The 56,758-nt window shown below is 68.2% G+C and carries 57 protein-coding genes (2 of these 57 only partly in view); 34 read left to right on the top strand and 23 right to left on the bottom strand.

The features are described from left to right. From D451_RS0100545 to D451_RS0100530, 4 genes are all read left to right on the top strand, one after another. On the top strand, positions 1-1,669 hold the 3' portion of the coding sequence (locus tag D451_RS0100545) for a serine/threonine protein kinase (RefSeq protein WP_026124710.1). The gene continues 668 nt to the left of window position 1, outside the view; only the last 1,669 of its 2,337 coding nucleotides appear in the window; the start codon falls outside the window, past its left edge; the stop codon is at positions 1,667-1,669. 124 nt (positions 1,670-1,793) lie between these two features. After that, a complete protein-coding gene (locus D451_RS0100540) occupies positions 1,794-2,909 on the top strand; it encodes a hypothetical protein (RefSeq protein WP_017533037.1) in 1,116 nt (371 codons plus the stop codon). Between the two features lie 110 nt (positions 2,910-3,019). Continuing rightward, a complete protein-coding gene (locus D451_RS0100535) occupies positions 3,020-3,463 on the top strand; it encodes a GerW family sporulation protein (protein WP_017533036.1) in 444 nt (147 codons plus the stop codon). A 77-nt stretch (positions 3,464-3,540) separates the two neighbouring features. Then, a complete protein-coding gene (locus D451_RS0100530) occupies positions 3,541-4,473 on the top strand; it encodes an AEC family transporter (RefSeq protein ID WP_017533035.1) in 933 nt (310 codons plus the stop codon). Positions 4,474-4,685: 212 nt separating this feature from the next. Here D451_RS0100530 and D451_RS0100525 read toward each other — a convergent pair whose 3' ends face one another. The 3 genes from D451_RS0100525 to pdhA are packed head-to-tail and all read right to left on the bottom strand — an operon-like array spanning position 4,686 to position 8,202. Beyond that, complete coding sequence (locus D451_RS0100525) at positions 4,686-6,083, bottom strand: dihydrolipoamide acetyltransferase family protein (RefSeq protein WP_017533034.1); 1,398 nt, start codon at positions 6,081-6,083, stop codon at positions 4,686-4,688. 19 nt (positions 6,084-6,102) lie between these two features. After that, a complete protein-coding gene (locus D451_RS0100520) occupies positions 6,103-7,083 on the bottom strand; it encodes an alpha-ketoacid dehydrogenase subunit beta (RefSeq protein WP_014909586.1) in 981 nt (326 codons plus the stop codon). Positions 7,084-7,086: 3 nt separating this feature from the next. Continuing rightward, positions 7,087-8,202 carry a pyruvate dehydrogenase (acetyl-transferring) E1 component subunit alpha gene (gene pdhA, locus D451_RS0100515; RefSeq protein WP_017533033.1) on the bottom strand — a complete coding sequence of 372 codons (1,116 nt, stop codon included), beginning with the start codon at positions 8,200-8,202 and terminating at the stop codon, positions 7,087-7,089. Positions 8,203-8,670: 468 nt separating this feature from the next. Between pdhA and D451_RS0100510 the strand changes: the two genes are divergently transcribed. The 3 genes from D451_RS0100510 to D451_RS0100500 all read left to right on the top strand — a co-directional run bounded on the left by D451_RS0100510 (position 8,671) and on the right by D451_RS0100500 (position 10,540). Continuing rightward, positions 8,671-8,964: an ArsR/SmtB family transcription factor gene (locus D451_RS0100510; protein ID WP_017533032.1), complete on the top strand. Its 294-nt coding sequence runs from the start codon at positions 8,671-8,673 to the stop codon at positions 8,962-8,964. Next, positions 8,961-9,347 carry a VOC family protein gene (locus tag D451_RS0100505; protein WP_017533031.1) on the top strand — a complete coding sequence of 129 codons (387 nt, stop codon included), beginning with the start codon at positions 8,961-8,963 and terminating at the stop codon, positions 9,345-9,347. The genes D451_RS0100510 and D451_RS0100505 overlap by 4 nt, the downstream gene beginning before the upstream one ends. 125 nt (positions 9,348-9,472) lie before the next feature. Next, the gene (locus D451_RS0100500) at positions 9,473-10,540 is read left to right on the top strand and encodes a CPBP family intramembrane glutamic endopeptidase (RefSeq protein WP_017533030.1); all 1,068 of its coding nucleotides are present in this window, start codon (positions 9,473-9,475) and stop codon (positions 10,538-10,540) included. A 252-nt stretch (positions 10,541-10,792) separates the two neighbouring features. Here D451_RS0100500 and D451_RS0100495 read toward each other — a convergent pair whose 3' ends face one another. Further along, positions 10,793-11,428 (bottom strand): sigma-70 family RNA polymerase sigma factor, encoded by a 636-nt coding sequence (locus tag D451_RS0100495; protein ID WP_017533029.1) that lies wholly within the window; start codon positions 11,426-11,428, stop codon positions 10,793-10,795. Between the two features lie 276 nt (positions 11,429-11,704). Here D451_RS0100495 and purS point away from each other — a divergent pair, with 276 nt between their 5' ends. The 9 genes from purS to D451_RS0100450 all read left to right on the top strand — a co-directional run bounded on the left by purS (position 11,705) and on the right by D451_RS0100450 (position 22,822). Beyond that, positions 11,705-11,947: a phosphoribosylformylglycinamidine synthase subunit PurS gene (gene purS / locus D451_RS0100485; protein WP_014910038.1), complete on the top strand. Its 243-nt coding sequence runs from the start codon at positions 11,705-11,707 to the stop codon at positions 11,945-11,947. A gap of 237 nt (positions 11,948-12,184) precedes the next feature. Next, positions 12,185-12,670: an ATP-binding protein gene (locus D451_RS0100480; RefSeq protein ID WP_017533028.1), complete on the top strand. Its 486-nt coding sequence runs from the start codon at positions 12,185-12,187 to the stop codon at positions 12,668-12,670. Positions 12,671-12,956: 286 nt separating this feature from the next. After that, positions 12,957-13,652, top strand: a complete 696-nt coding sequence (gene purQ / locus D451_RS0100475; RefSeq protein WP_014913193.1) for a phosphoribosylformylglycinamidine synthase subunit PurQ — start codon at positions 12,957-12,959, stop codon at positions 13,650-13,652. 59 nt (positions 13,653-13,711) lie between these two features. Then, positions 13,712-14,239, top strand: coding sequence for a hypothetical protein (locus tag D451_RS0100470; RefSeq protein ID WP_014913116.1), 528 nt, complete (start codon positions 13,712-13,714; stop codon positions 14,237-14,239). Positions 14,240-14,320: 81 nt separating this feature from the next. Then, positions 14,321-16,615 carry a phosphoribosylformylglycinamidine synthase subunit PurL gene (gene purL / locus D451_RS0100465; protein WP_017533026.1) on the top strand — a complete coding sequence of 765 codons (2,295 nt, stop codon included), beginning with the start codon at positions 14,321-14,323 and terminating at the stop codon, positions 16,613-16,615. 195 nt (positions 16,616-16,810) lie between these two features. Further along, positions 16,811-18,286: an outer membrane protein assembly factor BamB family protein gene (locus tag D451_RS0100460; protein WP_017533025.1), complete on the top strand. Its 1,476-nt coding sequence runs from the start codon at positions 16,811-16,813 to the stop codon at positions 18,284-18,286. Positions 18,287-18,385: 99 nt separating this feature from the next. Then, complete coding sequence (locus D451_RS27110) at positions 18,386-19,819, top strand: outer membrane protein assembly factor BamB family protein (protein WP_081616031.1); 1,434 nt, start codon at positions 18,386-18,388, stop codon at positions 19,817-19,819. Between the two features lie 339 nt (positions 19,820-20,158). Continuing rightward, positions 20,159-21,517, top strand: coding sequence for a PQQ-binding-like beta-propeller repeat protein (locus D451_RS0100455; RefSeq protein ID WP_017533024.1), 1,359 nt, complete (start codon positions 20,159-20,161; stop codon positions 21,515-21,517). Between the two features lie 126 nt (positions 21,518-21,643). After that, positions 21,644-22,822, top strand: a complete 1,179-nt coding sequence (locus D451_RS0100450) for an outer membrane protein assembly factor BamB family protein (RefSeq protein ID WP_017533023.1) — start codon at positions 21,644-21,646, stop codon at positions 22,820-22,822. Between the two features lie 75 nt (positions 22,823-22,897). Here the strand turns inward: D451_RS0100450 and D451_RS0100445 are convergent, their stop codons facing one another. Next, a complete protein-coding gene (locus D451_RS0100445; RefSeq protein WP_017533022.1) occupies positions 22,898-23,458 on the bottom strand; it encodes a hypothetical protein in 561 nt (186 codons plus the stop codon). A gap of 174 nt (positions 23,459-23,632) precedes the next feature. Here D451_RS0100445 and D451_RS0100440 point away from each other — a divergent pair, with 174 nt between their 5' ends. Next, entirely contained in the window at positions 23,633-23,881 is a 249-nt protein-coding gene (locus tag D451_RS0100440; RefSeq protein WP_014908460.1) for a membrane protein, read from the top strand. 64 nt (positions 23,882-23,945) lie between these two features. Here the strand turns inward: D451_RS0100440 and D451_RS0100435 are convergent, their stop codons facing one another. From D451_RS0100435 to D451_RS0100400, 8 genes are all read right to left on the bottom strand, one after another. Beyond that, a complete protein-coding gene (locus D451_RS0100435; protein ID WP_017533021.1) occupies positions 23,946-24,266 on the bottom strand; it encodes a helix-turn-helix domain-containing protein in 321 nt (106 codons plus the stop codon). Beyond that, entirely contained in the window at positions 24,263-24,619 is a 357-nt protein-coding gene (locus D451_RS0100430) for a type II toxin-antitoxin system RelE/ParE family toxin (RefSeq protein ID WP_241463267.1), read from the bottom strand. Before D451_RS0100430 ends, D451_RS0100435 begins: the two co-directional genes overlap by 4 nt. Before the next feature lie 144 nt (positions 24,620-24,763). Continuing rightward, positions 24,764-26,644, bottom strand: a complete 1,881-nt coding sequence (locus tag D451_RS0100425) for an endonuclease/exonuclease/phosphatase family protein (RefSeq protein WP_017533019.1) — start codon at positions 26,642-26,644, stop codon at positions 24,764-24,766. A gap of 139 nt (positions 26,645-26,783) precedes the next feature. Then, positions 26,784-27,755: a glycine betaine ABC transporter substrate-binding protein gene (locus D451_RS0100420; protein WP_026124709.1), complete on the bottom strand. Its 972-nt coding sequence runs from the start codon at positions 27,753-27,755 to the stop codon at positions 26,784-26,786. Beyond that, positions 27,748-29,709: an ABC transporter permease gene (locus tag D451_RS0100415; protein ID WP_017533017.1), complete on the bottom strand. Its 1,962-nt coding sequence runs from the start codon at positions 29,707-29,709 to the stop codon at positions 27,748-27,750. The genes D451_RS0100420 and D451_RS0100415 overlap by 8 nt, the downstream gene beginning before the upstream one ends. 1 nt (position 29,710) lies before the next feature. Next, a complete protein-coding gene (locus D451_RS0100410; protein WP_017533016.1) occupies positions 29,711-30,877 on the bottom strand; it encodes a quaternary amine ABC transporter ATP-binding protein in 1,167 nt (388 codons plus the stop codon). Further along, positions 30,874-32,451 (bottom strand): GMC family oxidoreductase, encoded by a 1,578-nt coding sequence (locus D451_RS0100405; RefSeq protein WP_017533015.1) that lies wholly within the window; start codon positions 32,449-32,451, stop codon positions 30,874-30,876. The genes D451_RS0100410 and D451_RS0100405 overlap by 4 nt, the downstream gene beginning before the upstream one ends. 173 nt (positions 32,452-32,624) lie before the next feature. Then, a complete protein-coding gene (locus D451_RS0100400) occupies positions 32,625-34,151 on the bottom strand; it encodes an aldehyde dehydrogenase family protein (protein WP_017533014.1) in 1,527 nt (508 codons plus the stop codon). 315 nt (positions 34,152-34,466) lie between these two features. Between D451_RS0100400 and D451_RS0100395 the strand changes: the two genes are divergently transcribed. Then, on the top strand, positions 34,467-35,132 hold the full coding sequence (locus D451_RS0100395) for a class II aldolase/adducin family protein (RefSeq protein WP_014910374.1): 666 nt from the start codon (positions 34,467-34,469) through the stop codon (positions 35,130-35,132). Positions 35,133-35,225: 93 nt separating this feature from the next. On the opposite strand, the gene D451_RS0100390 is transcribed toward D451_RS0100395, so the two are convergent. The 3 genes from D451_RS0100390 to D451_RS0100380 are packed head-to-tail and all read right to left on the bottom strand — an operon-like array spanning position 35,226 to position 37,307. Beyond that, positions 35,226-35,495 carry a helix-turn-helix transcriptional regulator gene (locus tag D451_RS0100390; protein WP_014911179.1) on the bottom strand — a complete coding sequence of 90 codons (270 nt, stop codon included), beginning with the start codon at positions 35,493-35,495 and terminating at the stop codon, positions 35,226-35,228. After that, positions 35,485-36,342 (bottom strand): ABC transporter permease, encoded by an 858-nt coding sequence (locus tag D451_RS0100385; RefSeq protein ID WP_014909133.1) that lies wholly within the window; start codon positions 36,340-36,342, stop codon positions 35,485-35,487. The genes D451_RS0100390 and D451_RS0100385 overlap by 11 nt, the downstream gene beginning before the upstream one ends. Then, the gene (locus D451_RS0100380) at positions 36,339-37,307 is read right to left on the bottom strand and encodes an ABC transporter ATP-binding protein (protein ID WP_017533013.1); all 969 of its coding nucleotides are present in this window, start codon (positions 37,305-37,307) and stop codon (positions 36,339-36,341) included. The genes D451_RS0100385 and D451_RS0100380 overlap by 4 nt, the downstream gene beginning before the upstream one ends. A 252-nt stretch (positions 37,308-37,559) precedes the next feature. Between D451_RS0100380 and D451_RS0100375 the strand changes: the two genes are divergently transcribed. Beyond that, a complete protein-coding gene (locus tag D451_RS0100375; protein ID WP_014908197.1) occupies positions 37,560-38,003 on the top strand; it encodes a VOC family protein in 444 nt (147 codons plus the stop codon). Positions 38,004-38,037: 34 nt separating this feature from the next. On the opposite strand, the gene D451_RS0100370 is transcribed toward D451_RS0100375, so the two are convergent. Continuing rightward, positions 38,038-38,805 carry an alpha/beta fold hydrolase gene (locus tag D451_RS0100370; RefSeq protein WP_017533012.1) on the bottom strand — a complete coding sequence of 256 codons (768 nt, stop codon included), beginning with the start codon at positions 38,803-38,805 and terminating at the stop codon, positions 38,038-38,040. A 152-nt stretch (positions 38,806-38,957) separates the two neighbouring features. On the opposite strand from D451_RS0100370, the gene D451_RS0100365 reads away from it, so the two are divergent. The 3 genes from D451_RS0100365 (at position 38,958) to D451_RS0100355 (ending at position 41,042) form a co-directional block, all read left to right on the top strand. Further along, positions 38,958-39,488: a DinB family protein gene (locus D451_RS0100365; RefSeq protein ID WP_017533011.1), complete on the top strand. Its 531-nt coding sequence runs from the start codon at positions 38,958-38,960 to the stop codon at positions 39,486-39,488. 104 nt (positions 39,489-39,592) lie between these two features. After that, on the top strand, positions 39,593-39,787 hold the full coding sequence (locus D451_RS0100360) for a type II toxin-antitoxin system VapB family antitoxin (RefSeq protein WP_014909542.1): 195 nt from the start codon (positions 39,593-39,595) through the stop codon (positions 39,785-39,787). 454 nt (positions 39,788-40,241) lie between these two features. Then, positions 40,242-41,042, top strand: a complete 801-nt coding sequence (locus D451_RS0100355; RefSeq protein ID WP_017533010.1) for an SURF1 family protein — start codon at positions 40,242-40,244, stop codon at positions 41,040-41,042. Here the strand turns inward: D451_RS0100355 and D451_RS0100350 are convergent. Both D451_RS0100350 and D451_RS0100345 read right to left on the bottom strand, forming a co-directional pair. Beyond that, positions 41,018-41,413, bottom strand: a complete 396-nt coding sequence (locus D451_RS0100350; protein ID WP_014913372.1) for a DUF3817 domain-containing protein — start codon at positions 41,411-41,413, stop codon at positions 41,018-41,020. The two genes, D451_RS0100355 and D451_RS0100350, sit on opposite strands and share 25 nt — an antisense overlap. Positions 41,414-41,574: 161 nt before the next feature. Further along, positions 41,575-43,116, bottom strand: coding sequence for a glycosyltransferase family 2 protein (locus tag D451_RS0100345; protein ID WP_014911317.1), 1,542 nt, complete (start codon positions 43,114-43,116; stop codon positions 41,575-41,577). A gap of 271 nt (positions 43,117-43,387) precedes the next feature. Here D451_RS0100345 and D451_RS0100340 point away from each other — a divergent pair, with 271 nt between their 5' ends. From D451_RS0100340 to D451_RS0100330, 3 genes are all read left to right on the top strand, one after another. After that, entirely contained in the window at positions 43,388-44,206 is an 819-nt protein-coding gene (locus D451_RS0100340; protein WP_017533009.1) for a WbqC family protein, read from the top strand. Positions 44,207-44,321: 115 nt separating this feature from the next. Beyond that, a complete protein-coding gene (locus tag D451_RS0100335) occupies positions 44,322-45,035 on the top strand; it encodes a PIG-L deacetylase family protein (RefSeq protein WP_014912052.1) in 714 nt (237 codons plus the stop codon). A gap of 101 nt (positions 45,036-45,136) precedes the next feature. Continuing rightward, positions 45,137-46,120 carry an NAD-dependent epimerase/dehydratase family protein gene (locus D451_RS0100330; RefSeq protein WP_014908572.1) on the top strand — a complete coding sequence of 328 codons (984 nt, stop codon included), beginning with the start codon at positions 45,137-45,139 and terminating at the stop codon, positions 46,118-46,120. A 269-nt stretch (positions 46,121-46,389) separates the two neighbouring features. Here D451_RS0100330 and D451_RS0100325 read toward each other — a convergent pair whose 3' ends face one another. After that, positions 46,390-46,755 carry a DUF202 domain-containing protein gene (locus D451_RS0100325; protein ID WP_017533008.1) on the bottom strand — a complete coding sequence of 122 codons (366 nt, stop codon included), beginning with the start codon at positions 46,753-46,755 and terminating at the stop codon, positions 46,390-46,392. Continuing rightward, complete coding sequence (locus tag D451_RS0100320; RefSeq protein WP_017533007.1) at positions 46,752-47,108, bottom strand: DUF202 domain-containing protein; 357 nt, start codon at positions 47,106-47,108, stop codon at positions 46,752-46,754. The genes D451_RS0100325 and D451_RS0100320 overlap by 4 nt, the downstream gene beginning before the upstream one ends. A gap of 297 nt (positions 47,109-47,405) precedes the next feature. Here D451_RS0100320 and trxA point away from each other — a divergent pair, with 297 nt between their 5' ends. The 7 genes from trxA (at position 47,406) to D451_RS0100285 (ending at position 53,772) form a co-directional block, all read left to right on the top strand. After that, entirely contained in the window at positions 47,406-47,777 is a 372-nt protein-coding gene (gene trxA, locus D451_RS0100315; protein ID WP_014912214.1) for a thioredoxin, read from the top strand. A gap of 411 nt (positions 47,778-48,188) precedes the next feature. Continuing rightward, the gene (gene pstB, locus D451_RS0100310; protein WP_014912682.1) at positions 48,189-49,061 is read left to right on the top strand and encodes a phosphate ABC transporter ATP-binding protein PstB; all 873 of its coding nucleotides are present in this window, start codon (positions 48,189-48,191) and stop codon (positions 49,059-49,061) included. A 49-nt stretch (positions 49,062-49,110) separates the two neighbouring features. Next, positions 49,111-49,893 (top strand): response regulator transcription factor, encoded by a 783-nt coding sequence (locus D451_RS0100305; protein WP_014908144.1) that lies wholly within the window; start codon positions 49,111-49,113, stop codon positions 49,891-49,893. A gap of 404 nt (positions 49,894-50,297) precedes the next feature. Then, on the top strand, positions 50,298-51,395 hold the full coding sequence (pstS, locus tag D451_RS0100300) for a phosphate ABC transporter substrate-binding protein PstS (RefSeq protein ID WP_017533006.1): 1,098 nt from the start codon (positions 50,298-50,300) through the stop codon (positions 51,393-51,395). Positions 51,396-51,516: 121 nt separating this feature from the next. Beyond that, a complete protein-coding gene (gene pstC / locus D451_RS0100295; RefSeq protein ID WP_017533005.1) occupies positions 51,517-52,521 on the top strand; it encodes a phosphate ABC transporter permease subunit PstC in 1,005 nt (334 codons plus the stop codon). Next, positions 52,518-53,423: a phosphate ABC transporter permease PstA gene (pstA, locus tag D451_RS0100290; RefSeq protein ID WP_017533004.1), complete on the top strand. Its 906-nt coding sequence runs from the start codon at positions 52,518-52,520 to the stop codon at positions 53,421-53,423. The genes pstC and pstA overlap by 4 nt, the downstream gene beginning before the upstream one ends. Before the next feature lie 130 nt (positions 53,424-53,553). Then, complete coding sequence (locus D451_RS0100285) at positions 53,554-53,772, top strand: EF-hand domain-containing protein (RefSeq protein WP_017533003.1); 219 nt, start codon at positions 53,554-53,556, stop codon at positions 53,770-53,772. Between the two features lie 64 nt (positions 53,773-53,836). On the opposite strand, the gene D451_RS0100280 is transcribed toward D451_RS0100285, so the two are convergent. After that, positions 53,837-54,550 carry a spermine/spermidine synthase domain-containing protein gene (locus tag D451_RS0100280; protein ID WP_036567591.1) on the bottom strand — a complete coding sequence of 238 codons (714 nt, stop codon included), beginning with the start codon at positions 54,548-54,550 and terminating at the stop codon, positions 53,837-53,839. A 122-nt stretch (positions 54,551-54,672) separates the two neighbouring features. Between D451_RS0100280 and D451_RS28190 the strand changes: the two genes are divergently transcribed. Continuing rightward, positions 54,673-54,837, top strand: coding sequence for a hypothetical protein (locus D451_RS28190; RefSeq protein ID WP_017533001.1), 165 nt, complete (start codon positions 54,673-54,675; stop codon positions 54,835-54,837). A 41-nt stretch (positions 54,838-54,878) separates the two neighbouring features. Here D451_RS28190 and D451_RS0100270 read toward each other — a convergent pair whose 3' ends face one another. Beyond that, positions 54,879-55,418: a hypothetical protein gene (locus tag D451_RS0100270; RefSeq protein ID WP_017533000.1), complete on the bottom strand. Its 540-nt coding sequence runs from the start codon at positions 55,416-55,418 to the stop codon at positions 54,879-54,881. 54 nt (positions 55,419-55,472) lie between these two features. On the opposite strand from D451_RS0100270, the gene D451_RS0100265 reads away from it, so the two are divergent. Next, positions 55,473-56,758 carry the 5' portion of a cellulase family glycosylhydrolase gene (locus D451_RS0100265; RefSeq protein WP_017532999.1) on the top strand. It continues 184 nt past the right edge of the window, so 1,286 of the gene's 1,470 nt are visible here — the first part of the coding sequence; the start codon lies at positions 55,473-55,475; its stop codon lies beyond the right edge, outside the window.

Genomic DNA, 56,758 nt, shown 5'->3' with positions numbered 1-56,758 from the left:
CGAGGCACCTCGTCCGATCGGTCGCCAGGACGTCTCGCGGAAGCTGCGCGGGGTCCTGACCCGTGCGCTGGCCAAGCGTCCGGAGGAACGTTACGCGAACGCGGCGGAGTTCAGCGCCGCCTTCGAGCAGGCCCGCACCTCGCGACCGGCCACCACCATGTCCGGGTCGAACACCCCGGTCACCGGAGGGAACGTCCCTCTGTCGGGCCCGAACGAGCCCGTGCGGGATCCGTCCGGTGGCCACCCTCCCCTGTCGGGACCGAACGCGACGCTCTCGGGACCGAACACCCCCCTGTCCGGTCCGAACACGGCGTTCTCCGGACCCAACCCTCCCCTCTCCGGCCCGAACGCCTCTCTGAACCATCCGACCGGAGGACATGGTCCGCAGGGTGGCGCCACCGGAGGCCACGCGGCCTTCTCCGGGCCCCATCCGTCCCTGTCCGGGTCGACCGGGCCGAACGCCCCGATCACCGGAGGGAACGCCTCCTTCGGCCCGGGAACCGGTGCGTCCGCCACCGGTGGGCACGCCCCGTTCTCCGGTCCGAACCCGGCCTTCGGCGGCCCCGAGGCTCCGTCCTTCGGAGAGCACCGGGGCCCGGCGGAGCCCGTGCACCAGGAGCGTCCTCAAGAGCCCGCGAGCGGACCTCAGAGGCCCTTCCAGGCCCCCGAGCGCCCCGCAGCACCACCGCCCGTCGAGGAGCCGCCAGCCGGATCCTGGTTCCCGCCCGACCCCCCGAAGCCCGAAGAGCGGAGCCTGCGCTCCGAGACCCCGGCCCGCCTCCAGACCTCCACGAGTCTCCGTTTCCCGAACCGTCCGCTCCCCACCCCGGAGGAGCGTGAGCGGCACGGGGCCGTACCCGAGCGAGAGTCGCCCAACACCACGGCCGAGATCGCGATGGCGCGTCTTCGAGGCGAGGAGATCTCCCCGCGTGTGGCCTGGGCCCGCTTGGAGGGCTGGACCGGTGGCGCCGAGGACTCCCGGCTGCCGGTGGACGAGGTCGTGGAGGAGAAGCGGGAGGGGACGGACCCCGTCTGGGACGCCCCCGACCCGGCCTCCGGAAGACAACCGCGTTGGCGGGAACACCTGCACATCGCGGTGACGGTCTGCGGCATCCTCCTGGTCACCTCGGTGGCCAGCGCGTTCGCGGCGACCTCCTCTTCCGGACCTGTGGTCGCGGCGGCGGCGGAGGACGAGGAGACGGAGACCGCCGAAGGGGCCGAGGGCGAGGAGGCCGAGGCCCCCGCGGTCACGGCCGAGCCCTCGCCGCTCCCGTCGGTGGATCCGCCCACCGACGTCGCGTTGGACGACACGCTCAGCGGGGTCACCCTCACCTGGACCGACCGCACCGGTGGCACGGGGTCGTACTTCGTGCTCGGCGGGCAGCAGGGGCACGATCTGATGACCCTGGCCAGAACCGGTCCCGGCGCGGTGACGGCGCAGGTGAGCACCGAGAACACGGTCGCCGAGTACTGCTTCGTCGTGGTGGCGGTCGAGGGTGGGTCGGCACCCGCCGACGAGGTGTGCACCTCGCGCGCGGCCGAACGCGCCGAGGCCGAGCGTCGGGCCGAGGAGGAGGCCGCCGCCGAGGCGGAGGAAGAGGAAGCGGAGGAGGAAGAGGAGGAGGACGCCCAGCCGTCGGACGCACCCTCTCCGAGCAGCGAAGACTGAGTTCGGCCCCGCTCCGGTGACGTCCGCCGGATAACGTGAGGAACCGGGAGAACCGTCGCATGACATCGGTGATCCCATGTCTCGGACAGGTTCCTCAGCCCCCTCTCCCCCGAAAGGCGACCCCATGCGGCGTTCCCTCGCTCTGGCCTCGGCCGTGTGTCTGCTCGCCGTGACCGCGTGTGATTCCTCCTCCGACTCCTCGGACGGCACCCCCGGCACGGTCGAGGAGCTCACCGAGGACGGGCTGGTCGGCCTGGCCCTGCTGCATCGAGGGTTCGAGGGCGGTGACCCGGAGACCGACCAGGTCCTGGTCTTCCACGACCCGGAGAGCGGCGCTCCGCTCCAGCGGATCGAGCTGCCCGACGGCGCGGTGGACCCGATGTCGCCCGACGTGCCCGTGTACGGACAGTTCTCGGAGGACTGGCAGTACTTCGCCTTCGCCACCCGTGAGCCCAACGCCGTGCACCTGGCGGTCCTGACCGATCCGGACGAGGCGGAGGACGACGAGGTGGAGGGGTTCTCCTACCAGCCGGTCGAGACGATCGCCTCCTCTCAGGGTGGGCTCGTGTCACGGCCGATGATCCACGGGGAGCGCCTCTGGTACGTCCTCGGCAACGGCGACGGCCAGCCGCCGCAGGTCATGTCGGTCCCCTTGGAGGCGCCCAACGGCACCCCCAACCAGGAGGGGAGTCTGGCGTTGGGCGAGGGGAACCGTCCCAGCGACTGGGCCCTCACACCCGATGGGTCCCTGCACATCCGTAACAGCGTGCCGACCCAGCAGTTGACCGGCGGCGAGGGTTCGGCGGTGGTCAGGGCGACCAACGGCACCGTCGTCAACGCCACCCTGACGACCAATGGCGAGCAGTGGCAGACCTTCGACGGCACCGAGGTGTGGGGCGGCGGCGACGCGCTGCTGCGTCCCGACGGCAACGGTGAGGCGCCCGACGGGCTGTACCTGTTGTCGACGGAGGGGCAGGGCTACACCGCGACCCGCCTGTTGGAGGACGAGCCCGGACCGGTCGTGCAGTACGCGCCGGCCGAGGAGCGTGACGCGGTCCTGCTCCAGACCGAGAACGCCTGGTTCCGGGTGGACCTGAGGGAGGAGGGCGCGGTCGAGGCCGAGGAGGTCTTCCCGCTCTATCAGGACGCCTCCATGGAGGGGTGGCCCCTGGTCGTGCGCTGGGCCCAGAACCCTCCGGGCGATCCGAGCGCCGAGCCCTCGGATCCCTCCGAGGACTGATCGGGGCCGTTTCCGGCCATCGGACACACCGGTGTCCTCCTTTCCCCACGCTCGCGGGAAACGGTTATAGCGTGAAATTCCATGGCCCATGCCCGGAGAGGACCCGGATCATGTCGAAGCAGGACCGTCCGCGCGGAACGATGGCCGCTCTGGACCGGCTGATCGAGAGCACCCGTGCGCTGGGAAGGGCGACGACGGTCTTCGGTGATCCGGTCACGTCCGGCGCGACCACCGTGGTGCCGGTGGCGCGGATCAGCGCGCTGACCCTGATGGGCGGCGGCACGGGACGGTTCGTCGTCTCGAACGGAGACGGCGCCGGCGGTACCGGCCTGGTGCGGGCCCGGCCTTCGGGGTTCCTGGTGGTCTCGCCCGAGGGCGCCGCCTACCGGTCGATCCGGCAGCCGGTCACGAGGCTGGTCCTGCCGTTGGCGGCGATCGGCGCCCTGACCGCGGCCCGGATCGTCGGGGTCTCCCTGCGTGAGGCGCGTCGGCGCAAAGCCCTGGAATCCGCCCATCGGGAGTCGGAATCGTGCTGCGGATCACCGGAGATGTGACCTGGGCCGTACCGTCGCGAAACGGCCTCCTGTAGCGTTACCGGGCTCGTGAGGCACGGTCGTACGGAGGTCGCCTCTTGTCCGGGGTCATCGTCGGTTTCGGGGTCATCGCCAGCATCGTGGCCATCGGGTACATGCTGGGCCGGCTCTCCCTCCTCGGGCCGGGCGCCCGGGAGGTCCTCAGTCGGCTGGCGTTCTACGTGGCCAGCCCGGCTCTGTTGTTCACGATCCTGGCGCGGACGGACCTGTCGATCCTGCTCTCGCCGCCGGTCCTGGTGAGCGTGTTGAGCGTGGTGGTCGTGGCCCTGGCCTTCCTCGTGGTGGGCGTGATCCGCAGGTGGGGTGTCGGCCGCACCACGGTGGGCGTCCTGGGCTCCTCCTACGTCAACGCGGGCAACCTCGGTATCCCGATCGCCTCCTACGTGCTCGGCGACGCCTCCCTGGTGGCGCCGATCCTGCTGTTCCAGCTGTTGGTCCTGGCGCCCGTCTCGTTGACCGTCCTGGACCTGAACAACGGGAACGTGCGCGGGGTGTGGCCGGTGTTCCGCCGTTCCCTGGGCACCCCTGTGCGCAACCCGGTGGTGATCGCCTCCCTGGCCGGGGTGGCGGTGTCGGCTTCGGGGTGGGTGCCGCCGGAACCGTTGATGGAACCCTTCGACCTGGTCGGCGGCATGGCGGTGCCGGCGATGCTGTTGGCCTTCGGGATCTCGCTGCACGGAAGCGCCATGCCCGGCAAGGGCGGCCCCGAGCAGGTCCCGGTCCTGTTGGCCGTCGCCTTGAAGTCGGTGGTCCAGCCGCTGGTCGCCTGGGTCCTGGGGGCTCTGGTGTTCGGTATGGAGGGCGCCGCCCTGTTCTCCGTGGTGGTCCTGGCCGCCCTGCCCACGGCGCAGAACGTGTTCAACTACGCCACCCAGTACCGGACGGGCGAGGTGCTGACACGAGAGGTGGTCCTGTTGACCACGCTGCTGACCGTCCCGGTCCTGTTCGCCGTCACCTTCCTGCTCGGCTGATCCGGCCCCTGAACGGAAGGCGGGCCCACGCGGCGTCGGTCGGCTCCGGGATCCGTCGATAAAAACGTCGGCCAAAGGTTGGTCATGGTCCGGTTGCGGGAATACCGACTTCGAGGGCCCGCCCCCACCCCCTTGGGGGACGGGCCCTTCCAACGTGGAAGGGGCCGGCACGTCGCGACGTGCCGGCCCCTCGTCCGTGGCTCTGGGGAAGACTATCCCCAGGCCAGAGCGGTCAGCTCCGGGTCCTCCAGCGCGGTGCCGATGTCACGCAGCACCTTGGACCCCAGCTCGCCGTCGACCAGTCGGTGGTCGAAGGACAACGACAGGGTCGTCACCTTGCGGATCTTCAGCTCGCCCTTGTGCACCCAGGGCATGTCGCGGATCTGGCCGAAGGCCAGGATGGCCGCCTCGCCCGGGTTGATGATCGGGGTACCGGCGTCCACCCCGAACACACCGACGTTGGTGATCGTGATGGTGCCCCCGGACATGTCGGCCGGGCCGGTCTTGCCCGCCCGGGCCGTCTCGGTGAGCCGTTTCAGGGACGCCGCCAGTTCCGGCAGGGTCTGGGATTCGGCGTCCTTGATGTTGGGCACCACCAGGCCTCGCTCGGTGGCCGCCGCGATCCCCAGGTTCACGTAGTTCTTGACCACGATCTCCTGGTTCTCCTCGTCCCAGGAGGCGTTGATCCCCGGGTGGCGGCGGATCGCCATGAGCAGCGCCTTGGCCACCAGGAGCAGCGGCGACACCTTGACGTCTGCGAAGTCCGGGCGCTCGCGCAGGCGGGCGACGGCCTTCATCGTCCGGGTGACGTCCACCTGGAGGAACTCGGTCACGTGCGGGGCGGTGAACGCGCTGTTCACCATGGCGGCCGCGGTGTGCTTGCGCACGCCCTTGATGGGGATCCGCTGTTCCCGAGCGCTCCGGTCCGTCTCGACCGGGGTCTCCGGGGCCGGGGCGGCCTCCGGGGCGGCCTCCGGCGCGCGGACGGCCTCGACCGCCGCGTGGACGTCGTCGCGGGTGATGATCCCGTCCTTGCCGGTGGGCGAGACCGTCGCCAGGTCGATCCCCAGGTCCTTGGCGAGCTTGCGCACCGGCGGCTTGGCCAGCGGACGTCCCTCGCTCCGGACCGGGGCCGCGGGAGCCGCGGGTTCCGGCGTGGTGGGGGCCGGAGCCGGTCGGGGCGCGGGCGCCGCCGGGGTCGGGGCCGTGGCGGCGGGTCGGCGACGAGGACGGCGCTGCGTCGAGGCCGCCTTCTCCCCATAGCCGACCAGCGGCTTCTCCCGTTCCTCGGTCTCGGCGCCCGTGTCGGCCTCGGCGGTCCCACCGCCGGAACCGCCGGTGCCGTCGTCCACGGTGATGATGACCGTGCCGACCTCCACCGTCTCGCCTTCGGCGGCGAACAGCTCCTTGACGGTGCCCGAATACGGGCAGGGCAGCTCGACGACGGCCTTGGCGGTCTCGATCTCACAGATCATCTGACCGTCCTTGACCTCGTCACCCGGCTTGACGTACCAGGTGAGGAGTTCGGCCTCGATCAGCCCTTCGCCGACGTCGGGCAGTTTGAACGCGTGCACGCCGTCGACCGCGGGCGTGCTCTTCTGAATCGCCATGTCTTGCGGTTTCCCCGATCTAGTACGCGAACGCCCGGTCGACCCCGTCAAGGACGCGGTCCAGGTCCGGCAGGTAGTACTCCTCCAGCCTGGACTGCGGGTAGGGGGTGTCGAACGCGGCCACGCGGATGACCGGCGACTCCAGGTGGTAGAAGCACTCCTCGGTGACCCGGGCGGCGATCTCCGCGCCGGGTCCTCCGGTGAGGGTGGCCTCGTGGGCGATCACCAGACGGCCGGTGCGCTTGACCGACGCGTTGATGGTGTCGTAGTCGACGGGCGAGAGCGAGCGCACGTCGATGACCTCGATGGAGTGGTCGGTGTCGGCCTCGGCCGCCTGGAGGGCGGTCTTGACCATCGGCCCGTAGGCCAGCAGCGTGCAGTCGGTGCCGGAACGCGCGATCCGGGCCGAGTTCAGGGGGGTGACCTCCTGGAGGGAGGCCTCGGTGTCGACCTCGGCCTTCTCGTAGTAGCGCCGCTTGGGCTCCAGGAAGATGACCGGGTCGTCGGACCGGATGGCCTGCTGGATCATCCAGTAGGCGTCCTCGGGGTTGGCGACGCTGACCACGCGCAGACCGGCGGTGTGCTGGAAGTACGCCTCGGGCGACTCGCTGTGGTGCTCGACCGCGCCGATGCCGCCGCCGTAGGGGATGCGCATGACGAGGGGCATGCTCAGCTTGCCCGCCGAGCGGCGACGCATCTTGGCCAGCTGGGTGAAGGTCTGGTTGGCGGCCGGGAAGAAGAAACCGTCGAACTGGATCTCCACCACGGGGCGGTAGCCGCGCAGCGCCATGCCGATGGCGGTGCCGACGATGCCGGATTCGGCCAGCGGGGTGTCGATGACGCGGTCCGCGCCGAAGTCCTTGTGCAGGCCGTCGGTGACCCGGAAGACACCGCCGAGCCGTCCGACGTCCTCGCCCATGACCAGGACCTTGGGGTCGTGCTCCATGGCGGCGCGCAGGCCGGCGTTGATGGCCTTGCCGATCGTGAGGTTGGTTCCCATGGCCTAGCGGCCCCCTTCCGCGCCGGCGTCCTCGAAGGAGGCCAGGTAGTCGGCGAACTCGGACCGCTGTCGGTCGATGTGGACGTTGGGTTCGGCGTAGACCTCGTGGAAGATGTCCAGAGGCTCGGGGTCGGGCATCGAGCGGCACTCGGTGCGGACCCGCTCACCGACCTTGTCGGCCTCCTCGTCGATCGCCGTGAAGAAGGCCTCGTCGGCCAGACCGTTGAGTTCGAGGTAGCGGCGCACCCGCAGGATCGGGTCCTTGGCCTTCCACTCGTCGAGTTCGGCCGCGTCCCGGTAGCGCGTGGGGTCGTCGTTGGTGGTGTGCGCGCCCATCCGGTAGGTGAACGCCTCCACCAGGGTGGGGCCGTTGCCGCTGCGGGCGTTGTCCAGCGCGGCGCGGGTGACCGCGAGGCAGGCGAGGACGTCGTTGCCGTCCACGCGTACGCCGGGGAAGCCGAAGCCGGCGGCGCGTCGGTAGATCGGCACGCGGGCCTGGCGCTCCAGGGGCTCGGAGATGGCCCACTGGTTGTTCTGGCAGAAGAAGACCACCGGAGCGTTGTTCACCGAGGCGAAGTTGAACGCCTCGTTGGTGTCGCCCTGGCTGGTGGCCCCGTCGCCGAAGTAGGAGATGACGGCGGTGCCGTCCTCGCCGACGGCGCCGTCGCGCTGGACGCCCATGGCGTAGCCGGTGGCGTGCAGCGTCTGGCTGCCGATGACGATCGTGTACAGGTGGAAGCCCTGCTCGTGCGGGTCCCAACCGCCGTTGGTGACCCCGCGGAACATGCCGAGGAGTTCCTTGGGCTCGATCCCGCGGCACCAGGCGACGCCGTGTTCACGGTAGGAGGGGAAGGCCATGTCCTTGTCACGTAGAGCGCGGCCGGAGCCGATCTGCGCGGCCTCCTGGCCCAGAAGCGAGGCCCACAGGCCCAGCTCGCCCTGACGCTGGAGGGAGACGGCCTCGCTGTCGACCCTGCGGACCAGCACCAGGTCACGGTAGAGGGCGCGGATCTCCTCCGCGCTGATGTCCAGGGGGTAGTCGGGGTGCTCCTTGAGCTCCCCTTCCGGTGTCAGGAGCTGGATGAGCTCCGGTTCCTCGTGCGCGGCGGTGTCCGACACGTCGCTCCTCGGGTTCTCGGGGCCGACTTCGCGTGGGTGAACGCTGATCGACCGTTTAACGGTCCACGCGCACCCGGGGTGTCGGATGGGCGCGGACAGTCCTCCCCATATCGTGACAGAACTCACTATGGAGAGCGCAAGCCCCCAGCGACACCTTTTACGCTGCGCGAGCCATGTTCTCTCATCGCCGGCCAGGCCGATTATCAGGGCTTCCTAGCATTTACAAGGACTTCCAACAACTTTGTGACAACGTGGCCGCGCCCTGCCCCAGCTCTACCACGTGAACACCCTCGGACCTCCGGGATTCGGGGTGAGAGGACCTCGAGCCTCCCCCGATCCCGACGCATCCGCCGTTCCGGACGGGAACCTCCTCGAAGGGCCGGATCCCACTCGCATGTGCACGATCTTTACCGAGAACGGGCAGATCAGAGCTTGATAGGCAAGTGAAAACTTGCCTATAGTGGCGACGTGGACGACGAGATCTTCAAGGCCCTCGCCGATCCCACACGCCGGAGCATCCTCGACGAGCTCACCGAGCGGTCCGGACAGACCCTGTTCGAGATCTGCTCGCGCCTGAACATGAGACACGGGCTCACCATGTCCCGCCAGGCCGTCTCGCAGCACCTCGCGGTGCTGGAGAAGGCCGGGCTGGTCGAGATCCGGCGAGAGGGACGCTACCGATTCCACGACCTGGACCCCGAGCCGTTGCGACACCTCGTCGAACGGTGGACCGGTCCCCGTACACGGGAGAACGACACATGAGGATCGACCTGACCAGCGTCTTCGTCGACGACCAGGCCAAGGCGCTGGACTTCTACACCGACGTGCTGGGCTTCGAGAAGAAGAACGACGTCCCCGTGGGGGACGCCCGGTGGCTGACCGTGGTCTCGCCCGAGGCCCCCGAGGGGCCCGAACTGCTGCTGGAGCCCTCCGGCCACCCGGCCGTGGGTCCGTACAAGGAGGCCCTGGTCGCGGACGGGATCCCCGCCGCCGCCTTCTCCGTCGACGACGTGCACGCCGAGTACGAACGCCTGCGCGCTCACGGGGTGCGGTTCACCCAGCCGCCGATCGACGCGGGCTCGGTCACCACGGCCGTCCTGGACGACACCTGCGGCAACCTCATCCAGATCATGCGAGTGGCCTGACCGGTCGAGGTGTCGGCTCGGATCGGCGCATGACATCCGTCATCACCGGTCCGATGAGGAACACGGAGACGACCGGTTACGCGCGCCACTACTCGCGGTGGTCCTCGGAAATCTAGATTCGAGACATGGACCGCGAAGAAGACCGCAGCACCCCGACACCTTCACCGGAACCGGCCGAAGGCCTCCCCCCGACGGGGATCGACCCGACGGGCCACGCGCCCTCGGCCCCCGTCGGGGCCGCCGCTCCGGCCCCGAGACGACGGGGCCCTCGCCCCGTCCCGCCGGGAGTGGAGTACCACCGGGTCCTCGCCGACGACCGGCGCCGGATCTGGCGGGGTATCGCCGCGCTCGTCCTGCTCTTCGGTGGAATGCTCGCCTTCTCGTTCGGGTTCACGATCCTCGGATCGCTCGTCGACATGGCGCTCGGCCGCCCCAGCGTGCTCCTCGGCGGCGACGAGTTCACCCCGGCCACCCAGGCGTCGGCCCTGATCGGGCTCGCCCTGCTGGTGCCCTGGAGCATGCTGATCCAGCGATGGCTCTACGGGGTGAAGGGGGCCTCGCTGCACTCGGTGCTGTCGGTCTTCAGGCCGGCGGTCTTCGGCCGGGCGTTCCTGGTGATCCTGCCCATCTGGGCGGTCTACATGACCGTCTTCTCGATGTTCACCCCGATGCCGGAGGGGGTGTGGCGGCCCTCGGACCTCGTCCTGATGTTCGGCATCGTCCTCCTGCTCACACCGTTGCAGTCGGCCGGTGAGGAGTACGGCTTCCGCGGTCTCGCCTTCCGGGTCGCCGCGAGCTGGGGCAAGGGCCCGCGCGCCGCGCTCCTCCTCGGTGTCGCTGTCTCCGGTCTGTTGTTCATGCTCGCGCACTTCGCCCTGGATCCGTGGCTCAACCTCTACTACCTCACCTTCGGCGTGACCCTGGCCCTGATCACGTGGCGGACCGGAGGTCTGGAGGTGGCGGTGGTCGTCCACGCGGTCAACAACACGATCGCCTTCCTGCTGACGCTCGTCACCCGCAGCGACCTCGTCGAGGGGATGGACCGCTCGGTGGGAGCCGGCTCGGCGATCATGCTCGTGCCCTGCGTCCTTCTGATCCTGATCACCATCGTGGTGTGGGCGCGCACACGGGAAACGGGACCCGCGCTCACACCTTCGGAAAGGGAGACGCACGAGGCCCCGCGAGAACGGTGACGGGTCGTTTCGGGGAAAAGGCGGAGGGGGCGCACGCATTCGCGGGGACGGCCGCCCTCCGCCGCCGTATCCGGAGGTTCGGATAACGGCGGAGGCGTGTTCGTCGTCGCCTCTTCGGGGGTCGTTCCCGGTCGGTCCGGGAAACGTCCGGAGAAAGAGGGGTCACGGCCTTTTCCGAACGCCGCGAAGGCGTTCGTCCAGGCCTTCTTCCCGGGCCCTCGTCCACCCTCTCCTCGGGCCCGGAACGGCCGTTCACTCGGCCGCTGTACGCGCCTTCGGAGCGGGCACCCTCATACCGCGCTCACGCCCGTAGTCGGCGAGCATCTCGCGCAGTTGACGGCGGGCGCGGTGCAGGCGGGACATGACCGTGCCCAGCGGGGTCCCCATGCGCGCGGCCACCTCCTTGTAGGCATAGCCCTCGATGTCCACGAGGTAGATGACCTCCTGGAACTCCTCCGGAAGACGGGCCAGGGCCTGCTTGATGTCGGAATCGGGCAGGTGGTCCAGGACCTCGGTCTCGGCCGACCGCATTCCCGAGGAGGTGTGCGCCTCGGCGGCGGCGAGCTGCCAGTCCTTGATCTCGTCGGTGGTCTCCTGACGGGGCTCCCGCTGCTTCTTGCGGTAGCCGTTGATGAAGGTATTGGTCAGGATCCGGTAAAGCCAGGCCCTCAGGTTGGTGCCGGCCCGGAACTGATGGAAATTGGCGAAGGCCTTCGTGAAGGTCTCCTGCACGAGGTCCTCGGCGTCGGCCGGATTGCGCGTCATACGCAGAGCCGTCGGGTAGAGCTGGTCTGCGAACGGCGTGACCGCGGTGGCGAAGTCCAGTGTCTGGCCCTCGTCGCGGGCTCCACCGGCCGTGGAGGTCTGATCTTTCTCGAGAGTCGTCAAGTTTCCCCCTAGGGACGACCGAACGATCACTTCCACCTTGTTAGACGCAGCTTCACCTTCCCAATGATGACATCAATGTCCGTGATACGGGTCACGAACGTACCGAAACCGTCCCCGATACCCGTAAGTGTGCGGTAAAAGTCCCGCGTGGCGACTGGCCGGAACGCGACACCGTCCTCCGGTGTCATACGCTGACGTCGCCACCAGGCGCGTCCCGACGAGGCGCCCTTCGGACGGTGGATCCAGTGGCATACCCGTTTTTCCTGTGGAGGACCTGTGGCCCGCGTCGTGGTTGACGTCATGCTCAAGCCCGAGATCCTGGACCCTCAGGGCCAGGCCATCGCCGGGGCCTGCTCCCGACTCGGCTTCGAGGGGGTCGAACAGGTCCGCCAGGGCAAGCGCTTCGAGGTCGAGGTCGAGGGCGAGGTGGACGAGGCCAAGCTCGCCGACGTCCGTCGTCTGGCCGAGACCCTGCTCGCCAACACCGTCATCGAGGACTTCGAGGTCCGTCCCGCCTGATCGGTCTCGACCTCCCCAACGGCCCCGGTCTTCCCCGCCCTCACCGGCGGGGACCGCCCTTCGACGGGTAATCGGACGGCGGGAACGGACACACCGTTGGTCCCACGTGCCGGAAGTGTCCGGCTTGTTCGGCCGCGTCCCCCGAGGGCGCGGCTGTTCGTTTTACCCGGAGCGACCTCGGGAAGGCTCCCTAACGTGCCGAGATGGTCACCGACACGGAGCACGAGAGGTACACGGATGGACACCGTTTTCTCGATCTCCCTCCCCCGAGAGGCGTACACGGTCGCCGTCGTACGCGACGTGCTCGGCGCCCTCCTGGACAGGATGGGGATGTGCCGGGCCTGCGTGGACGACATCCTGCTCTCCGCTTCCGAAGCCTGTGCGAACGCGGTCGAGCACGGCGACCCCGCCGCCGACTACGAGGTCGGGGCCGAGTTCGCCCCCGGCTGGTGCGGACTCCGGATCTCCCATACCGGAAGAGCGCCGAACCCCGGCGCGCTCGCCGCGAGGTTCACCTCGGACCGCACGCCCCTCCCGGGTCTGGAATCGGAATCGGGCAGGGGCATCTTGCTGATGCGGTACCTCATGGACGAGGTCGCCTTCCACGGAGAACCGCACACCACCGTCGTCCTGCGCAAACGCCTCACCGCGTGCGACCCGGCCGCGAACGGGGCACCACCGCGGGACCACCGATCCTCGTCCGGACAACTCGCCCTGTCCTGACGCCCCCGCACCGGCCCCGCGCCCCGTGGACCGTCCACACGGGGCGCGGTACCCCGCCCTCCGGGCGCCGTGACGCATCCCACGGACCTGTCCGGTCGTACACCTCCACCCCTCCCAGAAGGGGGTTCCTTGGGAGGATCGCACAGGAGCACCGCCCCGGAAAGGGGTGACGGTCGTACCCGAGTACAGGTGAGCGGGTACGCTGCGGGGGTAGCGGACGCTCCGTTCCCGTGACGGGGCCAGGCACCGACCCCTCCCCGTCGAACAACAACCCCGGAGTGTGCTCATGACAGCCCGTGTGGGCGTCGTCACCTTCCCAGGCACCCTTGACGACAAGGACGCCGCCCGCGCGGTGTCCCTGGCGGGTGCCGAGCCCGTCTCCCTCTGGCACGCGGACGCCGACCTCAAGGGGGTCGACGCCGTGGTCCTGCCCGGTGGGTTCTCCTACGGCGACTACCTGCGCTGTGGAGCCATCGCGCGGTTCGCCCCGCTGATGTCCGAACTGATCCCGGCGGCGCGTTCGGGCGCCCTCCCGGTTCTGGGCATCTGCAACGGCTTCCAGATCCTGTGCGAGAGTCACCTGCTGCCCGGTGCCCTCACCCGCAACTCCTCCCTGCGGTTCGTCAACCGCGACCAGGTCCTGCGGATGGAGAACACGAACACCGCCTGGACGAGCTCCTACGACGAGGGGCAGGAGATCCTGGTCGTCCTCAAGAGCGGCGAGGGCGGCTATGTCGCCGACGAGGAGACCCTCGACCGGTTGGAGGGCGAAGGCCGGGTCATCGCCCGCTACGTCGGCTCCAACCCCAACGGCTCCCGCCGCGACATCGCCGGGGTGACCAACGAGCACGGCAACATCGTCGGGCTCATGCCCCACCCCGAGCACGCCGTCGAGGCGCTCACCGGCCCCTCCACCGACGGGCTGGGCTTCTTCACCTCGATCCTCGGACACCTGGCGGCCGGAACCCCGGCCCACGCCTGACGCACACCGGATCGGCGCGACCGCCGAACCGACCTCACCCGACAGGGGGACGACTCGCGATGATGGCGCTGCTGCGCTCCCGGAAGACCATGTACGTCCTGGTGGGACTGGTCGTGATCGGCCTCGTGGTCTCCGGGGCCATCGGCCTCTTCCAGTCGTTCAACTCGGCACCCGTGGCCACGCCCGGGGCGCAGGGGCAACAGCCCCCGCCCCAGGCGCAGGGCGAACAGCCCGAACCGCCGCCGGAGGTCGGTGCCCTCGGCAGCCCCCCGTCCGGTTTCACCTACGTGGACCAGGATGAGGCGCACTGCGCCCAGGGCCAGTGCTTCCGCCTGATCCTCATCGCCGGCGAGGAGGGCGAAGAGCTCGACGTCGACGCGAACGAGGCCGTCGAGACGGTGTACGAGCACCTGCTCGGCAACGGCTGGCGCCAAGAGCTCCCCGAAAACGCCGAATCCTCGGAGGACATCGCACTCGCCGACTCCGTCCTCACCGACGGCGAGACCCTGGTCGCCGACTCCTCCGCCCCGGCCGCCGGCGCAGTGCCGGTCCTCATGCTGGGCAACGCGGGCATGCCCGCCTACTGATCCGACACCGGGCGGCGGACACGGCCAAGGCCCGGACCGAAGAACCCGCGCAACTCCGCGACACCCGAACGGAACCACCGCATGTCTGAAGTACCCGGCCTCGACACCGTCGCCACGGCGCACGACACCCCGGACACCCCTCAGCCGTACGCCGAACTGGGCATGGCCAAGGACGAGTACGAGCGGGTCCGCGAGATCCTGGGCCGCCGGCCCACCGCGGCCGAGCTGGCGATCTACTCGGTCATGTGGAGCGAGCACTGCTCCTACAAGTCCTCCAAGGTGCACCTGCGCCAGTTCGGGGAGAAGGCCCCCGAAAGCGACGCCCTGCTGGTGGGCATGGGCGAGAACGCGGGCGTCGTCGACGTCGGTGAGGGCAACGCCGTCACCTTCAAGATCGAGTCGCACAACCACCCCTCCTACGTGGAACCGCACCAGGGCGCGGCCACCGGCGTGGGCGGCATCGTCCGCGACATCCTCACCATGGGAGCCCGCCCCGTCGCGGTGATGGACGCCCTGCGCTTCGGCCCCGCAGACGCCGACGACACCAAGCGGGTCCTGCCCGGCGTCGTCTCGGGCATCTCCTTCTACGGGAACTGCCTGGGCCTGCCCAACATCGGCGGTGAGATCGGCTTCGGCCCCGGTTACATCGGCAACCCGCTGGTCAACGCCCTGTGCGTGGGCGTCATGAAGCACGAGGACATCAAGCTCGCCCAGGCCCCCGGCCCCGGCAACAAGGTGGTCCTGTTCGGTTCCACCACCGGCCCCGACGGCATCGGCGGCGCCTCGGTGCTGGCCAGTGCCACCTTCGACGACGAGTCGCACGCCAAGCGGCCCAGCGTCCAGGTCGGCGACCCGTTCATGGAGAAGCTCCTCATCGAGTGCAGCCTGGAGCTGTACGCCGAGGACATGGTGGTGGGCATCCAGGACCTGGGCGCCGCCGGCGTCTCCTGCGCCACCACCGAGCTGGCCGCCGGAGGCACCGGTGGGATGCGGATCCAGCTCGACCGGGTTCCGCTGCGCGACCACCGGCTCACGCCTGAGGAGATCCTCATGAGCGAGTCGCAGGAGCGCATGATGGCGATCGTCGAACCCGCCAAGATGGACGCCTTCCTGGCCGTCTGCGACAAGTGGGGCATCCTCGCCACCGAGATCGGCGAGGTCACCGACGTGACCCCCGAGGAGGCCGAACGCGGTGGCCGCCTCGTGATGACCTGGCACGGCGAGACCGTCGTGGACATGCCGCCCCGGACCGCCTCCGACGAGGGCCCCGTCTACGAGCGCCCCTACGCGCGCCCGGACTCGCAGGACGCCCTCCAGTCCGACGACGCCGCCGCGCTGCCCCGCCCGAAGGACGACACCGAACTGCGCGAACAGCTCCTGCGCGTGCTCGGAGCCCCCGGTGTGGGCGACCCGACCTGGGTCACCGGCCAGTACGACAGCTACGTGCGCGGCGACACCGTCGTGTCCACCCCGCACGACTCCGGCATGATCCGCATCGCCGACGACTCCGACCGGGGCGTGGCCCTGGCCACCGACGGCAACGGTCGCTTCACCCGACTCGACCCCTACACGGGCACCCGCCTGGCCTACGCCGAGGCCTACCGCAACGTCGCCGCCACCGGAGCCCGCCCGCTGGCCGTCACCAACTGTCTCAACTTCGGCTCCCCCGAGGACCCCGGGGTCATGTGGCAGTTCGCCGAGGCCACCCGCGGTCTGGCCGACGCCTGCAAGCAGCTCGGCACCCCCGTGACCGGCGGCAACGTCAGCTTCTACAACCAGACCGGTGACGTGGCGATCAACCCCACCCCGGTCATCGGCGTGCTCGGGGTCATCGACGACGTCAACGCCCGTCTGCGTTCGGGCTTCGACGCCGACGGCGCCCACGTGTTCCTGCTCGGCGAGACCCGCCCCGAGTTCGGCGGCTCGGCCTGGGCCGACGTGGTGCACGAGCACCTGGGCGGACTGCCGCCCGAGGTGGACCTGGCCGCCGAGGCCGCGCTGGGCGAGGTCCTGGCCACCGCCGCCGAGCGGGGCCTGGCCACGGCCGCGCACGACCTGTCCGACGGCGGCCTGGGCGTCGCGCTGTCCGAGTCCGCGCTGCGCGGCGGCCGGGGCATCCGGGTCGAGGTCTCCGAGGACGTGTTCACCGAACTGTTCAGCGAGTCGGCCGCGCGCGCGATCGTCTCGGTCGGCCCCGAGCAGGCGGAGGCGTTCACGGCCCTGGCCGCCGAGCACGGCGTTCCGCTCCGTCGGATCGGCACCGTCGGCGGCGATGCCCTCGTGGTCGAGCACCCCGGCGGCTCCGTGGAGATCGGCCTCGACGACCTGCGTTCCTCCTACGAGGCGGCCCTTCCCGCCCTGATGGACGGCGTGTAGAACCGAACGACCGAGGGGGCGTCCCGGCCGGGACGCCCCCTTTCGCATGCCTTGAAGGGGTAGGCCGTCCGGGTCCCCTTCGCGACGCTATGGGATCGTACGACCGCGGTTCCGGCCGGAACGGCGTCCAGCGCCCTTCGCCCGTTCCGCCGGATCGACCGCCCCCGAACGGACGACGAGGACATCCCCCGGACCATGAACGAGACCCCCCGAAAGCGCCGCGAGGACGGACACGGACCGATCGCGTGGATCACCCGATGGAAGGTGGCCCTGGCGGTCGCGGCCGCACTGGCCCTCATCACCGGGATCGGCGTGTTCACGCTCCTGCCCCGCGACCACGAACACTTCACCTCCGACGGAGAGCCCGAGGTCGGAGACGTTCCTCGCGAGATCGACCACATCGCCTGGGAATGGGACACCCCCGACGGCACCACCATCCAAGAAGTCGCCCCCGGACCCGCCGGCCCCATCGCCCTCACCGACCACGGCGCGATCGCGCTGGACGGTACCACCGGCGAGGAGCTCTGGGGCATCACCACGACAGACCCCGATATCCACACCCTGTCCGGGGTCACCCCTGGCGGAGAGCGCACCGTCATCTTCCAGATCCGGCGACTGGACGAGGGCGCTCTCAACAAGGTCACCATCCTGGACTCCCGCACCGGGAAGATCGACCACCGCTTCGACCACCGGATCGAAGGCGATACCTCCCAGAGATCCTTCACCTGGAAAGACCCTGACCCCGATCCACGAGCTCTCAGCGACCACACCTGGCCGGAAGCCACCGAAACCGGCCTCCTCGCCCGTGACCTGAGTGACGGCGATGTCGCCTGGGACTACACCCCGCCCGACGGGTGCACCATCCGTTCCCAGGCCTACGCCGTCAACCTGGCCCCCTACACCATCGCAAGCACAGGAGACCTGTTCGTCTTCCCCGAGCACTGTGGGCTCCCGGAGGAGCAGGACTCTCACGAGACCGCTGTGGAATCCACCGGTCGTATCGTCGCCCTGGACGCCGCCACCGGCGAACCCGCCTGGCCCGCCATCACCGACATCTTGTTCCGCAGAGATTCCGGTTCCGACAACCTCGGCTTCCGGACCCCCATCACCTTGGACACCGAACAGACCGCGATCCTGGCCCACACCACCTCAGGCCCGACCCTCTTCGACCTGGAGACCGGGGAACCCCGGTACGAACGACTCGGAGAACTCCCCGAGGAGGAATACCGCCCATCGGCGTTCTCCTACCTGGAACCCGAACGGCTCTCCGTGGTCACGGAGAGTCCCTCCGAAGAGGACTCACTCACGATCGGCCGTATCGATCTGGAACAGAACCGGATCACCGACGAGGCCAGGGTGGAAGGTCAGCGGCTCTTTCCAGGCCCCGAGTACAGCCACCGAAGGCCCACGGACAGCGGTCGAACCTCCCTCTCCTTGGAGAACGGACTGCTCATCAGTGCCTGTGAGACGGCCTGCGGCGCGGGCGTGCCCCTTCTCGCCCTCTTCTCCCCCCGGAACGGGGACGGAGCGGAGGAGCCTATCGAGATGCCCATGCTCGGCGGGGTGAACAGCTCGGGCCCCGGACTGTTCATGAAGGTCCCCGGCGGCATCGTGGCCTGGCGACCCCACGGGGAGCAGGGGACCACGAGAACACTCATCGGCCTCACATGAGATCGGGTTCCGTGTCCGCTGGTGGACACGGAACCCGATAGGTCGAGGGCCTCACTCAGGCCGGCACCTGAAGATGTCATCGAGCGAAGAGGGCGGGAAATGAAAGAGAATCTGAATAAAAGAATCATATTCGTTGGTTCGACGACGACGCTGACCCTGGCCACTGTGGGAGCTTTTCTTCTATGGCCGTCCCCTTTCGGTGATCATCGAATCATCGTCCAAGATGTCGAACCCGCCGAGACCCCGGGAACGATTCAGGAGATCTCCTGGACGTGGGAACCCGATGAAGAGACCACCGCACAATCCGTCTTTATCGGTCCGGCAGGGCCCATCGTGATGTACGAGGACGGTGTATCGGCCCTTGATGGCTCTAACGGTACGGAGATCTGGAGTTACAGGGTCAACGATCTACGCGCCCCTTCGTCCCGATCAGACTCCATCAGAGTCGGAGTCACATCCGATCGTGAGTACACCGTGCTGGCCTGGCATCCCCGGGAAACGGTGGAGTACGTGAACATGGCGATCCTCGAATCGGGATCGGGCCAGCTCATCGACGAGTATCGATTCTCCCCTCCTGAAGAGGAGGTCGATGACGGAGCTCGTCCTCCCCTCCCCTCGCTGGATCGCCTTTCGACGGATACATGGCTCGAACCCGATGGTGATGGCTTCGCCGCCCTGAGCATCTTCACGGGAGAGAAAAAATGGGATTACACCCCGGACTCGAAATGTCGAATTCTATATAACTATTCCCATGAGAACTTTGAGGACTTCAGTGTTCTAATCGGAGAGGAAACTCTTATATTCGGCCAATACTGTGACGAAGATGTCAGCGAAGGAACCTTCCATGGCGATCTGATCGCACTCAATGCAGAAAACGGATCAGAGAAATGGACAATCGAGAATCGAATATCTCTTGCAAGAAGTGAGATAGACATTGAATACGATGTTAGAAAAACCGACATGAATCCGATGTGGGATCCTGGCTACATAACCGTGACGACAGAGCAAGGAAATAGTCTCGTCGATATCGATACTGGGAATATCATTCTCGACGACACTCGTGATATTTTCCCCGATTCCCCCGACGACTCGGCGATCCTGGACGCGAACGAAGATCGTATCATCGACGTCACTCGTCATATATATGACCAGCCTTCCATATTTACGACGGCCGACACGCGCTCAGGGAATATTGAATCAACGACCACCCTTCCCAGCACCGACTTCAACCACTACCTCCTTCTCCCGGAAGACCTCAACATCTCCTTCTCATGGCCAAATATTATTCCCTTGCGCGGGGGAATCCTCACCACAACCTGCAAAAATGAATGTGAAGAGAACACGAAAACTAATTATACGGACACAGTCACCTTCATTCCCTCGACGCCCGAAGGAGAGGAGGAAACGGTCGAAATTCCACTTCCTTCGGATACCTCTGATCAGAGCACCCATACACTCCTCGCCTCCCCGGGTAGCGTGATCGCCTACATGAAACATGAAGGCAGCATCCCCGAGATATTTGGCCTCAAGTAGATAACGACCAAAAAATTCCCCAAAGAGAACAAGCAATTCTCGATTACATCCAACATAAAGGCGAAAGACAGTCACGAAAAAACTTTAATCCACTGGCTCTCGAGAGCACAGTTTCAACGGGAGAGGACCCCCGGTAGCCACGAATTCATTCTCCGGGCAGCATCATTGCATACACGACAGCAGACGGAAAAATACCGGAGATCATCGGCCTTGGATGAACAAGAGGCCGAGCATGCAATATTACAAATTCAAGCCGTCGAACCACTCGAATATTAAAAAGATAATCTCAGATCCGAAATGGGCGACGGGCGTACTTTGAGAAAATACTTTCAAGGAAAGATGCTCCTGACGGTCGCGGTCGCACTGACCCTCATCGTCGGGATCGGCGTGTTCACGCTCTTGCCCCGCGACCACGAACACTTCACCTCCGACGGAGAACCCGAGGTCGGAGACGTTCCTCACGAGGTCGACCACATCGCCTGGGAATGGGACACCCCCGAGGGCCACTCGATCGTCACCGTGATGCCCGGGCTCGCCGGCCCGGTCGTGGTCATGGAACGAGGCGTCATCGGACTCGACGGGACCACAGGCGGGGAACTCTGGGGCTACCTCAGCGACCTCGATGGCTCCGATGTCAGCGCGTCGGTCACCCCAGACGGACGGTACGCCGTCGTCTCACAGGCCCGTGACGATGAGAACCACGTCTCCCTGCTGGACAGCGGTACCGGAGAGATCCAGGAGAGATACGAATACCCCCTCGACTCCGAACCTCCGAGTCTCCTGAACCTGTCCGACCACGACTGGATCGAGGCCCGGGACGGCGGCATCGTCGCCCGCGACCTGCACAGCGGGGACATCGCCTGGGAGTACCTACCGGAGCGGGGCTGCGAGATCCAGGCGCTCCGTGGATCGAACACCTTCGGAGACACGGCCGACTACTCCGTGGCGACCAGCGGCGAACACTACGTCATGGCCGAACTGTGCGAGGAGCATCGAGAGGAGGGTGAACCCGACGCTCCGCGTTCACCGGGGAATCTCGTCGTCCTGGACGCGTGGAGCGGAGAGGTCTCTTGGACCGTCGAGGACGATCTCCTTCTCGAGAGGGAGACCCGCTCGGAGATCGACGTCCCCTACTCCGCCGGTATCAACGTCTCTCGTGACGAGAGCGCGCTCCTGGCCGAGACGACCTCCGGCTCCACCCTCTTCGTCCCGGCCACGGGAGAGGTCCTCCACGATGACCTCCGGAGTCTTCAGAGGGACGAGGGACCGGGCAGGATCATCGACTTCGACGACGAGAACGTCGTCGTCTCCGAAAGGACACCCGGGAGCACAGGCCTCCCCGAGTTCACGAACACGAGAACAGGAGACGGAGAGATCCTTCGACGAACCTCGACGGAAGACCCTCTCAGCGGCGACCCCTTCGAATACCACCGGATCCGACCGGCCGGGAGCGCCTCCTACTCTCTCCCCCTCGACGGCGGAGTCGTCACGCCGGGATGCGTCGACGAGTGCGCGGAGAGGAACATCGACGAAACGGTCCTTTTCCTCCCCTGGGAGGGCAAGACCCCGCCGCGGGCCATCGAGTCCGAGAAGGTCGAAGCGATCGTCCAGAGCGGGAGAGGGGTCTTCGTGGAGACCCCTGGAAGCGTGGTCCTCTATCGGCCCGGCTCCGAGGGCCACCTCATCGGCCTCGCATGACGACGCGCCCCCCGTCACTCGACCCCCCATCACGAGGAGAACCCGCGATATGAACAAACGGAGGATCTCCGCGACCGCGCTCTGCCTGGCCCTGGCGACACCTGCCTGTACCGGCTCCGGGGGTCCGTGATCCACCGGGTCGCCGACGAGTCGCCGACGGCACCCGAGGCCATGGCCTCCGTGAGCGAGGTCGGTTGGGAGTGGAGTCCCGGCGAGGGCGAACGTGTCTCGAAGGTGCACGCGGGTCCGGTCGGGGCCGTCATCGAACTGACGGACGGGCTGGTCGGACTGCGCGGCGACACCGGTGACGAACTGTGGCGTTACCAGGCGCCCGAGGCGGAGGGGTTCTCCGCCTCCTTCTCCCCTTCGGGGGAACTCGCCCTCGTATCGGCCTCGGATGAGCCCGCCCTGCTACTGGACACCTCCACCGGGGAGGCCGCGGCCCGGGACCTCGACTGGAACGGCGAGGGCCGTCTTCTGGACGGCGAGTTCCTCTTCCACCGTGAAGGTGAGGCCACCGAGGCCCTCCATGAGTCGACCGATCTGGAGACCGGAGCGTTCCTCTGGCGGCAGGAGGAGACCCTCACCTGCTCCGAAGGCGGCCCCTCCCGCACGATCACCACGCTCCTGTCGCCCAAGGCGATCGTCCTGCTCCTGCACTGCTCGGAGGACACCTCCGAGGGCGCGCTCCGCGTCCCCGCCCCCGACACAATGAACGCGCTGGTGGCGTTGGACCCGAAGAACGGCGAGGAGCTGTGGCGTCGGGAGGCCGAGGACACCGAGGGCCGAGGCCTGGCGGAGGCGAAGCTCCTCCAGGGCCGCCTGGTGGCCGACCTTCCGGGTGAGGAGGGGTGGACGATCATCGACCCCGCCGATGGTGAGGTCCTCGCCGAGTCCCCGAAACCGGTGTTGGAGCTCGGGGACGGCACCTACCTCGCCGGTCCGGATCACCTGGCGGAGGATCCGAGCCACGAGCTGCGGACCTTCGACGGAGAGGTGCTCTCCTCGGTCACCCTTCCCGACGGGCGCTTCTCCGGAGACACACCGGAGACCGCCGTCGGGTTGCCCGACCACCTGCTCACCATCGACATGGAACGCGGCTCCGACGAGGACGCGATCGACGTCGTGGTGACCCCCTGGGACGACGAGGGCGCGGAGGACGTCATCACCGCGACCACCACCGCCACGGCGAGCAGTCTCGATCCCGGTCGGCTGCTCTCCGTGCCCGGGTCGGTCATCGCCTATGTCCCGGTGGAACGCGGGGCCGGCATCGACGCCATCGAGGGCGTCGTGGCGCTCAGGTGAGCACCTACGAATGAACCCGCCCGCGCCGGCCCGAGTCCCTCGGGCGGGCGCGGGTCTCTCCGTCCTCGGGGCGGGTCAGATCCTTCCGTCGCCGCAGTCGACGTGGTCGGCGACGCTCGCCTCGTAGGCGTCGTGGGTGTCGAAGGCCCCCTGGTGCTCGTCCATGTAGGCGTCGACGAACTCCTCGCCGGTGACGGTGTCCCCGCACCAGGTGACCTCGTTGTGGTGCATGGCGTCGTTCAGGGCGCTGTCGATCCGGTTGAAGCCGACCATGGTGTCCCAGGCGTCCTCGTCGAGCTCGACGACGTACCCCTCCAGGTCACCGTCCTGGTAGCCGGCCTCCCAGTCCACGTCCGCGTCACCCCCTCCTTCGGGGACGATGATCCCTTGGTCGAACAGGAGCTCACGGGCACCACCCATGTTCACGAGCACCTCGTCCGATCCCACTTCGTCGATCATCCGATCCAGGGTGACCACCCGCACCTGACGTTCGACCCAGAAGACCGAGACGAGTTCGGAGGCGTACTCGGTGTCCGGTGGGGGCTCGGGTTCGGCGGAGGAGCAACCTGCCAGAGCCAGGACGATCGACAGAGCGATGATCGAGAAGGCGGGCCCGCGGCCCGGGTGGCGGGACAAGCTGCTCCTTCGGGGGCGATGGTCGGAAGGTCCACCCCATTCTGTTGAAGGAGACGGACCCACCGCGCACCGCCCCTCCCCCGCCGTGCGCGTTAACGGCCCCTGCCTGAAGGGCACCCCGGAGGAAGGACCCGGTCCCACTGGGGTAGGACTACTAGGAGGAGGTGGAGGAAGATGGAACGCGCCAGACGTGGCAGCTTGAAGGGCGCGCTCGGCAGCCATGACCGCCCGGCCAGCGCCCTGGGTTTCCGGCGGGTCCTGGCGGTGTTCGGGGCCCTGGTACTCCTGTTGGGCACCATCGCCGCCGTGCTCTGGACCGACCAGCTCTGGCTGGCGGTGCTCCTCGGCGCGGGCTTCGTCGCCGCCTGTGTGAACGTCTACTGGGTGAACCGGCGGCTCCACTACGAGCGCCCCCAGCACTGATCCACACCGTCGGATGAAGAGGACGGTAGAGGCCGGAGCCGCTCCGGCCTCCCACCCCTCCTGCTCAGCCGACCTTCAGCTGCTCGTCCCCGAAGTCGGCCACCAGAACGAGTGTTCCGCCCAAGGCCGTGACGTAACGGTCGAGGACATCGCGGGTCGAGATGTCACCGGATTCGATCTGGGAGACCCTGGAGACCGAGACCCCCATTCGACGCGCCACCTCGGCCTGCCCCAGCCCTCGATGCCTCCGCATCTCGACCAGACGCCAAGCCCTGGCCTGGTCTTGGAGACGAGCGACCTCGGCCTCGAACCGCTCCGCCCCGCCGGAGGTCTCGACGGCCTTCTCCAGATGGCCGCTGTCACGCCAGCTTCGACCCACGCTCATGCCTCGTCCGCCTCTCGCCGTTCCGACAGGTAATCCCCATAGAGGAGTTCGGCTCGCGGTACCGCCCATCGGTACCACGAACGCCATCGACCGGACTTGTCCCCCGCGACCAGAAGGATCGCGGAACGCCATGGGTCGAAAGCGAAGAGAACACGCACCTCACTTCCGGCCGAGGAACCGGGGCGCAGCTCCTTCAGGTTCGCCACCGAGGTTCCGACGACGGTGTCCACCAAGGGTCGCCCTTCCCCGGGCCCGTTACGTTCCAGGACGAGAATCGCCTGGTTCACCAGAGAGTGCGACTTCCGGTCCTTCTCATAGAGCTCATCAAGGAAGCGTTCCACATCCTCGGTCATGAGGATCTCCCATGATCCCAACGCCATCCTCCTTGAAAGACTACCCGGACTTTAGGAAATCCTAAAGGTCCTGCTCGGAGTCGGCCCTGGTTTCGAGAAAACCGCGAGATGCGGAATGCCCGATGGTTCGGCGGAACGTCACCGTCAGGGGTGGAGGGTGATGGCGATGGGGCGGTGGTCGGAGTGGGGCACGTCCGGGGCGGCGGGGTCGCTCGGCCTCCAGTCGTCGGTGACGAGGATGTGGTCGATCTGCTGCTCGGAGCGGGCGGCGGCGACCATGGTGGGGAAGGGGCGCGCGTCGGCGAAGGCGTCGTGGAGGGTCTCTCCCAAGGGCAGGTCCTCGGGTTCGAGGTTGAGGTCGCCCGCGACCACCACGGGCGTGCCGCGGCCGTGGGCGGCCTCGGCGATCTCCATGAGGGCGGCCAGTTGGGCTCGGGAGCTCGGGTCGGCCAGGTCGTAGCCCTCGGGTTGCAGGTGGGTGGCGATCACCGTGACATCGGCGCCCCGCCAGGTCAGGGTCGCCTCCAGAGCCTGGGCGCCGGTGGGTCCGCTCGCGGGAAGGGTGTGGCCGCGCACCTCGGTGACCGGAAGGTTGGTGAGCAGGGCGTCTCCCCAGAACGGGCCGTCGGCGGGCCCCCAGTAGGCGGTCATGCCCAGGTGTTCGGCGAGCGCCGACAGGTGGTCGTGACCTCCGTTGAGCAGCCAGCCCCGGTCCACCTCGCCGAGCGCGATGACGTCGGCGTCCAGAGCGCGCAGGGTCTCGGCCTGTTCGGCGGTGGACAGGCGTCCGTCCATGCCGAACCCCATGCGCACGTTGTAGGCGGCCACCCGTAGGCCGTCGGAGCCGGGTTCGGCGGGGGTGGTCTCGACTCGGACGAAGAGGGGGGCGAGCGTGACGGCCAGGGCGAGGGCGGCGGCGCCGACGGCCCCGGGCATGGCCCGGGCCGGTGGGGTCGTGTCCGTTCCGGGGCGGAGCGGGAGCGCCGCGGCGAGGAGGAGCAGAGCGAGGAACGGTACGTACGTGTTGGGGATGTGCAGGTCGTAGGCGGCGTAGAAGGCGAACACCAGGACGACGAAGAGCAGGAGCCCCGAGGCGGCGAGGGCCCCGGTGCGCGCCGCGGTGGTCCCAGGGGCGGGGCGGGACACCGCCAGCCCGGCGCAGGCGGCCAGGGCGAGCTGTCCCGGGACGAGGAGCGCCCAGGTCCAGGTGGGCGGCACGCCGGGCACGTCGCCGTCGAGTGAGGACACGAGCGACAACGCCGTCAGGACCACGAGCATCAAGGTCAAGGGGACGAGGGGGCCCGGGACGAAGGCGCGGGGTCGGGCGGTGACGGCGACGGACAGGACCGCGACGACCGCGATCACGACCGACGCGTAGGGGGTCTCGGCGAGGGTGCGGGCCACGGCCGGGTTGGCGGTGTAGAGGCCGGTCAGGAAGAGCAGCGGCCCCAGGGAGAGCCAGGCGCGGGGGCCGACGGGGGCGGGTTCTCCCGCCTCGGCCCGCAGGGTCCACAGGGACGCGGCGAGGAAGGCCGCGCACACGACCACGACCCCGGTCCAGACGAGGACGCCCTCGCGCCAGAGCGGATCGACGGTGCCGAGTGCCGTGTGCGCGACGGACGAGGCGGCCGTACCGGCGACCACGCCGATCATCACCTCGTGCGCGTTCGTTCGACCGTCGGTGGCGGTGGCGGCCACGACGCAGGTCAGCCAGACGACGCCCAGCCCCACGAGGGCCGAGGACAGGTAGAGCTGGGGGTCTCCTCCCTCGGTGGCCTGGAGCGCGATCCGACCGACCACGAGGAGGCCCGCCGTGACCAGGGCGAGGGTGGCGGGCGGCACCCACCGGGTCAGGAGTACGGCGGGGAAGGGGAGCAGGAACCAGGCGAGGGCGTAGGCGCCCATGACCTCGGGGCCGGTCGAGCCCGCCTGCCCGAAGAGGGTGATGAGCGAGGGGAGGAAGACCCGGAGCACGTCCAGCAGCAGGACGGTTCCGAGGAGTGTGGCGAGGCGTCCCTGACGCATGGTGCTCCGCTCTGTGGGGGCAGGCGAGGTTCCCGAAGGATTCTCACCTTCTCCCCCGGCCCGTGGCAAGGGCGAAGACCCCGGGCACGGGTGGGGGCGGCGACCGCACCGGTCGCCGCCCCCACCCGTCGTCCACGCGTCAGCGGGTCTCGTGGCCTTCCGGAAGCCACTTCTCCCACACGTCGCGGTTCTCGCTCACCCAGATCTCGGCCGCCTCGGGCGGAGAGATCCCCTGGTCGGCGATCATCTGCGCGACCTCGTTCTGCTGCGAGTTGGTCCACTTCCAGTTGTCGAGGAAGCGGTACGCGTAGTCGTCCTCCTCCACGAAACCGGCCCTGAAGATCTTGTTCAGGTCGTAGACCGGGTAGTCACAGGGAACATCGTCCAGGTCGGCGTCGCAACCTTCGTGATAGTCGGGGAAGTCGACCTTGACCAGGTCCACCTCCTCCTGGAACCACTGCGGGTCGTAGAAGTAGAAGAGCACCGGCTCCTCGTTGGCGTAACGGCGCCGCACCTCGGTGATCTGAGCGGCCTCCGACCCGGCGTAGACGATCTCGAGGTCGAGGTCGAAGGCGTTGATCATCCCCTGGTCCTGGCTGACGAACCCGGGGGCTCCGGCCAGGAACTCGCCCTTGTCGCCCGTCTGGGCCGTCCGGAACAGGTCGGTGTTGGCCTTCAGACCCTCCAGGGTGGTGATCTCCGGGTACTCCTCCGCGAGGTAGGCGGGGACGTACCAGCCGATCACACCCTCGTTGCCGTTGGGACCGCCGTCCACGGCGGTGCCGTTGCCGTCGGGTCCGTACAGCTCGAACAGCTCCTCGTGGCCCCAGTTCTCCACGATCACGTCCATGACGCCCTGATCGAGCGCCTGCCAGGAGGGCTGTTCGTCCACGCGGATGAGCTGGACCTCATAGCCCATCTCCTCCCGCAGGATGTTGGCCAGTACCTCGGCGCTGGCCTCGTAGCCCACCCAGCCGTTCACGGCGATCCGGACGGTGTTGGGGTCGCGGGCGATCTGATCGGTGCGCACCGCGCAGGAGCTCACCATCACCAGGGCCAACCCCACGGCGAGCGACCGGAGCAGGACGCCCCTCTTCAGAAACCTAGGCACGGGGTGCCCTCCTTCCCTGCGTCACCCGGTCCAGGAACAGACCCAGGAACACGATCGCCAGGCCCGCGGCGATACCCAGGCCCAGCTCGTTCTGCGCCAGCCCGAGGACGACGTCGTTACCGAGCGCGCCGGCGCCGACGAGGGCGCCCATCACCACCATGGACAGGACCAGGATGATGCCCTGGTTGACCGCCAACAGCAGGGAGCCGCGCGCCATGGGCAGCTCCACCTTGGTGAGCAGCTGCCACTTCGTGGAGCCCTGGGAGACGGCGGCTTCGAGGGTGCCCTCGGGCACCCCGCGGATACCGTCGTTCACCAACCTGATCACCGGAGGCAGGGCGAAGATGACCGCGGCCGCCAGGGCGGGCACGGGGCCCAGTCCGAGCAGGGCCACCGCCGGGATCAGGTAGACGAACGGCGGCAGGGTCTGCATGAAGTCGAGCACGGGGCGGAACACCACGGCGACCACGTCGTTGCGCGACATCAGGACACCGAGGACCACACCCAGCGCGATGGTGACCACCGTGGCCACCAGCACCTGGGAGAGCGTGGCCATGGCGTTGTCCCACACACCCAGGAGGCCGATCGCGATGAAGCAGAGCGCGGAGATCACCGCGACCCGCCTGCCCGCGAAGATCAGCCCGAGCGCGGCGGCGGCGAGCGTCACCAACCACCACGGCGATCCGCTGAGCAGGTTGTCGAGCGGTCCGAGGATCCAGCTCTGTGTCCAGGAGCCCAGAGCGGCGGCGGCCGGGCCGATCGCCGCCTCGATCGCCTTGTCGAAGGCGTTCACCGGGATGTCGATCCGGAGCGACAGGTCGCGCGGCCAGCCTCCCAGGTCGAGGAGACGGCCCACGACCATCGCCGCGACGGCCGCGGCGAGCATGCCGCCCAGGAGCGGCAGCCGATAACGTGCTTCGATCCGCGGTGTGTGCGCTCCGTGGCCGACCGCGCCGGTGACCCGATCCATGGCGATGGCGAGCATGACGATCGCCAGACCCGCCTGGAACGCCTGACCGACGTTGATCTTGGACAGCGCCTGATAGATGGCGTCGCCGAGACCGCCCGCTCCGATGACCGAGGCGATGACGACCATGGAGACCGCGAGCATGATGGTCTGGTTGACGCCCAACAGGATGGTGCGCTTGGCCAGCGGCAGCTGCACCTTGGTGAGGATCTGCCACGGGGTGGAGCCCAACGAGGTCGTCGCCTCGATGGCGCCCTTGTTCACCTCGCGGATGCCCAACGCGGTGATCCGTACGACCGGCGGGAGCGCGTAGACGGCGGTCACCACGGCGGCCGACGCGTTACCGATGCCGAAGAGCAGCACGAACGGCAGCAGGTAGGCGAAGGCCGGCATGATCTGCATGAAGTCCAGCACCGGACGGATGGCCCGGTAGAACCCCTCGCTCCGACCGGCCAGGATGCCGAGCGGAATGCCGAACAGCAGGGCGATGAACACCGAGGTGATGATGAGCGACAACGTCGTCATCGACTCGTTCCACAGCCCGGTCAGCGCGAACACCGCGAAGGTGGCGAGGACCAGCAGGGCCACCCGCCATCCCGCGACCCGCCAGGAGGCGAGCACGCCGATGACGGTCACGCCGAGCCAGGTGAACGTGTTCAGGACCTGGTTGATCAGCACGACGGCCGACCCGAGGCCCACGGAGATGTAGTTGAAGAAGTAGAGGAACAGCGGGCTGTCGTTGCGGTTGTCGACGATCCAGGCGTAGACACCATCGAGCCAGGCCATGAAGGCGCTGCCGGTGGCGCCCGGGAAGCCGCCCGCCCAGGACGGGGAGCCCATCAGGCGGGTCAGCTGGTAGCCCAGGATCAGCACCACGACCACCAGCAGGGCCTGGAACCAGCTCCTGCGCAGAAGCCCGCCGTCGCCGTCCCCCGTGTTCTCCGTGCCGGCCTCCTTGGTGCCGGCGGGTTCGGTCACCGTGGCCATGTCATCCACCGTTCCCCGTCGAAGCGGCGCCCCCGGGGTCGACGACGTCGTCGGAGATCTCCTCCACCGTCTCCTCGACGATCGCGTCGACCTGCTCGGAGCCCTCCAGCTGATCCTCCGCGATGGCGCGCAGTACGTCGTCGCGGCCCACGTAGCCGAGGAGGGTGTCGCCCTCCACGACCCGGACCGGGGCGGTGCTCGCGGCGAGCATCGGCAGGACCTCCGCCAGAACGGTGCCGGGTTCGGTGGTCGGGCCGTCGGTGCGCTCCTCCGGGTAGGCGTCGCGGACCAGCCATCGGGCGGTGAGCACGGTCGTGCGGGCCACGTCGGAGGTGAAGTCGGCTACGTAGGAGTTGACCGGACGACCGACCACCTCTTCGGGGGTGCCCACCTGGACGATCTCTCCGCTGCGCATGATCGCGATGCGGTCGCCCAGCTTGAGCGCCTCCTGAAGGTCGTGGGTGATGAAGACGGAGGTCTTGTTCAGCTCCTTCTGGAGCCGGACGACCTCGTTCTGCATGTCGCGGCGGATCAGCGGGTCCAGCGCGCTGAACGGCTCGTCGAACAGCAGCACCTGCGGGTCGACGGCGAGGGCGCGGGCCAGGCCCACGCGCTGCTGCATACCTCCGGAGAGCTGGCCGGGACGGGAGCTCTCGTACCCGCTCAGGCCGACCATCTCGATCATCTCGCGGGCCCGCTCGTAGCGTTCGGCGCGCGGCATTCCGCGCACCTCCAGCCCGTAGGCGACGTTGTCGATGATCTTGCGGTTGGGCAGGAGTCCGAAATGCTGGAAGACCATCGCCATCTTGCGCCGACGCAGCTCGCGCAGACGCTGGTCGGAGGCGTCCCCGATGTCCTCGCCGTCGAGCAGGACCGAACCCGAGGTGGGCTCGATCAGACGGGTCAGACAGCGGATGAGCGTGGACTTGCCGGACCCCGACAGCCCCATGACCACGAAGGTCTCGCCTGGGCGCACGTCGAAGGAGACGTCGCGCACCGCGACGGTGCAGCCGGTCTCCTCCTTGATGCGGTCGCGGTCGGCCCGCTCCAGTTCGGTGCCGATGACGTTGTCGGCGTTCTTACCGAAGATCTTCCACAGGTTGCGGACGGAGAAGGTGACGTCCGTGGCGCCCGGGGGCGTGCTCTCCTCGGCGGTCTGCGCGCTCATCGGGCCTCACCTTCCTCGGCCCGCCGATCCTCGCGGATCAGGTCGGCGGCGCGCTCCCCGAGCGCGAGCACCATGACCATCGGGTTCGGGGTGGGCAGGGTCGGGAACACCGAGGCGTCGGCCACGCGCAGCCCCTTCAGCCCGCGCACGCGCAGGCGAGGGTCGACCACGGCCGCGTCGTCGTCGACGGCGCCCATACGGCAGGTGCCCGCCGGGTGGTAGACGGTGTGCGCGGCGCGACGGCCGTACTCGGAGAGCTCCTCGTCGGTCCGGACCTTCGGCCCGGGGGCTACCTCGCGCTTGATCCAGGACTTGAACGGCTCGGTCTCGGCGACCTCGCGGGCGATCTTCAGGCCGTCCACGATGGTCTGCTCGTCGTAGCCCTCCGGGTCGGTGAAGTAGCGGAAGTCGAGGGCGGGCTTGGCCTCGGGGTCGCCACTGGTGAGGTAGAGCCTGCCTCGGGAACGGGACCGGGGGATGTTCGGGGTCATGCAGACCGCGTAGCCGTCCTCGGGCGAGTCGTAGCCCAGCCGCTTCGTGTTGTCGTCGAAGGGGATCTGGTAGATGTGGAACATCAGGTCCGGGCGCGGGTCGTCGCCTTCGTGACGTCGCACGAACAGGGCCGCGTCGGAGTCCATCACGGTGTTCTCGGGGATCCGACGGGTGGTCTCCCACATGATGATCGACTCCGGGTGGTCCTGGAGGTTCTCCCCCACACCCGGCAGGTCGTGCTGCGACTCGATGCCCAGGGCGCCCAGCTCCTCGGCGTTACCGACGCCGGACAGCATCAGCAGTCGGGGGCTGTCGATCGCGCCGGCCGACACGATGACCTCGTGACGGGCCTTGACGGTGATCCGCTCGCCGTCCTTGGTGGTGGCGGTGACCCCGGTGGCGCGGTCGCCGTCGAAGAGGATCCGTCCGACCCAGGTCTCCAGCAGCACGGTGAGGTTCTCGCGCACGTCCATGATCGGGTGCATGTAGGCGACCGAGGCCGAGGAGCGGTAGCCGGTGTAGGGGTCGTAGGCGATGGACAGGAAGCCCGCGCCACCGGAGAAACCGTCGCCGTGCGAGGTGAGGGCGTTGAAGTCCTCGATCACCGGAACGTTCGCCGCCTCCGAGGCCGAGGACACCCAGTCCTTGACCATGTCGTTGCGGTCCTTCTCGGCGATCGGGATGATGTTGCACTTGATCCGGTCGGCGTAGGACTGCACGGTGGCGTTGTCCCAGCCCTCGGCGCCGGCGGCGACCCACTCGTCGAGGTCCTCGGCGAACGGCCGGAAGCTGATCAGGGTGTTGTGCGAGGAGCAGCCGCCCAGGACGCGTGCGCGCGAGTGCAGGATGTGCGAGTTGCCGTTGGGCTGCTCGGTGGTGGTGTACCCGTAGTCGAGTTCACCGTCCAGGACGCTCAGCCAGTCGCGGAGTCGGAGCACGTGCTCCAGGTTCCGGTCATCGGGTCCGCCCTCGATCACGCAGACGGTGGTGCCGGGGTCCTCGGTGAGCCGGTTGGCGATCACCGAACCCGCAGTGCCACCACCGACGATGACGTAGTCGTACACGGTCTCTTCGTTGGACACGACCCGGTTCCTCTCGTTGTGTCACGCATGGGGGGCGTCGGGGGAAACCGACCTGTGCTGCGTCGGGTGTCTCTTCTTCTCGTGGAAAGGCCCGGCCGAGGGCACGGCGGAAGCGCTCGTGCCCCCGAACGGGCGGGGCCCCGGGATCGTTCGAACCCCGGGGCCTGGGAAGGTCAGCCGAACCAGCGCTGCGGTTCGGGAGCCAGGTTCCGATAGATGTGCTTGGCCTCGCGATATTCGTCGAGACCGGCCAGGCCGAGCTCGCGGCCGACGCCGCTACGACCGAAGCCGCCCCACTCCGCACCCGGGAAGTAGGGCCCGTAGTCGTTGATCCAGACGGTGCCGTGGCGCAGGGCGGCCGCCACACGCTCGCCACGGGCGGTGTCGTCGGTCCATACGCCGCCGGAGAGGCCGTAGTCGGTGTCGTTGCCCAGCTCGATAGCCTGGGCCTCGGTCTCGAAGCGCTCGACGGTCACGACCGGACCGAACACCTCGGTCTGCACGATGTCCATGGCGCGGTCGCAGTCCACGAACACGGTGGGACGGTAGAAGTAGCCGTCCTGGAGCTCGGGGTCGTCGGGGCGCCTGCCTCCGGCGATCACCCGCGCGCCCTCCTCCACGCCTCGGGCCACGGCCTTCTCGACCTTGGCCCGGTGCTCGGCGGAGACCAGGGGCCCGCAACGCACGCCCTCGTCCTGGCCTCGGCCGATCCGGATGGCCTCGGCGCGGCGGGCCAGTTCGGTGGTGAAGGCGTCGTGGATGTCGTTGTGCACGATGAGTCGCGCGCCGGCCGAGCACACCTGGCCGGAGTGGAAGAACGCGGCGCTGAGCGCGTAGTCCACGGCCGTGTCCAGGTCGACGTCGGGGAAGATGATGTTCGGGTTCTTCCCGCCCAGTTCCAGGGCGATCTTCTTGACCGTCTCGGAGGCGGCCGCCATGATCCGGCGCCCGGTGACCAGACCACCGGTGAAGGAGACCAGGTCGACGTCGGGGTGCTCGGACAGGGGCGCGCCCGCGTCGGGGCCGCTGCCCATCACCAGGTTGACCACACCGGCGGGGATGCCCGCCTCGGTGGACAGCTCCACCAGCTTGGCGGTGGTCACCGGGGTGACCTCACTGGGCTTGATCACCATGGTGTTGCCGGCGGCGATCGCCGGGGCCATCTTCCAGGCGAGCTGGAGCAGCGGGTAGTTCCACGGCGTGATCATGCCGCAGACACCGACGGGCTCGTAGACGATCTTGCTGTGGACGCCCTCGGGCGCGGAGACCAGACGGCCCGCGTCCTTGTCGGCGAGACCGGCGTAGTAGCGGAAGACGTTGGTGACGTCGTCGACGTCGATTCCGCCTTCCTCGATGGTCTTGCCGGTGTCGAACGACTCCATGATCGCGATCTCTTCACGGTCGCGCTGGAGCAGGTCGGCGATCTTCTCGAGGACGCGTCCGCGTTCGTCCGCGGAGGTACGACGCCATTCACCGGTGTCGAAGGCGCGTCGGGCCGCGGCGATGGCCGCCTCGGTGTCCGCTCTTCCGCCCTCGCTGACGATGGTCAGGACGGAGGCGTCGGCGGGGTCCAGGATCTCCCGGACCCGCCCGTTCTTCGCCGCTCGCCACTCACCGTCGATGTAGAGGCTGGTGGCGGTGGCCGAACCGGGCTCTGCCAGGTACGGCGCGGACGGCAGGGTTACGTAAGGGTGCTTCACGGATCCCTTTTGCCCAAGATCGGTAGTCACAAACTGCCTCGTCTCATAAGTCACACTCACCCCAACGTTGCCATAGGCATCACTGATCAGGCGAAACGCCGACCGGTGGACTATGGGACACCCCTTGGTGGTCTGTATCACCGGCCCTTCGAGGACAGACCTACGTCCCACCCCGCGCTCACGGTCTTGGAACACACCGCACTGGGGAATACCGGAACGAGACTTTGACGTACATTTAGGTGTACCTAAGTCGGTTCGTCCCGCTCATCCGGGGCACCCCTTGGAGTGCCGACCGCGAACCCGATCGAGGAACGCATGCTGCTCGAACAAGAACGTCGCGACGTCTGCCTGACGGCCCGGTCCATCGCCCGACACCCCGGCACCGCGCCCGGCGAGGCGGGCACCATCAGCGTTCGCAGCGGGGACCTCGTGGTCGTCACCCCGCACGGAATCCCCCTGGAACAGCTCGGCCCCGGCGACTGCCCCGTCATGTCCCTGGACGACCGTGTGCTGGAAGGACGGCGCGACCCCGCCGCCGAGGCCACCCTCCACCTGGCCGTCCACCGCGACGCGGCCGAACACGGTCGCGACGTCGGCGCGGTCGTCAACGCCTTCACCATCGACACCGTGGCCGTGTCGACCGTGCTGGTCGAACTCCCTCCCATCCACCACCGCGCCGCCGGTCTGGGCGGCGCCGTCGCCGTCACCCCCTACGCCCCTTACGGCACCGGCGACATCTCCGACCAGGCGGTCAAGGCCCTCAAGGGGCGCGATGCCGCCCTGTTGGCCGGCCACGGAGGTCTCGCCCTCGGCCGGAACCTGGAGCACGCCCTGGAGAACCTGCGGCTGCTCGACTGGCTCAGTGGCACCTACCTGCGCGCCCGTCAGGTCGGCGAACCGCGCGTGCTGTCCGAGGAGGAGCTCGCCGAGATCCGTCACCGCGACACCTACGGCTGGGCCGGACCCGACCCCTTCCTCTAGTTCCTCCCCCACCGAAGCCCACGGGGCCCGCGACGATGTCGCGGGCCCCGTTCCCGTGAAGGCCGACCCCTCGTTCCGGTCGGGTCGGGGGATCTACGGTCGGTGGCCGATACGGGGGAAGGGCTCGATGGAGAAGACGACCTCCACGGGGACCTCGAAGTAGCGGGAGATCCGCAGCGCCAGGTGGAGGCTCGGACTGTACTCGCCCCGCTCCAGGTAGCCGACGGTCTGATAGTGGACGCCCAGGGCCTCCGCCAGCTGCCGACGGGAGACCCCGCGTTCGGCCCGCAGCATCGCGATCCGGTTGTGGATGATCTCCGTGGACGCCTTGTCACGGCGACCGACGCTCTTCTCACCAGGCACGCTTCATCGCCTTCTCCCGGGCTTCCTGGACCCTCGACCCCGACTGTTTCCGGGCCATCCTCCGCAGCACCCACTGTGCGAGGAGGAGTCCGACCACCGCCCAGCCTGCCAGGACACCGGCGACCAACGGCAACTCCCACGAACCCGCGAGTTCGAAGGCCGCGTAGGAGTCCGGCAGGAGGGCGGCGCGAAGCCCCAGGCCGAGCCAGTACACCGGCAGGAGACGGCCGATGTCCAACATCCAGTCGGGCATGAGCGTCAAGGGCATGACCAGGCCGGAGAACATCAGGACGACGACGGTGGGCAGCATCGCCAGAGAGACACCCGTTCGGGCGTTTCCGACCAGAGCGCCGATGATCGCGCCGATGGGCGCGAGGGCGAGCACCCCGAGGACGCACACCCAGAGCAGCACCAGCACGTCGGTCCACCGCTCGAAACCGAAGTCGTCGACGAACAGCAGCCCCGGCACCACCGTGAGGAGCGCCATCGTGACGGCCACGGCCGCGATGTGCGTGGACTTGGCGACGGTGTAGCCCAAAAGCCCGCGGGGGACGGCCTTGGCACGCAGTAGCGTCCCGTCCTCACGTTCACTCGCCAGGGTCTGTAGGACGGTGGCGATACCGAGGATCGTCAAGGAGAAGGCCAACCCGCCGCTGAGGACGAACGCCCCGGGCATCTGGACCTCGCCCTCCCCCAGACCCATCGTCTGGAAGATGAGGGCCAACCCCAGGAACAGGCACGGCATGTACAGGTAGCCGAACAGCTCCTGACCGTTGCGGAAGGACAGTCCGTACTCGATCCGACCGCGGGAGAGACCGGCGCGGACCGCGTTGAGAGTGGGGTTCATCGGTTCTCCTCGTCGAGGTCGGCGGGGGCGACCTCCGCGTCCCCGCTCTCGTACCGCCGGACCATGGTCATGTCCACGTCCTCCAAGGACGTCCGGGTGACCTTCAGGTCGGTGATCCCGTCGCCGTGCACCGCGTACAGTTCCGCGATGTGCCAGGCCGGGGCGTCCGTGCCGTGCACGTGACGCCGCCCGTCGACGGTCCAGGTGACCTCGCTGTCCCCGGCCACCGAGGCGGCCAGTTCGTCGGGGCTGCCCTCGGTGACGATCCTGCCGCCCGCGAGGAGGAGCACGCGGTCGGAGAGCTTCGCGGCCTCGTCCAGGTCGTGGGTGGTGAGCAGGATCGTGGTGTCCTCCTCGTCGACCAGCCGGAAGAGCAGGTCGTGGAACGCCTGACGGGCCTTCGGGTCGAAGCCCGCGGTGGGTTCGTCGAGGAAGAGGATCTCGGGACGACCGACCACGCCGATCGCCACGTCCAGGCGCCGCCGCTGTCCACCGGAGAGGTGCTTGATCCGCTGTCCCGCGTGCTCGGTGAGGCCGACCAGGGCCAGCAGCGTGTCCGTGTCGTAGGGGCGGATCCGGTCGGGGGTGGAGTAGGGGGCGTGGAAGCGACCGAAGTGGTGGAGCAGGTCGCGGACCTTCCAGGCGCCGTGGTCGCGCCAGGACTGGAGGACCACGCCCGACCTCGCCCGCCAGGCCTCGTCCCCGTGTTCCGGGTCGGAACCGAGGACGTCGACCTTCCCGGAGGAGCGGCGCCGGAAGCCCTCCAGGACCTCCAGAGTGGTGGTCTTCCCGGCCCCGTTCGGACCCAGGAGCGTGATGATCTCGCCGCGCCGGGCGGTGAGGTCGATCCCCTTGAGGACCTCCTTCCTCCCGTAGTTCATCCGCAGGTCCTCGACCCGCAGGACGATCTCCGCTTCGACTCCGGCGGCCAGGGCCTCGGACCGTCGTGTGACCGGTGTTCCCATAGCACACCTCCTCCTATCCATAGGATCTCTTCTTCTTTTGATAGTAGGAGTACTACATCTATGAGTACAGCCGCTGTTGGCGAGCACATGCGAAGATCAGAGAGAACCGGACCCGTCCAAGCAGGTCGATGGGGGAATGAAAGGACGTGACCACATTCGGCCACCCGGGATGCGGGTACGGATAGCCGGGAATCCGCCACTCTCGGACATGACAATGGTGCCGACCACCCACCCGCACGGCAGGAGGCTCCCATGCGCTGTAGTTACATCCGGCTTCTCGTGAACGACTACGAGGCCTGCTTCCACTTCTACTCCGACGTCCTCGGACTCCCGGTGCTCTGGGGCGACGAGAAGAGCAGGTACGCCGAATTCGATGTGCGCTCGGGGACCCGCCTGGCCCTCAACCAGCGCGAGGTCATGGCCGAGGCGTTGGAGACCGACACCGCCGACCCCGAACTGCCCCACCAGGATCGACTCGCGGTGATCTTCGAGGTCGACGACGTGGACGAGGAGGCCGCGCGGCTGACCGCCGGCGGGGCCCGCCAGGTGATGGAGCCCCGGGACTGGACCGCCTGGGGCATCCGGGCCGCGCACTTCCGCGACCCGGACGGCTACCTCCTGGAGATCAACCGGCCCCTGATCCCCATGGTCGAGTTGGACGAACCCGTGCGGGACATGGAGTCCTCCGAGGGCTGAGCCGCCCGACCCGGGCCGACCGGAACGCGGCCGTTCAGGAGGCCACGTACTCCCTCAGCAGCTCGTTGACCCGGTCGGCGCGTTCCACACCGAGAAGGTGCGCCGCCCCGGATACCACCTCGAACCGGGAATCGGCGATCCCGTCGGCCAGTCTGCGCCCATGTCCGGGTGGGAGCAGGGGATCGTGCGCGGCGGAGAGCACCATGGTCGGAACCCGCACACCGGAGACCAGGTCGCGCTGATCCATATGGACGATCGCGTCACAGAGCGACGCGTAGGCGACCGGGTCGACCCCGCGGAGCTCATCGGTGAGCAGAGCCGCCACCTCGGGGGCGTCGGCCGTGAAGCCGGGGGTGAACCAGGGCAGGGTCACCTTCTCGACCACCGCCTCCATCCCACCTTCACGCGCCCGGTCGGCGACCCGGGCCCAGTGGTGCATGGGCGGGGTGCGCGACGCGGACGCCAGCAGCGCGAGCCGGTCCAGGGAGCGGGGGGAGTTGGCCGCGATCCACAGCAGGAGCGAGGATCCGAAACCGGCCCCGACCGCCGCCACCCGACCGAAGCCCAGTTCTCCCAAGAGCCCCAGCACGTCCAAGGCCAGACCCTCGACGGAGTAGGGCCCCTCCGGCGTCGGCGAGAGTCCGTGGCCCCGATGGTTGACCCGAAGGACCCGCCGGTCGCGGGTGAGCTCGGGAAGCTGTGGTTCCCAGACCGACATCGTCGTGCCGAACGGCGGTACCAGCAGGACCACGGGGGCGTGGGCGGGGCCGTCGAGTCGGTACTGGAGCGGAATCAGAGCCATGGAACCTCCGGGTCGCCGGAACGCCAGGTTATCCGTAGTGCTTTCGGGAGGGCCAGAAGGTTCCAGGGCCCGTGTGGAGTGGAGGACGGGAATCGACCGCCACGCTCTCTAGTGTCGAGGCATCCGAGACGGCGAGCTGTGAAGGAACCACCATGACGACGAACAGCAGCGTGAACGGCACCATCGACGTCGAGCGGGAGGCGCTCCTGACGTTCCTCGCCCAGCAGCGCGAGTTCCTGCTCACCACTCTCCAAGGCCTCGACGAGGAGCGGGCCACCCGGCGCACCACGGACAGCTCCCTGCACCTGGCCGGGATCGTCAAGCACCTGAACGAGGTCGAACGCTCCTGGATCGCGTTCATCCAGGACGGGCCCGTCGAGGTCGACTATGAGAACCCCGAGACCTTCGAGAAGCACGAGAACGGTTTCCGACTCCTCGAAGGCGAGACCCTGGAGGGGATCCTGGCCGACTACGCGGAGACGGCCCGGGCCACCGAGGAGTACGTGCGTTCGCTCCCCGACCTGGAGGTCTCGCACCCGCTTCCGAAGGCCCCCTGGTTCGAGGAGGACCTCGCCTGGACCGCACGCGACGTCCTGCTGCACATGCTCCGTGAGATCTCACAGCACTGTGGTCACGCGGACATCGTCCGGGAGTCCCTGGACGGGCAGAAGACCATGGGCTGACCACCCGCGACACGCCCGGGTCGCTTTTCTCCGTAGCGCGCTCGTCACCCTCCGCATGCGGGACGATGGGGTCGTCCCACCCCCGAGAGCCCGAGGAGCGCGGAGTGAGCCCGACCTGGATCGACATCGACGACGAGGCCCTCCGGGAGACCATACGGTTCTCCGGGGCCCGGAGCGAGGACGAGGCGGTCAACCTGGCCCTGCGGGTCTACGCGGCCCGCCACCGGAGCCGGGCCGAGACGATGCACGAGCGCAACCGGGCGGAGGCCGCCGCCAAACGTCGGGCCCCGGAGGACTGACGGCGGACGCCCCCGGAAAGACGGCGCCCCGGTCGAAGGCTCTTCGGCCGGGGCGCCGTCGTCCCTCGGACGGACTTTCGCGCACGAGGCGGACGAGACCACGGGAAAAGCGACGGGGGCGCCCTCACCCTTCGGTGAGAACGCCCCCGTTACGAGGTGGCGAGGGTCGCCTCCGCATCCCCCCTCAAAGTACGGAGGCGACCCCCGCTCTGGGAAGCGGCCCACGACTCCTCCCCCCTGGAGTCGCGGCCTGGAAGGTCTCTCCGCGGAAGCGACCTTGTCGTTCCGCGTTGATAGAAACAGTACCCACCACGACCACGAAGAACAACCCTCCGTCACGAGAAATCACTTAAAGTGATCGTCATTCCTCGGGGCATGAACCGCCAAGCCACTGTGGCGATCGTCAACCAGGGGTCATGGGCGCCTCCTCGAAGGTCACGCATAGCCTGGACGGGTGAGCTCACCTCTCCTCAGTCCACGCTGGCTCGGCATCCACCTGGCGGCCGTGCTCGTGGCCGTCGTGTGCACCGCCGGTACCTACTGGCAGGGCACTCGTGCCTTCGAGCCCGACCGGGACGTCATCACCAACCCCGTCCAGGAGCTCGCCGACGCGATCCCCGTGGACGACCTGGGCGAGCCCGGCGCCTACCTGCACCCGGCGCTCACCGCGAACACCGCGGTCGAGATCACCGGCGACTTCCACGTCGAAGAGCAGCTGCTGGTCCCGTGGCTGTTGGACGGGGTCGAAGGGTACGCCGTGGTGATCCCGCTGGTCACCGACGAGAACGCCGCGATGCCGGTGAACCGGGGCTGGGTCGAGGACCCCGAGGCCGTTCCGGCTCCCCCGGAGGGAGAGGTCACCGTCACCGGATGGCTCCAGCCGCCGCAGGACGCCTCGGAGGGCTACATCCCCATGGGCGACCCGCCGGAGGGGACCGCCGAGCGGATCGCGCCCTCCGTGCTCACCTCCTCGTGGGACGAGCAGCTGTACGCGGCCTACCTCACGCTGCCCGAGGGGGCCGCCGGAGGGGACGGCCTCACCCCGGTGCCGCCGCCGGAGCCGCCCACCGAGTTCAAGATCAACTGGCGCAGCCTCAGCTACGCGATCCAGTGGGCGATGTTCGGGGTCTCCGGAGTGGTCTTCTGGATCATCCTCATGCGCCGTGAACCGAGCGAGGCCCGCACCCGGGAGTCGGGTGGGGCCTCGAAGGACGACGGAGCGCGGCCGGATCAGCCGGTGGGCGCGGATTCCTGAGCGCCGGCGAGGGCGGCGGCCTCCTTGGCCCGCTCACTCTTGACCACACGGTGCTCCACCACGAAGCCGAGGATCGGGATGGTGCCCGCGAGCACCACGCCCAGAGTGCGACCGGCCCCCCAACGCCGGTCCAGCGCCACCCACAGCACGACCAGCACGTACAGCATGTAGATGTAGCCGTGCGGCATGGCGATGAAGAGCATGAGCGGGGACTCGGGCCCGAACCAGTGCTCGGCCCCCCGCGGGGCGGGCGCCAGGGCGAACATGGAGTTCTCGCCGACCAGGTACTTGGCGGGCATGGCCAGGAAGGTCAACCCCAGCAGGAAGACACCCGTCACGTACGCCAGCACCCGGTACAACGTGAACGACACACGGCTCTTGTCCACTGCACACACCCATTCGACGACTTCACCCGAGGAGGGTCGGGTTCCCCTCCATCGAGGCTAAGCGCTGTTCGGAACCGCACGACGCCGGGGTGGGCACGACCCGGACAATCTCACATCCGTGTTCGCCCCACCCCGGAGCGCCGTCGTCAACGACCCTTGCCCGAGACCCGCACGGGACTGCTCCAGCGTCCGTCGGACCTGGCGGTCCAGGCCTTCGGGATCATCCTCAGGGACAGGTAGGCGTCCACCACCCGGATCGGGAAGAAGAACAGCCCGTAGAAGAGGTAGGACGGGCGACGCCGGACCATGGTCATGACGCAGGTGAGGATGTAGTCCGGCACCAGCAGACCGATGGCCAGGGCGGTCAGCGGTAGGAGCGCCGTCACCGCGGTGAACGAGTCGGTGAAGAACGGGACCCCCGACAGCAGGTCCCCGGCGAACGTGCCGAGCAGCACGAAGGCCGCCAGCGCGACGGTGAACAGGAACATCAGCGAGACCAGGACGACCTCGATCACGTAGAGCACCAGGCAGAGGCAGAAGAGGCCGGGCCACAGGCGGTGGCGGCGGATCGTCTGCCAGAAGCCGAGCGTCCAGCGGCCGACCTGTTTCCGGTAGTCGCGGAAGGTGAACGGGTCCTGGCTGTAGGCCTTGGTGTCCGGGTTCATCGAGACACGGCCGAGGCGTTTGTGGTGCACCTCGAAGGTCATGTTGAAGTCCTCGATCACCAGCCCCGGCGGGTTGACGGTGATCTTCTCCAACGCGCTGCTGCGGTAGACGCTGGCGAAGCCCGGCACGATGAAGGAGACGTTGGCGCGTTTCCAGGTCTGACCGAAACGCATGAAGTACTGGAGCATGAAGTACAGGCGGTCCCGGTAGGCCGAGATGATCCGCCCGACGAGGGAGCGTTCCCTCGGCTTCCACTCCGAGACCACGAAGCCGGCGACGGCGGCCACCGAGGGGTCGGCGAGTTGCCGTTTGGCCCCCTCGACGTAGCCGGCGTCGAGTTCGGTGTCGGCGTCCAGGATCAGGACCCCGTCGTAGTGATCGGTCAGGGAGAACTCCTCGATGACCGCCTCGATGGCGCCGGCCTTGCCCCGGTTGGTGAGGAGTTCGAGGACGTTCACCCCGGTCTTGGCGGCGATGTCGGCGGTGGCGTCCTTGGACGAGTCGGAGACGACGTAGACGTCCCAGCGTGGGAACAGTCCCAGAGCCGAGGAGATGGCCGTGTCGATCACCGGTTCCTCGTTGTGCGCGGGGATGATGACGGCGATGGTGATGTCATCGGGGTCCCTGGGCGCGAGGCCGCCGGAGGAGTCGGGTGCGGCGAGGGCGCCGCCCTCGTCGCCCGATGTGGTGTCGGAACCGGCGATCTCGACGGGTCCGCCCGCCCCGACGAGCACCTTCTCGTGTTCGCGGCCGCGGACCGCGGTCCGGCTTCCGCGACGTTCGGGCCCGCGACGGAACACGGACCTGGCACCGTCCTCGGCCAGGCGGAGTAGGCCGAGGATCGTCCACAGCAACAGGTTGAGCCCGAAGGCCATCCACAGGAAAACGTAGCCGAGGGCTCCGAGACCGGAGGCGGCGGCGAGCCCCGTGGCGAAATCGAACCAGAAGACGAAGAGTGCGACGACCAGGACCAGGGCTGTCAACCCGGTCAGCAGGCCACCGATGAAACGCGCGATACGCACAGCCCTAGGACCCTCCGAAAGTTATCGGTTTCGGCCCGACATTAACCCGCGATGTCGGCGTTAGGTTGACGCCCCACGCGGGCGCGAGGTTCACCCGACCTCACGTCCTATGTAGGCCACGAAAATCGTATACATCGGGATGCGATCAGTGGTAACCATTAGAGGATAATTTGTGGCGAGACTCCGGAGGAGCACTACTACCACCGGTTTATCCGCTTCCGCTATGGAATCAGGAAAATCCTCGTCAATCGTGAGCCAACGAAGAAGGAGAATGACCGGCATGATCGGCGAATCGCGTTCATCCTCGCCCGATCCTGCCCACCCCGACCTCCGGAACGATCGCAAGAACACCGACGCCACCTGCGAAAACGAAAGACGTACGCGCGTGGCGATCCACCAGCCCCACTATTGGCCCTGGTCGGGGCTTATCGACAAGATAGACCGCTCTGACCACTTCGTCATGCTCGACACGGTTCAGTTCGAACGTCGGGGCTGGCAGAACCGGAACTACATATCGGGAACCGGGGAACCGGTGTTGCTCACCGTGCCCGTGGTGCAGGAGAGTCGCTCCGAGCTCATTCGGGACAAAAAGATCGATAACACTCGAAAATGGAGAGAGAAGCACTATAGAGCACTCGCGGAACACTGTTACCGCAAGGCACCGTACTGGAACGACCACAAAGAGGAGATCGCCCATCTGTACGAGAGCGAGTGGGAGGACCTGTCCGATCTGGCGATAGCGACCACACGCCTGCTGTTGCGCGGATTCGGCATCGACACGCCGATCCTGCGCGCCGGAGAGCTCGGGGACTTCCCCGGGACCAAGAGCGAGTTGCTGGCCCAGATCTGCGCCAAGGTCGGGGCGAACACGTTGATCTCGGGAAACGGGGCCAGGGGCTACCTGGACCCCGAGATTCTGCGGCGTTACGGGGTGGAGGTCGAATGGCAGGACTTCCGCCATCCGCGATATCCACAGCACACCCGTAAGGCCACCGAAACGTTCGTCCCCCGCTTGTCCGCGATCGATCTCCTGCTCAACGCCGGACTGAACTCACTGCATGTCCTCCGACAAGCGAGAACCGGCACCTGACAAAGTTCGGTGACATGGATCACCGATCTCCCGGACCACGATCGCGGTGCGGTTCGACGACGGCCCGGGTGACCACGATCGCCCTGATCATTCGGCTAAGAACGGGAAACCCAGCATGACGACGGACTGGTCTCAGGAACGCCTCCTGATCTACGCTCCCCACCCCGATGACGAGACCCTCGGCTGTGGCGGTCTCATGAGCAAGGCCAAACGGGCGGGCGCCGAGGTCTACGTGCAGTTCATGACGGTCGGGGACACCGCCGACGAGTCGCCCAAGGGCTTCTCCACGGCCATGGAACGGCACACCGAGATCAAGAAGGTCTCCGAACACTTCCTCTGGGACGACTGGCACATGGCGCTGCCGGGGGACGCCTACCATCTGCGGCTCGACTCGGTCCCCCGGGTGGACCTGACCCGGTTGATCGAACGGGAGAGCCCCATATCGATCGCGCGGTTGGAACCGACCGTGGTGCTCGTACCGCATCGCACCAGCTACAACCAGGACCACCAGGCCACCGCCGAGGCGGTGCACACCGCGCTGCGCCCCTCCGACACCCGCCTGCGACACCACCCGCGCCTGGTCCTGGCCTACGAGGAGGCCGCCGACCAGTGGCGCGCCGAGCCCGCCGACTCTCCCAACCTCATCGTCGAACTGGAGGAGGAGGACCTGCTGGCCAAGCTCCACGGCATGGAGCTGTACGGCTCCCAGACCCACTCGCACCCGCACACCCGCTCCGAACTCACCCTGCGCAGTCTCTCCGTCCTGCGGGGCATGCAGGCCGGGGTCTGTCTGGGCGAGGGCTATCACGTGCTGCGCCACCTGGCATGAGCACGCCCCGGGACACCCATCGGGGCTCCCCCACCCGTCACCCGAACTCTCATCCCTTGTGAAGAGCACCAACCAACATCGCCCGTAGTGGAGGGGAAACCATGAAGGCTGTCATCACCGGCGGCGCCGGCTTCATCGGCTCGCACCTGAGCGACCATCTGATCGCCCAAGGGCACGAGGTCGTCGTCATCGACGATCTATCGACCGGTTCCTTGGACAACCTGTCCCGGATCCGGAGTTCACCGGCGCTGCGCTTCGTCCAAGGGGACATCCTGGACCGAGATCTGGTGGACTCCCTCGTCGAGGGGGCCGACGCCGTCTATCACCTCGCCGCCGCGGTGGGCGTGCACACGATCGTCGACAACCCGCTCCGTTCACTGAGGACCAACCTGCACGGGACCGAGAACGTCGTCGAGGCCGCGGTACGTCACCGCGTCCCCTACATGGTCGCCTCCACCAGCGAGGTCTACGGCAAGAACGACGCCGACGGTCTCACCGAGCACGACGATCGGATCTACGGTTCACCGCTCAAGAGCCGGTGGTCCTACGCCGCCGCGAAGGGTCTGGACGAGCTGGTCGCCTACGTCCACGGGACCGAGTCCGACGTGCCCTGCGTCATCACCCGTTTCTTCAACGTGGTCGGGCCCCGCCAGACCGGCCGTTACGGCATGGTCGTCCCGCGGTTCGTCGACCAGGCCGTGTCCGGTGAGCCCATCACCGTGTACGGCACCGGCACCCAGCGCCGCTGCTTCGGTTCGGTGTTCGACGTGGTCCCCACGCTGCCCCGTCTCCTGGAGACCCCGGAGGCCTACCACCAGGCGGTCAACCTGGGCGGGCACGAGGAGATCTCGATCAAGGGGCTGGCCGACCGTGTCGTGGAGCTGACCGGATCCGAAAGCGAGATCACCTACATGGACTACGAAGAGGCCTATGGGGAGGGGTACGAGGACATGCAGCGTCGCTACCCCGACACCTCGCTGGCCCGACGGTTGATCGGCTACGAGCCGACCCGGGACCTGAACGCGATCATCGACTCCATCATCGAGTACCGCCGTTCCGTCGAGGCCGTGCCCACGCCGGCCTAGGGAGCATCCGGCCGCCGTGGAGGGGAACGAACCGGGCGCCCCGCCGCCCGACCCCTTTCTCCCATGACCGGCCGTCGTCGCGCGTCGAACCGCGAGACCGGGCGAGCACGGGGCCCGTTCCCCCGTATCGCCTCGGACGAGGACCACACCCGTCGTAGGGAGTGGGGAGGCGGCACCGACCGTTCTCTCCTCCGGCCCGTTCCGCCCGTTCCAGGGCATGGCACCGGGCTCCACGACCGCGAAGGACGGCGCCCCCGTTCGGCCCGTTCTCAGGGCAGGATCGCCGTCATCGTCACGGCCACGGTGAGGGAGAGGACGCCGATCCCCAACAGGACCATGGCCCAGGGGCGGGCCACACTCTCCGGCGGTCCGGTTCCTCCGGGCTCACGCAGACCATGGTCGGTCCGTCGCCATCTCCGCCACAGATGCAGCCCCAGGAGCGCGACCAGCAGAAGGACCAGGGCCAGGACGCCCACACGGAGCGGGACCGGGGCCTCGCGCAGGACGGCGGCCCCGGGCACCAGGGGGCCGCGCAGGTAGAGCAACCCCACCAGGACCAGCAGGATGAGTGTGCGCTGCCAGGACAGCAGGGTGCGTTCCGGTTGGAGGCCGGGGTCCCGCCCCTCCTCGGTCACAGCAGGTTGCCCAGCAGGACGAGCAGGCACACCAGCCCCACCGCGAAGGCGGTGATGAGCGGCAGCCCGCTCATCCGGAGGGTGCCGCCACTGCTCATGATCCGCTGCACCCTGTACCAGCGCACCGGGGCGTAGACGGTCACCGCCCCGGCGAGAAGGGCCAGGAGCAGTCCCACCGCCGTGCGCGGGCCCTCGGCCCATCCGAGCGGCAGCAGGTGAAGGACGGCGACGGCCCCCGCCAACAGGGCGAGGGCGGTGCGGATCCAGGCCAGGAAGGTGCGCTCATTGGCCAAGGTGAAGCGGTAGTCGACGGTTCCGGCCTTCTCGGGGCCGCCCTCGTCCTCCGTGCCCATCGCTCCCCCGGACGGTTCGTGTTCGATCCCTGTCTCGCGTGGATCCGGTCCCCCGACCGAAGTCCACGGTCACGACGATGAACTCATGTCGCTCCGGCCGACACTAACCTCGCGAGGGCTTTCCTCCCAAACAGATATGAACCACGTGTTGGGTAGGAAAAACCCTGGCCGTCCGGCTATTCGGTCGTCTTATCGGGCATGCGGAACAAACGAGCGGGCACGACCGCTGTAGCACCCAGGAGGATGGCAGTTGGCCACCGGTCGACACCACAGTACGAACGAAGAGCAGGAGACCACGTGCCCACCGTCGAACTCACCAAGGACAACTTCGCCGAAACGCTGAAGGACAACAGCTTCGTTCTCATCGACTTCTGGGCGGACTGGTGCGGGCCCTGCCGGCAGTTCGCCCCGGTGTTCGAGAACTCCTCGGACAAGCACACCGACATCGTGCACGCGAAGGTCGACACCGAGGCCCAGCGCGAGCTCGCCTTCGAATTCAAGATCCAGTCCATCCCGACCCTGATGATCGTCCGTGACCAGACGGTCATCTACAACGAGCCGGGTGCGCTGCCCTCCGAGGCCCTGGAGAGCCTGATCACCCAGGCCAAGGAGCTCGACATGGACGAGGTCAAGCAGAAGATCGCCGAGCAGGGCGAAGGACAGAAGTAACGAGGCGCCGCCCCGGGAACGGGGCACGTCGACCCCGCCCCGGCGGGCCCCCTCGGAGGGCCCACCGGGGCGCATGTCATTCCGGGGGGAGTCCCCCGCGCCCCGATCACCATCGCCCCGCCGAAGAGGTCGCACGCGCCGCCGTACCGCGCCCTTCGCGAGACCCGCCCGGACCCGCCGGTCACCGTCCGATCCGGTGCGCCGCAGGACGTTCGGACGCTCTCCGGAGTGGGAGGACACCGAGACGTCACCGGATGCTTCCCACTCCACCGCCCACGTTCATCTTGGCCACGAGGTTCGTTCACCTTCGCTTCATGCACACCCTTTTCCATGGGACTCGACCGCGCTCCGCGGGTTCCACCCCCCGAACGACACCACCGCGCAAGCACCGTCCCAACCGGAAGTGGCCCCATGTCTGTCAGCAACACCGCGTCCGCTCGCGGCACCGAGTCCGGCCGCGGGATCGCCCCCGACACCGTCCGGTACAACCGTGAGGTCCCCGGCCTGGGCGACCCCGTCTTCGACATCGTCGACCTGTCGATCCACTACGGGACCAACAAGGCCGTGCGCGATGTGAACATGAAGGTGGGACCGCGCCAGATCACCGCGATGATCGGCCCGTCCGGCTGTGGCAAGAGCACGGTCCTGCGCACCCTGAACCGGATGAACGACCTCATCCCCGGCGCCCGGGTCGAGGGCAGGGTGACCTACCACGGTGAGGACCTGTACGCCCCCGACGTGGACCCGATCGAGGTGCGCCGCCGGATCGGCATGGTCTTCCAGAAGCCCAACCCGTTCCCCAAGTCCATCTACGACAACATCGCCTACGGTCCCCGGATCAACGGGATGCGCGGGAACATGGACGACCTGGTCGAGGAGACCCTGACCAAGGCCGCCCTGTGGGACGAGGTCAAGGACAAGCTGAAGGAGAGCGCCTTCGCCCTCTCCGGCGGCCAGCAGCAGCGCCTGTGCATCGCCCGCACCATCGCGGTGAACCCCGAGGTCATCCTCATGGACGAGCCCTGCTCGGCTCTGGACCCGATCGCCACGCTCAAGATCGAGGACCTGATGTACGAGCTGGCGGCCGAGTACACGATCGTCATCGTCACCCACAACATGCAGCAGGCGGCCCGCGTCTCGGACCGGACCGCGTTCTTCACCGCCTCCGTGGACGACGACAACGAGCGTTACGGCAGCCTCGTGGAGTTCGACGAGACCGCCAAGATCTTCAGCAAGCCCGCCGACCAGCGCACCGAGGACTACATCTCGGGCCGCTTCGGGTAGACCCTCCGCGTTCCACCCGACCGCCCCCTCGACGAAGTGGACCCCGCTCATGACCGCGCTCACCTCTTCCTCCCCGGTCCCCTCCCCTATGGGCGCGCCGGACGACGAAGGACGTGTGGAGCGGATGGAGGGTCCGCTCAGGGTGCTGTTGGTGGAACCGGAGTCGGAGCAGTCCCACCGGCTGGTGCTCTCGCTGAGCGGGCACGATGTGGACATCACCGTGTGCGTGGACGGCGCGGAGGCCCTGCTGCGGGTCGGAATGCTGCGTCCGGACACCCTCTTGACCAGTGCGGATCCGCCCGAGGTCGACCTGGAGACGCTGGTGCGGGTCACCCGCCGGGCCATCGACATCCCGATACTGATCGGGGTGGGGCCGGGCGACTCCCAGCGAGCGGTCCGGGCGTTGGCCGCGGGCGCGACCGCCTGCGTCAGCCGGCCCTACCGGATCCCGGAGCTGGCGGCGCTGTTGCGCGGTTCGCTGCCCGGCTCGGAGGGGCTCCCCGAGGTGGGGACGCCCCGGCCGACGGCGCTGCGCTCGGGCGACCTGGAGCTGGACGCCCTGGGACACCGCCTGTTCGTGGACGGACAGCCGGTCAACCTGGCGCTGCGGGAGTTCGGGATCATGGACTTCCTCCTCCGGCACAGCGGACGGGTGGTCAGCCGGGAGGAGTTGTGGACCGAGGTGTGGCACAAGCCGCTGCCTCCGGTGAACAACACGATCGCCGTGCACATCCGGCGGCTGCGGCACAAGCTCGGTGACTCCGAGGCCCGCCCGAGGTTCATCCACACGGTGCGCGGTATCGGCTACCGGCTCGACACCGGACAGGGCTGACCGCACCGAAAAAGCATCCGAGGATTTCTCGAACAGGCCCCCCGGTGAACACCGGGGAGGCCCTTCTCACATGTCCGGGTCATTTTCTTCGAAGACACATGGAGAGGTGAACCGAAGAGAAATCCGAGGTGTCATCGACATCTCCGGGTCACCCACGTGACAAGACCGAGAGCCCCGACGTCACCGCAGCTCAGGGCGGATCGATGCTTCGATCGGGACGATCACCGAGAATCACCGTCGCCACCACACACCGTACCCGTTATCGAATGGTGACACTGATTCACCCGGCATTCACCCTTCTTCTACCGAACGTCCTCTATTTCGATGTCACCACGACTTTCTACGCGCTTACTGTCGTTTCACGTCAGCCCCGACAGCGGTGATTCAACGAGGAGAACTACGACATGCGCAACGGGCGTTCCAAGCTCGCCGTTCTGGCGGCCATCCCTCTGCTCGCGGCGGCGTGCAGCAACGGGGGCGGGGAGACCGACGCGACGGGTGACGGTGGTGGCGACCTCAGCGCGTCGCTGACCGGCGCCGGCGCCAGCTTCCCGGACCCGCTCTTCCAGGACTGGATCTACACCTACAACTCCGACGTCCAGTCGGGCGTGGACATCAACTACCAGAGTGTCGGTTCCGGCGCCGGGATCGAGCAGTTCCTGGAGCAGACGGTCGACTTCGGTTCCTCCGAGGAGTACCTCGGTGAGGAGAGCCTGGAGGCCGCGGCCGAGGCCCGCGGTTGCGAGGCCGTCCAGTTCCCCGTCGTGTTCGGCTCCGTGGTCATCGCCTTCAACAACCCGGACCTCGACGGTCTGGTGCTGGACGCCGAGACCATCGCCGGCATCTACTCCACCGAGATCACCAGCTTCGACGACCCGGCGATCGCCGAGCTCAACCCGGACATGGACCTGCCGAGCGACGAGATCGTCCCGGTCCACCGCTCCGACAGCTCCGGCACCACGGCCGTGTTCACGCACTACCTGGCCACCGAGGTCGAGTCGTGGGCCGACGAGTACGGCGAGGGCAAGGAGCTCGACTGGGCCTCCGGCCTGGTCGGCGGCCAGCAGAACGACGGCGTCGCCCAGGGCATCAGCCAGAACCCCGGCGGTATCGGCTACGTCAACCAGTCCTACGCCCAGGAGGCGGGGCTGTCCGTCGCCAAGGTCGTGAACGCCGACGGCACCCCGATCGAGCCGACCCTGGAGTCCACCATCGCCGCCTCCGAGGAGGCCGATGTTCCGGACAACTTCCAGTTCGCGATCGACGGCATCGGCGGCGAGGGCTACCCGATCGCCGGTACCAACTGGATCTTCACCTACACCTGCGGCTACGACCAGGAGTCGGCCGACGCCATCATCGACTTCTGGACCTGGGCCCTGACCGACGAGTCCGCTCAGGACCTCGCCGGTGAGCTGGGCTACGCCCCGCTCGGCGACGAGCTGACCGAGCGCGTCATCGCCGAACTGGAGAAGACCAACTCCGAGAACGGCGACGAGGGCTAGACCCCTCCCCCCTCAGGGGCCGGGAACGCGGGTTCCCGGCCCCACCCCCTCCCTCCGCCCCGGGGTCACAGGGGTGAACCGCTCTCCGACTCCCACGAAAGCCATCAAGAGGAGAAGCACCATGTCCACTGAGGCCCCCGAGGCCCCGGCCCCGGAGGAACCCCGGCGAGGGTCGCTCCACTCCGGCAAGGGGAGGATGGCCGACCCGATCTTCAAGTGGGCCGTCGCGGCCTGCGGAACCATCGTCCTGGTCATTCTCGCCCTGATGGTGATCCGCACCACCTCAGAGGCCTGGCCGGTCTTCGTCAAGGAGGGCTTCTTCGGGTTCCTCTTCGGCCAGGAATGGACCACGGGGAACTCCCGTACCGAGATCACCGGCACCTACGGCGCCTGGCCCTTCATCTACGGCACCCTGGTCACCTCGACCATCGCGATCGTCATCGCGCTGCCCCTGGCGATCATGGTCGCCTTCTACATCACCCACCTGGCGCCGCGCCGGCTCGCCAAGCCCCTCTCCTACACGGTGGAGCTGCTCGCCGCGGTGCCCAGCGTCATCTTCGGCCTCTGGGGTCTGCACTGGTTCCTCCCGAACGTGCTGCGCCCCTTCTTCGAGGTCCTGGAGAGCGTCCTCGGCTGGTTCTTCCTCTTCGAAGGCCCGATCCGGGGCGTGGGCTACCTGTCCGCCGGCATCGTGCTGGCCATCATGATCCTGCCGATCATGACCGCGATCATCCGCGAGGTCATCGCGGTGCACCCGATCGACCAGCGCATGGCCGCCTACGCCCTGGGGTCGACCCGCTGGGAGGTCATGCGCAAGGTGGTCCTCCCCGCGAGCTTCTCCGGGATCGTGGCCGCGGCCATGCTGGGCCTGGGACGCGCGCTGGGCGAGACCATCGCGGTCCTCATGCTGATCGGCGGTTCCCAGTCCTGGGGCGCGAGCCTGTTCGGCACCGGCAGCAGCATGGCCTCGCACATCGCCGCGACCTTCGGTGAGGCGGGCCCCGAGGCCCGCACCGGGTTGATGGCCATCGGAGTCGCGCTGTTCCTGGTCACGATGATCGTCAACATCCTCGCCCGCGTCATCGTCTGGCGTCTGGGGCGCATGACGGGAGACGCCGCCGTATGAGCACCATGACCACGACTCCCCCGCGTCCGCACGTTCCGCTGAGCACCCGCCCTCCGGGCGCCTCGTACCGACGTTTCAAGGACCGCGCCGCCACCGTCGCCCTGACCGGCGCGATGATCCTCGCGATGATCCCCCTCGTGCTGATCATCTTCGAGGTGACCCGGCGCGGCATCGGCGTGCTCAGCCTGGACTTCATCACCCAGACCGAGCCCCCGCCCCGGCGCGAGGGCGGCGGTTACGCGGCCGGTTTCTTCGGGACCCTGTACATCATGGCGCTGGCCGTCCTGATGTCGATCCCGTTCGGCATCGCCACCGCCGTGTACATCGTCGAGTACGGGCCCAACCGGCTGACCTCGACGATCCGCTTCTTCACCGACGTGATGACCGGTATCCCGTCGATCTTCGTGGGTCTGTTCGTGTACGGCCTGCTGGTGATCGGCTGGGGCGGCATGGGCTTCGGTACGTTCGTGGGCGCGGTGGCCATCGCGGTGATGATGCTGCCCATCGTGACCCGGTCGGCGGAGGAGATGCTGCGACTGGTCCCCCACGAGATCCGTAACGCCAGCTACGGTCTCGGCGCCCGCAAGTGGCAGACGATCGTGCACACGGTACTGCCGGCCGCGGCGCCCGGTCTGACCACGGGTTCGATGTTGGCGATCGCCCGAGGCATCGGTGAGACCGCGCCGCTGCTGCTGACCGCCTTCGGTTCGGGTCTGATCGTCACCTCCCTCCAGGGCTCTCCGCAGGGCGCCGTGCCCATGCAGCTCTACCGAGGCGCCGCCCAGCCGTTCGAGGCGGGGATCGACCGGGCCTGGGGCGCCGCCCTGTGCCTGTTCCTGCTGGTCCTGGCGTTCACCATCGTCGCCCGGTGGATCGGCTCCAAGGCCTCCACCAACGGCTGACCGTACGACCATCCGATCCGGGGGGTCGCGTTCCTTCGGGAGCGCGGCCCCCGGACCTTTCGAGGGGCGGCCCGACGGCGGTAGCCTTGCGCGAGCCGACGCCCCCGCACCAGACGGAGAGTGACCCCGAATGCCCGACACCACCGAGTACGCCGCCACCTTCGCCCTCGTGGACGCGGACGGCGACGGCCTCATCTCCGCTCAGGAGCTGTCCCGGTTGATGCGCAACCTGGGCGACGAGACCACCGACGAGCAGGCCGCCGAGGTGGTCCGGGCGATGGACTCCGACGGCGACGAGCGGATCTCCCTGGAGGAGTTCGCCCGCTACATGTCGAGCGGCCGGAACTGACACGCCCCCACCGTCCCCGGGTGGTGACCGCACGGACGGCGATCACCACCGGGTCGGTCTCCGCCTAGCTCCGGGGGCCCGAGGCGAGGTAGACGACGTCGGGCACGCCCCGGGCGACCACCACCTCCACGACCTCCACCGACGTGAAGCGGTCGCGCAGCAGCCCTTCGAAGGCGTCGACGGCGTTGGCGCTCCAGAAGGCGAGCACGCCCTCGGGCGCCATCAGGCGGGAGAGCCGTTCGATCCCGGCCGCCTCGTACAGGCGGTCGTTGTTCTCCACCACGGTCCAGTCGGGGCCGTTGTCGGTATCGAGGCAGATGACGTCGTAGAGGACGGGTTCCGCGGCGGACGCGGCCTCGGCCAGCCAGGCGACGATGTCGGCGTTGTACACACGACAACGCGGATCCCGATGGACGTGGTCGGCCGCCTCTCCCAGCTCGTCGTCGTGCCAGGCGATCACCTGCGGTTCCAGTTCGACGACGTCCACCCGCGAGACCCTCGGATGGTCCAGCGCCTCACGGGCGGAGAAGCCCACGCCCAGACCACCGATCAGTACACGGGCGTGCGAGCGGCCCTTCGGCAGGGCGGCCAGGCTCGCCCGGACCATCTCCCGTTCCGAGGTCCCGTCCCGGGTGTCCATGAGGAAGACGCCGTTGGAGTAGATCTCGTAGTGGGCACCCACTCGGCGTAGTACCAGGTCACCACCGGTCTCACCGGTCACCCGGGCCAGGGTGACCGTCTCCTCCTCGGGCGCGAGGCCCCGCGTTCGCTGGTTCATGGCCCCCATTGTGCCCATGGCCCGTACGGTGTGTGTCCGGTACCGGGCGTTCGGCGACCGGCACGGCGCGACGCGTGCCGGCCGGTCGGGGGTCGAGAGGAGCGACCGGGCAGGTCGGAGCCATGGACCTCACGATTCACAACGGTTTCCCGTCGTACTCGGCCCCTGAGGGGTCACCGGCCTTCTACCGGGAAGCCTTCGGCCTCGGGCGCGGTATCGCCGAAGGACACGGTGGGGACAGCCTGACCAGTCTGATCGGGGTGCTGCGGACGCACCGCTCGGAGTGAGCGTCGCCTCCCGGCCCGGGCCTCTCCCGCAAGGGGAGGGCTCAGGCCGGGACGGGCGTCGCCGGGGAGCGGCGGAACCGGTGGGCCAGCGCGACGGGGAGGGCGCACGGCCATCCGAGCGCGATCGCCCACAGGGCCCCGGTCACGGCCCCGAGCAGAACGTAGGACAGGAACAACAGGGGTCCCGAACCCAACGCCAGGACCGCCGCCCCGGACCGCAGGGCGTTGGCCGCGGCGAGGCCGAGGACCACCCCGGCCCAGGAGGAGAGGAAGACCCTCCACGTATTGGCGGCGGGCCTCAGCAGACCCGCCCTGCGCACCCACCAGGCGGCGACCACCGCCAGGACGGCCACGGCCAGGAGTTCGACCGTGAGGTTCCAGCCGGGCTGACCGACGAAGGCGACGAACCGCAGTCGGGGGAAGGCGAAGGGCACGCCCAGCGAAGTGGGCAGGAGCAGCCAGGCCGCACGCGCGCCCAGCCAGGTCACGAAGGCGACGTTCCCGAAGAGGAGGCAGGGGAGGAGGGCGGACAGTCCGGCGATGGGGGGCAGGGGATTGCGAATATTATTCACCTTCTGCATTCTAGTGATCCAGGTCTCATCTTCACACCCCCGAGTCCGGTCCACAGGAGCCAGATGCAGCCCCCCGGAAAGCGCGGGCTCGTCCCCGCCGCCCTCATCGTCCTCGTCCTCCTTCTCGGGAGCGGTGTCGCGGCCCTCACCCGGCACGACACCGACGCGCCCGTCCGATACCTCACCGACGACCAGGGGCGTGCCCTCTTCCTCCACGGTCTCAACACCTCCGGCTCCGCCAAGGACGATCCGGACCGTCTCCCCTGGATCACCGAGGAGGACGTCCAGACCGAGTACGACGCCATGGGGACCAACTTCGTCCGCTTCCTGATCCAGTGGCAGGCCCTGGAACCCGAGGAGGGGGCCTACGACGAGGACTACCTCGACGAGGTCGCCGAACGGGTCGACTGGTACGCCGAACGCGGCTACCACGTCCTCCTCGACATGCACCAGGATCTCTACGGCCGCTTCACCAACACCGAGCAGCACTCCGGCAACGGGGCCCCCGAGTGGGCCACCAGGACCGACGGCCTGCCCGTACGGCCCCGGGAACAGTGGGAACTGGTCTACCTCGAACCCGGCGTGATGCGCGCCTTCGACCACTTCTGGGGCACCGCCGGCGGAGACACCGACCTCATGGACGCCTACGCGGACGCCTGGCGACACGTCGCCGACCGGTTCGCCGACGAACCGGCCGTGATCGGCTACGACCTGATGAACGAGCCCTTCGGCGGAAGCCTCCAGGGCACCGACTTCGAGGCCGGTCCCCTCGCCGAGCTCTACCGACGCTCCATGGAGCGGATCCGCGAGGTCGACCAGGACACGTGGATCTTCGTCGAGGGACAGGCCGTGGGGGTCAACTGGGGTCTGCCCTCCGCCCTCCCCCACCTGGAGGATCCGCGCGAGGGGGAGCCGCGCGTCGTCTACGCCCCGCACATGTACGCCCTGCCCATGGACCTGGGACAGCCCTATGAAGGCGACTCCAAGGGCGGGATCGACGCGAGCGTCGAGGCGTGGTCCGAGCACGTCCGTCTGGTCGGCGAACGGCTGGAGGCCCCGATCGTGCTCGGCGAGTTCGGGCTGGACATGTCCGGTGCCGGGGCCCCGGAGTTCGTGGAACGGATGTTGGAGGAGACCGAGACGATGGCGGCGGGCCGCACCTACTGGTCCAACGACCTGGACGGTTGGGGACCGTGGGAGGAGGCCGACGACGGCGGGCTCGACCCCGGTCCGCTCGCCCACGTGATGAACCGCGCCTACCCGCGCGCCGTGGCAGGTGAACCCCTCGATTGGGGATACGACGCCGAGGCCGGAGAGCTGACCGTGCGCTACACGGAACGGGACGGGGT

Origin of the sequence: Nocardiopsis alba DSM 43377, from assembly GCF_000341225.1 — a bacterium.
GTDB lineage: Bacteria > Actinomycetota > Actinomycetes > Streptosporangiales > Streptosporangiaceae > Nocardiopsis > Nocardiopsis alba.
This window is presented reverse-complemented; position numbering and strand designations above follow the sequence as displayed.

Coding starts and splice junctions, on each gene's coding strand:
- D451_RS0100540 (WP_017533037.1), top strand. CDS start 1,794: ATGCGGCGTTCCCTCGCTCTGGCCTCGGCCGTGTGTCTGCTCGCCGTG.
- D451_RS0100535 (WP_017533036.1), top strand. CDS start 3,020: ATGTCGAAGCAGGACCGTCCGCGCGGAACGATGGCCGCTCTGGACCGG.
- D451_RS0100525 (WP_017533034.1), bottom strand. CDS start 6,083: ATGGCGATTCAGAAGAGCACGCCCGCGGTCGACGGCGTGCACGCGTTC.
- D451_RS0100520 (WP_014909586.1), bottom strand. CDS start 7,083: ATGGGAACCAACCTCACGATCGGCAAGGCCATCAACGCCGGCCTGCGC.
- D451_RS0100505 (WP_017533031.1), top strand. CDS start 8,961: ATGAGGATCGACCTGACCAGCGTCTTCGTCGACGACCAGGCCAAGGCG.
- D451_RS0100500 (WP_017533030.1), top strand. CDS start 9,473: ATGGACCGCGAAGAAGACCGCAGCACCCCGACACCTTCACCGGAACCG.
- D451_RS0100480 (WP_017533028.1), top strand. CDS start 12,185: ATGGACACCGTTTTCTCGATCTCCCTCCCCCGAGAGGCGTACACGGTC.
- purQ (WP_014913193.1), top strand. CDS start 12,957: ATGACAGCCCGTGTGGGCGTCGTCACCTTCCCAGGCACCCTTGACGAC.
- D451_RS0100470 (WP_014913116.1), top strand. CDS start 13,712: ATGATGGCGCTGCTGCGCTCCCGGAAGACCATGTACGTCCTGGTGGGA.
- purL (WP_017533026.1), top strand. CDS start 14,321: ATGTCTGAAGTACCCGGCCTCGACACCGTCGCCACGGCGCACGACACC.
- D451_RS0100460 (WP_017533025.1), top strand. CDS start 16,811: ATGAACGAGACCCCCCGAAAGCGCCGCGAGGACGGACACGGACCGATC.
- D451_RS27110 (WP_081616031.1), top strand. CDS start 18,386: ATGAAAGAGAATCTGAATAAAAGAATCATATTCGTTGGTTCGACGACG.
- D451_RS0100455 (WP_017533024.1), top strand. CDS start 20,159: ATGCTCCTGACGGTCGCGGTCGCACTGACCCTCATCGTCGGGATCGGC.
- D451_RS0100440 (WP_014908460.1), top strand. CDS start 23,633: ATGGAACGCGCCAGACGTGGCAGCTTGAAGGGCGCGCTCGGCAGCCAT.
- D451_RS0100435 (WP_017533021.1), bottom strand. CDS start 24,266: ATGAGCGTGGGTCGAAGCTGGCGTGACAGCGGCCATCTGGAGAAGGCC.
- D451_RS0100430 (WP_241463267.1), bottom strand. CDS start 24,619: ATGACCGAGGATGTGGAACGCTTCCTTGATGAGCTCTATGAGAAGGAC.
- D451_RS0100425 (WP_017533019.1), bottom strand. CDS start 26,644: ATGCGTCAGGGACGCCTCGCCACACTCCTCGGAACCGTCCTGCTGCTG.
- D451_RS0100415 (WP_017533017.1), bottom strand. CDS start 29,709: ATGGCCACGGTGACCGAACCCGCCGGCACCAAGGAGGCCGGCACGGAG.
- D451_RS0100410 (WP_017533016.1), bottom strand. CDS start 30,877: ATGAGCGCGCAGACCGCCGAGGAGAGCACGCCCCCGGGCGCCACGGAC.
- D451_RS0100395 (WP_014910374.1), top strand. CDS start 34,467: ATGCTGCTCGAACAAGAACGTCGCGACGTCTGCCTGACGGCCCGGTCC.
- D451_RS0100385 (WP_014909133.1), bottom strand. CDS start 36,342: ATGAACCCCACTCTCAACGCGGTCCGCGCCGGTCTCTCCCGCGGTCGG.
- D451_RS0100380 (WP_017533013.1), bottom strand. CDS start 37,307: ATGGGAACACCGGTCACACGACGGTCCGAGGCCCTGGCCGCCGGAGTC.
- D451_RS0100375 (WP_014908197.1), top strand. CDS start 37,560: ATGCGCTGTAGTTACATCCGGCTTCTCGTGAACGACTACGAGGCCTGC.
- D451_RS0100370 (WP_017533012.1), bottom strand. CDS start 38,805: ATGGCTCTGATTCCGCTCCAGTACCGACTCGACGGCCCCGCCCACGCC.
- D451_RS0100365 (WP_017533011.1), top strand. CDS start 38,958: ATGACGACGAACAGCAGCGTGAACGGCACCATCGACGTCGAGCGGGAG.
- D451_RS0100340 (WP_017533009.1), top strand. CDS start 43,388: ATGACCGGCATGATCGGCGAATCGCGTTCATCCTCGCCCGATCCTGCC.
- D451_RS0100335 (WP_014912052.1), top strand. CDS start 44,322: ATGACGACGGACTGGTCTCAGGAACGCCTCCTGATCTACGCTCCCCAC.
- D451_RS0100330 (WP_014908572.1), top strand. CDS start 45,137: ATGAAGGCTGTCATCACCGGCGGCGCCGGCTTCATCGGCTCGCACCTG.
- D451_RS0100320 (WP_017533007.1), bottom strand. CDS start 47,108: ATGGGCACGGAGGACGAGGGCGGCCCCGAGAAGGCCGGAACCGTCGAC.
- pstB (WP_014912682.1), top strand. CDS start 48,189: ATGTCTGTCAGCAACACCGCGTCCGCTCGCGGCACCGAGTCCGGCCGC.
- D451_RS0100305 (WP_014908144.1), top strand. CDS start 49,111: ATGACCGCGCTCACCTCTTCCTCCCCGGTCCCCTCCCCTATGGGCGCG.
- pstS (WP_017533006.1), top strand. CDS start 50,298: ATGCGCAACGGGCGTTCCAAGCTCGCCGTTCTGGCGGCCATCCCTCTG.
- pstC (WP_017533005.1), top strand. CDS start 51,517: ATGTCCACTGAGGCCCCCGAGGCCCCGGCCCCGGAGGAACCCCGGCGA.
- pstA (WP_017533004.1), top strand. CDS start 52,518: ATGAGCACCATGACCACGACTCCCCCGCGTCCGCACGTTCCGCTGAGC.
- D451_RS0100285 (WP_017533003.1), top strand. CDS start 53,554: ATGCCCGACACCACCGAGTACGCCGCCACCTTCGCCCTCGTGGACGCG.
- D451_RS0100280 (WP_036567591.1), bottom strand. CDS start 54,550: ATGAACCAGCGAACGCGGGGCCTCGCGCCCGAGGAGGAGACGGTCACC.
- D451_RS28190 (WP_017533001.1), top strand. CDS start 54,673: ATGGACCTCACGATTCACAACGGTTTCCCGTCGTACTCGGCCCCTGAG.
- D451_RS0100270 (WP_017533000.1), bottom strand. CDS start 55,418: ATGCAGAAGGTGAATAATATTCGCAATCCCCTGCCCCCCATCGCCGGA.